General features: G+C 66.5%; 59 protein-coding genes and 2 pseudogenes. 24 read left to right on the top strand and 37 right to left on the bottom strand.

Translation table 11 applies throughout. The features are described from left to right. Positions 1-518: HNH endonuclease signature motif containing protein (locus BST12_RS18350; protein WP_139801758.1), on the top strand; the 518-nt coding region annotated here is incomplete at its 5' end. 9 nt (positions 519-527) lie between these two features. Here BST12_RS18350 and BST12_RS18345 read toward each other — a convergent pair. Then, positions 528-1,037, bottom strand: a complete 510-nt coding sequence (locus BST12_RS18345) for a DoxX family protein (RefSeq protein ID WP_083114555.1) — start codon at positions 1,035-1,037, stop codon at positions 528-530. Positions 1,038-1,169: 132 nt separating this feature from the next. Here BST12_RS18345 and BST12_RS18340 point away from each other — a divergent pair, with 132 nt between their 5' ends. Next, entirely contained in the window at positions 1,170-2,732 is a 1,563-nt protein-coding gene (locus tag BST12_RS18340) for a pyruvate, phosphate dikinase (protein WP_083114554.1), read from the top strand. Then, entirely contained in the window at positions 2,729-3,325 is a 597-nt protein-coding gene (locus tag BST12_RS18335; protein WP_083114553.1) for a MarR family transcriptional regulator, read from the top strand. The genes BST12_RS18340 and BST12_RS18335 overlap by 4 nt, the downstream gene beginning before the upstream one ends. Positions 3,326-3,330: 5 nt before the next feature. On the opposite strand, the gene BST12_RS18330 is transcribed toward BST12_RS18335, so the two are convergent. Together BST12_RS18330 and BST12_RS18325 are read right to left on the bottom strand one after the other, a co-directional pair. After that, on the bottom strand, positions 3,331-4,566 hold the full coding sequence (locus BST12_RS18330) for a WS/DGAT domain-containing protein (RefSeq protein ID WP_083114552.1): 1,236 nt from the start codon (positions 4,564-4,566) through the stop codon (positions 3,331-3,333). Positions 4,567-4,570: 4 nt separating this feature from the next. Beyond that, positions 4,571-5,473, bottom strand: coding sequence for an alpha/beta fold hydrolase (locus BST12_RS18325; protein WP_083114563.1), 903 nt, complete (start codon positions 5,471-5,473; stop codon positions 4,571-4,573). A gap of 202 nt (positions 5,474-5,675) precedes the next feature. On the opposite strand from BST12_RS18325, the gene BST12_RS18320 reads away from it, so the two are divergent. Beyond that, complete coding sequence (locus BST12_RS18320) at positions 5,676-6,824, top strand: PPE family protein (RefSeq protein ID WP_083114551.1); 1,149 nt, start codon at positions 5,676-5,678, stop codon at positions 6,822-6,824. Between the two features lie 25 nt (positions 6,825-6,849). Then, entirely contained in the window at positions 6,850-7,449 is a 600-nt protein-coding gene (locus BST12_RS18315) for a TetR/AcrR family transcriptional regulator (protein WP_083114550.1), read from the top strand. 3 nt (positions 7,450-7,452) lie between these two features. Here the strand turns inward: BST12_RS18315 and BST12_RS18310 are convergent, their stop codons facing one another. After that, positions 7,453-7,923 carry a VOC family protein gene (locus tag BST12_RS18310; protein ID WP_083114562.1) on the bottom strand — a complete coding sequence of 157 codons (471 nt, stop codon included), beginning with the start codon at positions 7,921-7,923 and terminating at the stop codon, positions 7,453-7,455. Between the two features lie 156 nt (positions 7,924-8,079). On the opposite strand from BST12_RS18310, the gene BST12_RS18305 reads away from it, so the two are divergent. Beyond that, positions 8,080-8,946 (top strand): alpha/beta fold hydrolase, encoded by an 867-nt coding sequence (locus BST12_RS18305; protein WP_083114549.1) that lies wholly within the window; start codon positions 8,080-8,082, stop codon positions 8,944-8,946. On the opposite strand, the gene gnd is transcribed toward BST12_RS18305, so the two are convergent. Both gnd and BST12_RS18295 read right to left on the bottom strand, forming a co-directional pair. Further along, entirely contained in the window at positions 8,943-9,965 is a 1,023-nt protein-coding gene (gene gnd / locus BST12_RS18300) for a phosphogluconate dehydrogenase (NAD(+)-dependent, decarboxylating) (RefSeq protein ID WP_083114548.1), read from the bottom strand. The two genes, BST12_RS18305 and gnd, sit on opposite strands and share 4 nt — an antisense overlap. Positions 9,966-9,979: 14 nt before the next feature. Beyond that, positions 9,980-11,389 carry a glucose-6-phosphate dehydrogenase gene (locus tag BST12_RS18295; protein WP_083114547.1) on the bottom strand — a complete coding sequence of 470 codons (1,410 nt, stop codon included), beginning with the start codon at positions 11,387-11,389 and terminating at the stop codon, positions 9,980-9,982. 97 nt (positions 11,390-11,486) lie between these two features. Here BST12_RS18295 and BST12_RS18290 point away from each other — a divergent pair, with 97 nt between their 5' ends. Continuing rightward, on the top strand, positions 11,487-12,323 hold the full coding sequence (locus tag BST12_RS18290; protein ID WP_083114546.1) for an adenylate/guanylate cyclase domain-containing protein: 837 nt from the start codon (positions 11,487-11,489) through the stop codon (positions 12,321-12,323). On the opposite strand, the gene BST12_RS30980 is transcribed toward BST12_RS18290, so the two are convergent. Beyond that, positions 12,320-12,496 (bottom strand): hypothetical protein, encoded by a 177-nt coding sequence (locus BST12_RS30980; RefSeq protein ID WP_139801757.1) that lies wholly within the window; start codon positions 12,494-12,496, stop codon positions 12,320-12,322. The genes BST12_RS18290 and BST12_RS30980 overlap by 4 nt on opposite strands. A 32-nt stretch (positions 12,497-12,528) precedes the next feature. Here BST12_RS30980 and BST12_RS18285 point away from each other — a divergent pair, with 32 nt between their 5' ends. Continuing rightward, positions 12,529-13,233 carry a guanylate cyclase gene (locus BST12_RS18285; protein ID WP_083114545.1) on the top strand — a complete coding sequence of 235 codons (705 nt, stop codon included), beginning with the start codon at positions 12,529-12,531 and terminating at the stop codon, positions 13,231-13,233. On the opposite strand, the gene BST12_RS18280 is transcribed toward BST12_RS18285, so the two are convergent. From BST12_RS18280 to BST12_RS18270, 3 genes and pseudogenes are all read right to left on the bottom strand, one after another. Further along, on the bottom strand, positions 13,230-13,553 hold the full coding sequence (locus tag BST12_RS18280) for a putative quinol monooxygenase (protein WP_083114544.1): 324 nt from the start codon (positions 13,551-13,553) through the stop codon (positions 13,230-13,232). The two genes, BST12_RS18285 and BST12_RS18280, sit on opposite strands and share 4 nt — an antisense overlap. A gap of 19 nt (positions 13,554-13,572) precedes the next feature. Further along, a complete protein-coding gene (locus BST12_RS18275; protein ID WP_083114543.1) occupies positions 13,573-14,097 on the bottom strand; it encodes an OsmC family protein in 525 nt (174 codons plus the stop codon). 142 nt (positions 14,098-14,239) lie between these two features. Continuing rightward, positions 14,240-14,782 (bottom strand): annotated as a pseudogene (locus BST12_RS18270) (hypothetical protein); the annotation flags it as partial. A 416-nt stretch (positions 14,783-15,198) separates the two neighbouring features. Here BST12_RS18270 and BST12_RS18265 point away from each other — a divergent pair. After that, positions 15,199-15,948, top strand: coding sequence for a sensor domain-containing protein (locus BST12_RS18265; RefSeq protein WP_083114541.1), 750 nt, complete (start codon positions 15,199-15,201; stop codon positions 15,946-15,948). 66 nt (positions 15,949-16,014) lie between these two features. On the opposite strand, the gene BST12_RS18260 is transcribed toward BST12_RS18265, so the two are convergent. Then, positions 16,015-16,368, bottom strand: a complete 354-nt coding sequence (locus BST12_RS18260) for a hypothetical protein (protein WP_083114540.1) — start codon at positions 16,366-16,368, stop codon at positions 16,015-16,017. Between the two features lie 99 nt (positions 16,369-16,467). Here BST12_RS18260 and BST12_RS18255 point away from each other — a divergent pair, with 99 nt between their 5' ends. After that, positions 16,468-16,908, top strand: a complete 441-nt coding sequence (locus BST12_RS18255; RefSeq protein ID WP_245850418.1) for a DUF732 domain-containing protein — start codon at positions 16,468-16,470, stop codon at positions 16,906-16,908. On the opposite strand, the gene BST12_RS18250 is transcribed toward BST12_RS18255, so the two are convergent. The 5 genes from BST12_RS18250 to ychF form a co-directional block, all read right to left on the bottom strand. Then, complete coding sequence (locus BST12_RS18250; RefSeq protein WP_083114538.1) at positions 16,899-17,162, bottom strand: type II toxin-antitoxin system RelE family toxin; 264 nt, start codon at positions 17,160-17,162, stop codon at positions 16,899-16,901. The two genes, BST12_RS18255 and BST12_RS18250, sit on opposite strands and share 10 nt — an antisense overlap. Continuing rightward, positions 17,159-17,434, bottom strand: a complete 276-nt coding sequence (locus tag BST12_RS18245; protein ID WP_083114537.1) for a type II toxin-antitoxin system Phd/YefM family antitoxin — start codon at positions 17,432-17,434, stop codon at positions 17,159-17,161. Before BST12_RS18245 ends, BST12_RS18250 begins: the two co-directional genes overlap by 4 nt. A gap of 46 nt (positions 17,435-17,480) precedes the next feature. Next, positions 17,481-17,879, bottom strand: a complete 399-nt coding sequence (locus BST12_RS18240; RefSeq protein ID WP_083114536.1) for a VOC family protein — start codon at positions 17,877-17,879, stop codon at positions 17,481-17,483. A 216-nt stretch (positions 17,880-18,095) separates the two neighbouring features. Then, positions 18,096-18,455 (bottom strand): DUF1801 domain-containing protein, encoded by a 360-nt coding sequence (locus BST12_RS18235; RefSeq protein WP_083114535.1) that lies wholly within the window; start codon positions 18,453-18,455, stop codon positions 18,096-18,098. A 182-nt stretch (positions 18,456-18,637) separates the two neighbouring features. After that, a complete protein-coding gene (gene ychF, locus BST12_RS18230) occupies positions 18,638-19,711 on the bottom strand; it encodes a redox-regulated ATPase YchF (RefSeq protein WP_083114534.1) in 1,074 nt (357 codons plus the stop codon). An 84-nt stretch (positions 19,712-19,795) separates the two neighbouring features. Between ychF and BST12_RS18225 the strand changes: the two genes are divergently transcribed. Then, complete coding sequence (locus tag BST12_RS18225) at positions 19,796-21,007, top strand: DUF6542 domain-containing protein (RefSeq protein ID WP_083114533.1); 1,212 nt, start codon at positions 19,796-19,798, stop codon at positions 21,005-21,007. Positions 21,008-21,031: 24 nt separating this feature from the next. Here the strand turns inward: BST12_RS18225 and BST12_RS18220 are convergent, their stop codons facing one another. Then, positions 21,032-22,030 (bottom strand): 4-hydroxy-3-methylbut-2-enyl diphosphate reductase, encoded by a 999-nt coding sequence (locus tag BST12_RS18220; RefSeq protein ID WP_083114532.1) that lies wholly within the window; start codon positions 22,028-22,030, stop codon positions 21,032-21,034. 99 nt (positions 22,031-22,129) lie between these two features. Here BST12_RS18220 and BST12_RS18215 point away from each other — a divergent pair, with 99 nt between their 5' ends. From BST12_RS18215 to BST12_RS18195, 5 genes are all read left to right on the top strand, one after another. Next, on the top strand, positions 22,130-22,741 hold the full coding sequence (locus BST12_RS18215) for a lipid droplet-associated protein (protein WP_083114531.1): 612 nt from the start codon (positions 22,130-22,132) through the stop codon (positions 22,739-22,741). Further along, positions 22,738-23,961, top strand: a complete 1,224-nt coding sequence (gene xseA, locus BST12_RS18210; RefSeq protein ID WP_083114530.1) for an exodeoxyribonuclease VII large subunit — start codon at positions 22,738-22,740, stop codon at positions 23,959-23,961. The genes BST12_RS18215 and xseA overlap by 4 nt, the downstream gene beginning before the upstream one ends. After that, the gene (locus tag BST12_RS18205) at positions 23,954-24,193 is read left to right on the top strand and encodes an exodeoxyribonuclease VII small subunit (protein ID WP_083114529.1); all 240 of its coding nucleotides are present in this window, start codon (positions 23,954-23,956) and stop codon (positions 24,191-24,193) included. Before xseA ends, BST12_RS18205 begins: the two co-directional genes overlap by 8 nt. Before the next feature lie 65 nt (positions 24,194-24,258). Then, complete coding sequence (locus tag BST12_RS18200; protein WP_083114528.1) at positions 24,259-25,374, top strand: 3-beta-hydroxysteroid dehydrogenase; 1,116 nt, start codon at positions 24,259-24,261, stop codon at positions 25,372-25,374. A 16-nt stretch (positions 25,375-25,390) separates the two neighbouring features. Continuing rightward, positions 25,391-26,083: a nitroreductase family protein gene (locus BST12_RS18195; protein WP_083114527.1), complete on the top strand. Its 693-nt coding sequence runs from the start codon at positions 25,391-25,393 to the stop codon at positions 26,081-26,083. Between the two features lie 40 nt (positions 26,084-26,123). Here BST12_RS18195 and BST12_RS18190 read toward each other — a convergent pair whose 3' ends face one another. Next, positions 26,124-27,686 carry a carboxylesterase/lipase family protein gene (locus tag BST12_RS18190; RefSeq protein ID WP_083114526.1) on the bottom strand — a complete coding sequence of 521 codons (1,563 nt, stop codon included), beginning with the start codon at positions 27,684-27,686 and terminating at the stop codon, positions 26,124-26,126. A 280-nt stretch (positions 27,687-27,966) separates the two neighbouring features. Here BST12_RS18190 and BST12_RS18185 point away from each other — a divergent pair, with 280 nt between their 5' ends. Further along, entirely contained in the window at positions 27,967-29,097 is a 1,131-nt protein-coding gene (locus BST12_RS18185) for an AI-2E family transporter (RefSeq protein WP_083114525.1), read from the top strand. Here BST12_RS18185 and BST12_RS18180 read toward each other — a convergent pair. Both BST12_RS18180 and BST12_RS18175 read right to left on the bottom strand, forming a co-directional pair. Then, positions 29,078-29,875 (bottom strand): dienelactone hydrolase family protein, encoded by a 798-nt coding sequence (locus BST12_RS18180; RefSeq protein ID WP_083114524.1) that lies wholly within the window; start codon positions 29,873-29,875, stop codon positions 29,078-29,080. The genes BST12_RS18185 and BST12_RS18180 overlap by 20 nt on opposite strands. A gap of 14 nt (positions 29,876-29,889) precedes the next feature. Continuing rightward, positions 29,890-30,525 carry a DUF4245 domain-containing protein gene (locus tag BST12_RS18175; RefSeq protein WP_083114523.1) on the bottom strand — a complete coding sequence of 212 codons (636 nt, stop codon included), beginning with the start codon at positions 30,523-30,525 and terminating at the stop codon, positions 29,890-29,892. Between the two features lie 55 nt (positions 30,526-30,580). On the opposite strand from BST12_RS18175, the gene glpX reads away from it, so the two are divergent. From glpX to BST12_RS18160, 3 genes are read left to right on the top strand one after another with little or no spacing between them, the layout of a single operon-like run. Then, positions 30,581-31,669 carry a class II fructose-bisphosphatase gene (glpX, locus tag BST12_RS18170; RefSeq protein ID WP_083114522.1) on the top strand — a complete coding sequence of 363 codons (1,089 nt, stop codon included), beginning with the start codon at positions 30,581-30,583 and terminating at the stop codon, positions 31,667-31,669. Positions 31,670-31,686: 17 nt separating this feature from the next. Beyond that, positions 31,687-33,105 carry a class II fumarate hydratase gene (locus BST12_RS18165; protein ID WP_083114521.1) on the top strand — a complete coding sequence of 473 codons (1,419 nt, stop codon included), beginning with the start codon at positions 31,687-31,689 and terminating at the stop codon, positions 33,103-33,105. Next, positions 33,102-34,109, top strand: coding sequence for a hypothetical protein (locus tag BST12_RS18160; protein ID WP_083114520.1), 1,008 nt, complete (start codon positions 33,102-33,104; stop codon positions 34,107-34,109). Before BST12_RS18165 ends, BST12_RS18160 begins: the two co-directional genes overlap by 4 nt. Before the next feature lie 14 nt (positions 34,110-34,123). Here BST12_RS18160 and BST12_RS18155 read toward each other — a convergent pair whose 3' ends face one another. The 5 genes from BST12_RS18155 to glyA form a co-directional block, all read right to left on the bottom strand. Then, positions 34,124-35,581 carry an adenylate/guanylate cyclase domain-containing protein gene (locus tag BST12_RS18155; RefSeq protein ID WP_139801755.1) on the bottom strand — a complete coding sequence of 486 codons (1,458 nt, stop codon included), beginning with the start codon at positions 35,579-35,581 and terminating at the stop codon, positions 34,124-34,126. Positions 35,582-35,627: 46 nt separating this feature from the next. Then, positions 35,628-36,503, bottom strand: a complete 876-nt coding sequence (locus BST12_RS18150) for a polysaccharide deacetylase family protein (RefSeq protein WP_083114518.1) — start codon at positions 36,501-36,503, stop codon at positions 35,628-35,630. Positions 36,504-36,518: 15 nt separating this feature from the next. Further along, positions 36,519-37,820 carry an RNA 5'-3' helicase PhoH2 gene (gene phoH2, locus BST12_RS18145; RefSeq protein ID WP_083114517.1) on the bottom strand — a complete coding sequence of 434 codons (1,302 nt, stop codon included), beginning with the start codon at positions 37,818-37,820 and terminating at the stop codon, positions 36,519-36,521. 213 nt (positions 37,821-38,033) lie between these two features. Then, positions 38,034-38,867 (bottom strand): acyl-ACP desaturase, encoded by an 834-nt coding sequence (locus BST12_RS18140; RefSeq protein WP_083114561.1) that lies wholly within the window; start codon positions 38,865-38,867, stop codon positions 38,034-38,036. Positions 38,868-38,939: 72 nt separating this feature from the next. Continuing rightward, complete coding sequence (gene glyA / locus BST12_RS18135; RefSeq protein ID WP_083114560.1) at positions 38,940-40,223, bottom strand: serine hydroxymethyltransferase; 1,284 nt, start codon at positions 40,221-40,223, stop codon at positions 38,940-38,942. A gap of 126 nt (positions 40,224-40,349) precedes the next feature. On the opposite strand from glyA, the gene coaA reads away from it, so the two are divergent. Next, positions 40,350-41,288, top strand: a complete 939-nt coding sequence (gene coaA, locus BST12_RS18130; RefSeq protein WP_083114516.1) for a type I pantothenate kinase — start codon at positions 40,350-40,352, stop codon at positions 41,286-41,288. Positions 41,289-41,340: 52 nt separating this feature from the next. On the opposite strand, the pseudogene BST12_RS18125 reads toward coaA, so the two are convergent. The 5 genes and pseudogenes from BST12_RS18125 to BST12_RS18105 form a co-directional block, all read right to left on the bottom strand. Beyond that, positions 41,341-42,285: pseudogene (locus BST12_RS18125) on the bottom strand (PE family protein); the annotation flags it as partial. Positions 42,286-42,402: 117 nt separating this feature from the next. After that, positions 42,403-42,816: a hypothetical protein gene (locus BST12_RS18120; RefSeq protein WP_083114515.1), complete on the bottom strand. Its 414-nt coding sequence runs from the start codon at positions 42,814-42,816 to the stop codon at positions 42,403-42,405. Between the two features lie 101 nt (positions 42,817-42,917). Continuing rightward, complete coding sequence (locus tag BST12_RS18115) at positions 42,918-44,003, bottom strand: methyltransferase (RefSeq protein ID WP_083114514.1); 1,086 nt, start codon at positions 44,001-44,003, stop codon at positions 42,918-42,920. A gap of 15 nt (positions 44,004-44,018) precedes the next feature. Then, on the bottom strand, positions 44,019-45,389 hold the full coding sequence (locus tag BST12_RS18110; protein ID WP_083114513.1) for a hypothetical protein: 1,371 nt from the start codon (positions 45,387-45,389) through the stop codon (positions 44,019-44,021). Positions 45,390-45,391: 2 nt separating this feature from the next. Further along, positions 45,392-46,180: a (2Z,6E)-farnesyl diphosphate synthase gene (locus BST12_RS18105; RefSeq protein ID WP_083114558.1), complete on the bottom strand. Its 789-nt coding sequence runs from the start codon at positions 46,178-46,180 to the stop codon at positions 45,392-45,394. 146 nt (positions 46,181-46,326) lie between these two features. Here BST12_RS18105 and trhA point away from each other — a divergent pair, with 146 nt between their 5' ends. After that, positions 46,327-47,067, top strand: coding sequence for a PAQR family membrane homeostasis protein TrhA (trhA, locus tag BST12_RS18100; protein WP_083114512.1), 741 nt, complete (start codon positions 46,327-46,329; stop codon positions 47,065-47,067). Here the strand turns inward: trhA and BST12_RS32050 are convergent. The 5 genes from BST12_RS32050 to mca form a co-directional block, all read right to left on the bottom strand. Then, positions 47,064-48,071 (bottom strand): TylF/MycF/NovP-related O-methyltransferase, encoded by a 1,008-nt coding sequence (locus tag BST12_RS32050; RefSeq protein WP_170062148.1) that lies wholly within the window; start codon positions 48,069-48,071, stop codon positions 47,064-47,066. The genes trhA and BST12_RS32050 overlap by 4 nt on opposite strands. Beyond that, positions 48,068-49,105 carry a hypothetical protein gene (locus BST12_RS32045; RefSeq protein ID WP_170062147.1) on the bottom strand — a complete coding sequence of 346 codons (1,038 nt, stop codon included), beginning with the start codon at positions 49,103-49,105 and terminating at the stop codon, positions 48,068-48,070. Before BST12_RS32045 ends, BST12_RS32050 begins: the two co-directional genes overlap by 4 nt. Positions 49,106-49,441: 336 nt before the next feature. Further along, entirely contained in the window at positions 49,442-51,460 is a 2,019-nt protein-coding gene (locus BST12_RS18090; protein ID WP_083114511.1) for a thioredoxin domain-containing protein, read from the bottom strand. Next, entirely contained in the window at positions 51,447-51,740 is a 294-nt protein-coding gene (locus tag BST12_RS18085) for a hypothetical protein (protein ID WP_083114510.1), read from the bottom strand. The genes BST12_RS18090 and BST12_RS18085 overlap by 14 nt, the downstream gene beginning before the upstream one ends. Continuing rightward, positions 51,737-52,609: a mycothiol conjugate amidase Mca gene (gene mca, locus BST12_RS18080; protein ID WP_083114509.1), complete on the bottom strand. Its 873-nt coding sequence runs from the start codon at positions 52,607-52,609 to the stop codon at positions 51,737-51,739. The genes BST12_RS18085 and mca overlap by 4 nt, the downstream gene beginning before the upstream one ends. A gap of 99 nt (positions 52,610-52,708) precedes the next feature. Between mca and BST12_RS18075 the strand changes: the two genes are divergently transcribed. Next, entirely contained in the window at positions 52,709-53,143 is a 435-nt protein-coding gene (locus tag BST12_RS18075) for a DUF4307 domain-containing protein (protein ID WP_425437401.1), read from the top strand. A gap of 222 nt (positions 53,144-53,365) precedes the next feature. Next, positions 53,366-53,860: a transcription elongation factor GreA gene (greA, locus tag BST12_RS18070; protein ID WP_083114507.1), complete on the top strand. Its 495-nt coding sequence runs from the start codon at positions 53,366-53,368 to the stop codon at positions 53,858-53,860. Between the two features lie 72 nt (positions 53,861-53,932). On the opposite strand, the gene BST12_RS18065 is transcribed toward greA, so the two are convergent. Continuing rightward, complete coding sequence (locus BST12_RS18065) at positions 53,933-55,102, bottom strand: cystathionine gamma-synthase (protein WP_083114506.1); 1,170 nt, start codon at positions 55,100-55,102, stop codon at positions 53,933-53,935. An 84-nt stretch (positions 55,103-55,186) separates the two neighbouring features. Beyond that, on the bottom strand, positions 55,187-55,827 hold a 641-nt coding region (locus tag BST12_RS18060; RefSeq protein ID WP_139801754.1), incomplete at its 5' end, for an RDD family protein.

Below are 55,827 nucleotides of genomic sequence, written 5' to 3'. Positions count from 1 at the left end.
CCTCGATCATCGTCACCACCACACTCAAGGACTTAGAAGCTGCGGCCGGGCGCGGCCTCACCGGCGGCGGCACCATCCTGCCCATGCCCGATGTGATCCGCCTGGGCCGCCAGGCCAGCCACTATTTGGCGATCTTCGACCAAGGCAAGCCCCTGGCGCTGTATCACACCAAACGTCTGGCCTCACCAGGACAGCGAATTGTCTTGTACGCCAAGGAACGTGGCTGCTCGGCGCCGGGCTGCGATATGCCCGGGTACTACTGTGAAGTGCACCATTGCATCCCGTATGCCCAGTGCGGCAGCACCGACGTCGACCAGCTCACCTTCGCCTGCGGCGGCCATCACCCGCTGGCCGAAAAGGGCTGGACCACCCGCAAAAACGCCCACGGCGACACCGAATGGATCCCGCCGCCCCACCTCGACCACGGCCAGCCCAGAACCAACAGCTTCCACCACCCCGAAAAACTGCTGGCCCCCAACGACAAGACCGACAACGACAAGATCGACGACGACCCGTAGCGTCGCCGACTACCCCGTCTGCTGAGCCGGCGGCCGGTAGAAGATCAGCAACTGGCCGATCGCACCGGCCAGCCCCAGTCCCAGGGACAGCACCAAGCCGTGCCAGCCGTCGAACCAGTTCCTGCCGAAGATCAACCAATCCAGGCTGAGCTTCCCGGCGCCCACGGTGGCCACGACGACGGCGCTCACCGCCAGCACCAGGTTGTACTCCCAGCCTTCCTTGACGATGAAGAAGCCGTTGCGGCGGTGCACGGTCCACGCCGCAACCAGCATCAGCGAAACGAAGCCCGCCGCCGGGATCGGCGTGAGCAACCCCGCCGCCAGCCCCAGCCCCGCGGTGGTCTCGGTGCTGGCCGCGACCGTGGCGTGGAACCTGCCGGGCTTCATACCGATGCTCTCGAACCAACGAGCGGTGCCCGGTATCCGTCCACCGCCGAAGAACTTGTTCAAACCATGCGCGGCCAGCGTCAGCCCCAGCACCAGCCGCAGGATCAGTAACGCGACGTCATAGGCAGTCATAACGGCAAACCTAGATCATCGGCCGAGATCGGTGGCCCGTGTGGGAACATAGCGGGCGTTCCGGCCAGAGCGAGGGGGTGCACCACGACTCGTTGCACACGAGGCAATGGCGCCACACCCGCCGGACGCAACGTGGTGTTGCTGGACGGCACCGCAAGCCACCCCCGAGAGGTCCTGGGCAACAAGGGCCACGGGATAGATGCGATGCGCCGGCATAGTCTGCCGGTTCCGCCGGCGTTCTGCATTACCACTGAGGTGGGGGAGCGATTTCTGGCCGAACCCGAACAGACGATGGACGCGATCTGGGACGACGTCGTCGACCGGATGAAGTGGCTGGAAACCGAGACGGCACGCACCTTCGGCCACGGCCCGCGACCTTTGCTGGTCAGCGTTCGCTCGGGTGCCACCCAGTCGATGCCCGGCATGATGGACACCATCCTGGATCTGGGCATGAACGACGCTGTCGAGCAGGCCCTGGCCATACCGAACGCGTCGGACTTCTCCCGCGACACCAGGGCGCGGTTCACCCGGATGTATCAGCGGATCGTGACGGGCCCCGTGCCCGACGACCCCTACGCGCAACTGCGCGCCGCTATCCAAGCCGTGTTCGCCTCGTGGAACTCACCGCGCGCACTCGCCTATCGCAACCACTACGGCCTGGACGCCAAGAGCGGCACAGCCGTCGTCGTGCAGGCGATGGTGTTCGGCAATCAGGCCGGCAACTCCGGTGCCGGAGTGATGTCCTCACGCAACCCGATCACCGGCTCAGGCGAACCGTTCGGCGAATGGCTGCCCGGCGGACAGGGCGACGACGTCGTGTCGGGGCTGGTCGACGTCGAACCCCTCACCGCCCTGCGCGACGAGCAACCCGAGGTCTACGACGAGCTGATGGACGCCGCCAGAAATTTGGAGCGCCACGCCCGTGACGTCCAGGAGATCGAGTTCACCGTCGAAGAGGGCAAGCTGTGGCTGCTGCAAACCCGAGCGGCGGAGCGCTCCGCGCAAGCGGCGGTGCGACTGGCGCTGCGGCTGCGACACGAAGGCCTCATCGACGACACTGAGACACTTGCCCGGGTGACCCCCGCTCACGTCGAGGCACTGCTACTTCCCGCGCTGCAGCCCGAAACGCGTTTGGCCGCAAAGCTTTTGGCTAAAGGGCTGCCTGCCTGCCCGGGAGTGGTCACCGGAACGGCATACACCGACGTGGACGAGGCGCTGGACGCCGCCGACCGCGGTGAGCACGTCATCTTGGTGCGCGACCACACCCGGCCCGAAGATGTGCTGGGCATGCTTGCCGCACAAGGCATTGTCACCGAGGTCGGCGGGGCGGCCAGTCACGCGGCAGTGGTCAGCCGCGAACTCGGCCGAGTCGCGGTGGTGGGCTGCGGCCACGGAGTCGCGGCGGCGCTGGCCGGCAAACCGATCACCGTCGACGGCTACGAAGGTGAAGTCCGCGAAGGCAATCTGACGTTGTCGGCATGGTCGGAAAGCGATACACCGGAGCTGCGCGAGCTGGCCGACATCGCATTGCAGATCAGCCCGCTGCGCGCGCATGTCAGCGGCGACTATCCAAAGCTGGATGACCACTCCGACGCCGCACTGCAACAAGCCATGAGCATCGGGCATACCGACGTGGTGTCCCCTACCCCGTTGATCACCATGCTCAACGCACTGCGGCTGCGGGCCGGCGCATGACCGAACTGACTGTGCTGCAAGCGGTTCGGCTCAAGGGTCGGGTCACCCCCGCAGATCTGGCGAAGACCGTCAACCAGGACGTCACCGAAACGGTCGCCCGGCTCACCGCGGCCGGCCTGCTCATCGACGCGACCACCCTGCGGATCAGTCCCACCGGCCGCGCCCGGCTCACCGAGTTACTGGCGCAGGAACGCCAAAGCGTCGACCCGGCCGCGATGGCTGTCGCCTACGACGAATTCCGTTCCATCAACCCCGATTTCAAGTCTTTGGTCACCGACTGGCAGCTCAAGGACGGCGCCCCGAACGCGCACGCCGACGCCGGCTACGACGCCGCAGTGCTGGGCCGCCTGGATGATGTGCACCGGCGGGTCATACCGGTCGTCGAGGCGGCCGCAAACCAGCTGCCGCGGCTCAGCACCTACCAAGCCAAACTCGACGCCGCGCTGGGCAAAGTGAAGTCCGGCGACATCGCCTGGCTGACCAGACCGCTCATCGACTCCTACCACACGGTGTGGTTCGAACTGCACGAAGAACTGATCCTGGCCGCCGGTCTGACCCGCGCAGAAGCGGCCAGATCCGGTGACGCGCAATAGCGGAGTTACAGCGCGGCGTCGAGCAGCCGCAGATACGCGTCGATGTCGCGCACCGCGGACTCGGCGGCATGCACACTGATCGCGATGGTGTCGCCGATGCCATGCACCCCGTGGGTCAGCCCCATCACCGGCGAAAGCGCCGGGTACCCGGCGGTCAACACCACCGGCGCGGCGCCGAATCGCAGGTCGGCTGGCCCACGGTAAACACTGGACACCACGGTGTTGCCGGCCACTTGCGCCGGCCGTAAGTCGGCATCGAATTGGTTTACACCCCAACGCAATAACGCCGCAGGCACCACTGCGAAGGCCCGGTCGCCGGCCAACGTCGCCGGGTGCGCCATACGGCGACGCGCATTGTCCAGATCCGCGGCGATCCGCTGCAGCCGCTGTGCACCGGCAAGCCGCGGATACAGTCCGACGACCACGTTGCCGAAGTGGTTATGCGCCTGCCGCGCACCGGGTTTGGCCATCGGCACCTCAGCGCCCAGCGAATCGGTGGCCGCGCCGAGGAACCGGCCCAGCGCGGTGGAGATCGCGCCCAGCACCCCGACCGTGACGGTGGGACCGGGCAATCGCGACCGAGGCCGCACTAGGGTGCGCACCGCGCGAACACCCGCGGGCCGGGCGTTGCTGGCCTGCAGCGGTCGCGATCCGGCCCCCGGTGCCAGCACTCCGGACTGGGTATCGCGAACCAGCTGCCGGTGGGTGCGCGCTGCCTCCACAGCAAGCCGGGGCGCAAAACCCGGTCGCGACCCGGTCACCTCGGGCACCGGCTGCGCGCGACCGAACAGCCACGCGGCCATCGCCGACGCACGAGCGCCGTCGCCCAGCGCGTGGGCAACCTGCAGGACCGCCACCGCACCCGGCCGCGCAGCCCCCGGGATACCCGACACCGGGGTGAACACATGCAGCCGCCAGGGCATTACCCGGACATCGAGCTGCTCGTCGGCCAGCGCGACCACCGCCGCCAGGCAGCTCGGCCAGCTGGAATCCGCCAGCTCGTGACAGACCAGCCGCTCGGTCCCGGCGACGGCCGGCACCCAGCGCGGATAGGTCAGCGCGCAGCCGTCGTCAACGCGAATGTTCAGGTCCGGACAAGCTCGCGCCCGGCCGCAAACCCGCTGCAGCGCCACATCGTCGGGTTCACCGTCGAACGCGTAGAGCAGGAACTGGTCGCTGGGAACCTTGGCCGACATCCAATAGAACTGCGCGTCGACGGCGGCCATCCGGTACGCCGCCACGGACTCAGCCGGGTGAACCGATGAAGGCCAGTACCAACTCGGCGACCCGATCGGGCTGTTCGAGCTGCAGGAAATGCCCGGCGTGCTCGACGATGGCCACATCGCTGCCGGCGGGCAGCGCCTTCTCCGTCCAGTGCGTGAAAGCCGCACTGAAACAACCATCGTCGCGGCCGTGCAGATACAGGCTCGGCACCACGGGGGGTTCCGTCCACAGCCGGTTCAGTTCGGCATACCGCGGCAGCGGCCGGGGGTGGCGCAGCGCGCGGTAGGACCCCAACGCGGCCCGCCAGCTCTCCGGGGTACCGATCGCGGCGTCGACGTGGCGCAGATCCTCCTCGGCGTGATAGCCCGGTGACCAACGTCGCCACAGCAGCGGCACTATCCAGGAGCCGGATCGTTCCGGCAGCCAAGGCAATTGGAAGTAACCGATATACCAGCTGCGCAACAGCTGAAACGGCACCTCACGGGCCAGCCGCCCGCGGTCGATCACCCGGCCCCCGGGACGAAATCCCGCCGAGACGGGCACCGACATGATGACGGCCTTGGTGAACGGACTGTCGGGCATGGCGGCCAGGCCGGTAGCGGCCATGGCGCCCCAGTCGTGACCGATCACCACGTCTTGCTCGGAACCACCCGCGGCCGACCGCACCCGCAGGGCGTCGTCCATCAGCGCGCCGACGTGATAGTCGCCGTCGGACGGGATCGATGACGGCGCATAGCCGCGCATGAACGGCGCCACCACGCGCCAGCCGGACTCCGCCAGCCGCGGGGCCACCTTGCGCCATCCGTAGGCGGTGTCGGGAAAGCCGTGCAGACACAACGCGATCGGTGCGTCGGGCGGGCCCCAGCTCAGCGCCTTGAGGTCAGGGTCGGTGCCCTTGACGTCAATCCAGCGCGGTTGCGACATCTTCACTCCCGTTCGCTCCTGCTTTCCCGAGGTCGAGTCCGCCCGATCCAACGTAACCGTCGATCGGGGGGACAAGAAGCCCGTCAATCGGTGGACAAGGGGTTCATCCCTGGTGTAGCCGCTCGGCCGACAGACGTCGTCGCGCCGTCCCGGCACGCTGATGACAAGGGATTGAACGGGATTCTAGGAGGACTGCAAAACAATGTTGTTTGCCGCGTTGCCGCCGGAAATCAACTCGGGCCGGATGTACACCGGACCGGGAGCGGGCTCGCTGCTCGCCGCGGCAGCCGCCTGGGACACCCTTGCCACCGACCTGAATTCCACCGCCGTCTCCGTCGCGTCGATGATCTCCGGGCTCATGGGAAGCGCCTGGCTGGGCACCGCGGCGACGACGATGGCGGCCGCCGCCGCACCCTATGTGACCTGGCTGAACGCCACCGCCGCCCAGGCCGCACAGGCCTCCGGCCAGGCAATGGCGGCCGTGACCGCCTACGAAGCGGCATACGCGATGACGGTGCCGCCGGCGCTGATCGAGGCCAACCGAATCCAGCTCACCGGCTTGGTCGCCACCAACTTCCTGGGCCAGAACAGCCCCGCGATCGCCGCCACCGAAGCTCAATACGGCGAAATGTGGGCCCAGGACGCTGCGGCCATGTACGGCTACGCCGCAGGCTCGGCAGACGCGAGCGCGCTCGCCCCGTTCACCGAACCGCCGCAAGCGACCAACCCGGCCGGGCTGGCCAGCCAGGCCCTGGCCGTCGCATCGGTCACCGGCAACTCGGTGGCGACCGAAATCATCAACGCGCTGTCGCAGCTCACTGCCGCGGTACCGAACGCACTGGCCGGAATCGTCGCCCCGGCGACCGTGTCGGTGCTCCCGGCGTGGGTGTCGGACCTGCAGACCGTCATGAGCATCTTCGGCACGCCGTTCTTTGCCTCCACCTCATTGGCCGGGCTGGGGATGTCGATGATGTCGACTCTCAAGGGTCTCTTCCCGGCGGCGGCCGCGGTCGGCAGCCAGATCGCGACCTCGATGGGACAAGCCGTCACCGGCGCGATGGGGGCTCCGGCGGCGCTGGCCGGCGCCATGACGGCCGGTCTGGGCAAGGCCGCGTCGGTCGGGGTGTTGTCGGTGCCGCAGGCCTGGGCCAGCGCGGCGCCGGCGCTGCGCACCGCCGCGTCGCCGCTGTCGAGCACGGCCGCCAGCGCGGCCGCCGGCGCGGCGGCCAGCCCGAATCCCGGTTTGTTGGGCGGATTACCGCTGGCGCACATGGCCGCGCGCGGCATGACCACGACGGAGTCCCGGGCCGAGCTGCCAGCACTGCGGGTGCTACCCGAGGCCATCGCTTGATTTACCCGAAAGGCGATTTCTAGACATGTCGACCACTGCACACAGCCGCCGGTGGGCCAAGACCGGCGCCACTCAGCAACGGATCCTGGACGCGGCGACCGAGGTGTTCGCCACCAACGGCTTCACCGCGGCCACGATGGCTGACGTGGTGACGGGCTCCGGTGCCAGCATCGGCAGCATCTACCACCACTTCGGCGGCAAGAGTGAGCTGTTTCTGGCGATCTTCGAGCAGACCGCCGACGCCGTCGACCGCCACATCGGAGCGGCGATGTGGCGAGCCTTCCAGTCCGCGCCCCAGCGAGTCGACCGGCGACGGGTCTTCGAAATCCACGTCCGGGCCTACCTGGAAGCGATGTGGGAAAACCGGCGCCAGGCCTGGGTGTTGTCAGCCGGAGATACCCCACCGGGATTCGACAACATCCGCCGCAACCGGATGACGGCCGCCTTCCGCAGCTGGCTCGCGGTGCTCGAACTGGACACCTCACCCCGCGGTCGGCTGCTGAGCCGGGTGCTGGTGGCCACCATGGCGGAGTCTTCGCTGATGGTTGCCGCCTGCGAAGACCCCGACGACGTCGCGCCCATCATCGACGCGACCATCGAATGGATCGGCCAGCTCACCGAGTGAGCGTCACACCGAGATGGCTTGCTCCAGCTCGGCTACCACGATCTTGCGCATGCCGTGCATCGCCCGGGTGGCCGCCGCGGCCCGGGCCGGATCCGGATCGTTGACCAATTCGTAGAGCCTGTCCGGCACGATCTGCCAGCTCAGGCCGAAGCGGTCCTTGAGCCAGCCGCACTGTGATTCCTGCCCACCGTCGGCCAACCGCTCCCAGTAGTAGTCCACCTCGTCCTGATCCTTGCAGTGGACCGTGAAGGACACCGCCTCGGTGAACTGGAAGATCGGCCCGCCGTTGATCGCGATGAACCGGGTGCCGTCCAGCACGAAGGTCCCGATCAGCACCGAGCCGGGTTCGTTGGGCCCCGCGTCGGTGCACCGGGTGAAACCCTCGATGTGCGAATTCGGGAACACCGAGGTGTAAAACTCGGCCGCCTCCTCCAGGTTGTCGTCGAACCAAAGTGAGGGCGTGATCGAGGGCATGCTCAGCTCCTTGCTTTGTCGGCAGGTCCACGCACCCGCGGTGCGCGACACATCGTTGTCTTATGGATAGACCACGCCGGTGACAAAAACTCATCGCCGCCGCGGCATCCAAAGGGGGCATGCAAGTCCGTTAAACAAGCTAGGTAACGTCAGCCCATGAGCACCGTGCGCAGCAGCCCCCAGACGGTCGAGTTTTCCGGAGCCAACGGGATCACCCTGGTCGCCGACGAATGGAACCGGGGCGCCGAGAGCGGGCCGACCATCCTGATGCTGCACGGCGGCGGCCAGAACCGGTTCTCCTGGAAGGCCACCGGGCAGATCCTGGCCGACGACGGCTTCCACGTCGTCGCGCTGGACAGCCGCGGACACGGCGACAGCGACCGCGCGCCGGGCGCCGACTACGCCGTGGAAACCCTCACCCAGGACGTCCTGGGCGTGCTGGACGCGATCGGCCGCCACGTGGTGATCATCGGGGCCAGCATGGGCGGGTTGACCGGCATCCTGGTCGCCGAGAGCGCCGGACCGGACCGGGTGACCGGCCTGGTGCTGGTCGACGTGGTGCCGCGGTACGAGAAGACGGGCAGTGCGCGCATCCGGGACTTCATGCTCGGCAACATCGACGGGTTCGCCTCGCTCGAGGAAGCCGCGGATGCCGTCGCCGCCTACCTACCGCACCGCAGCAAGCCGCGCAGCCCCGAAGGGCTGAAAAAGAACCTGCGGCTGCGCGACGGACGCTGGTACTGGCATTGGGACCCGGCGTTCATGACCGCGCCCGGCGACGACCCCGAATTGCGCACCGAGACATTCGAAGAGGCAGCGATGAAGCTGACGATGCCGGTGCTGCTCATCCGCGGCAAACTCTCCGACGTGGTCAGTCCGGAAGGCGTGCAGCACTTCTTGGAGACGGTGCCGCGCGCGGAGTTCGTCGAACTCTCCAACGCCGGGCACACCGCAGCGGGCGACGACAACGACGCCTTCAGCGACGTCGTCGTCGACTTCGTCAAACGAACCGCGAAGCGCTAAGCGCCGGGCTTCTCGTCGTGTCCGCCGAACTGCTTGCGCATGGCCGACAGCGCCTTGTCGGCGAACTCGTCGAGGCGGCGTGAGGCGAATCGGGAATACAGCGCCGAGGTGAGCACCGGTGCCGGCACACCCTCGTCGATCGCGGCGATCGCGGTCCAGCGTCCCTCACCGGAATCGGAGACCCGTCCGGAGAATTCGGTCAGGGTGGGCGATTCATGCAGCGCGATCGCGGTGAGGTCCAACAGCCACGACTCGATCACGCTGCCGCGCCGCCACAGCTCGGTGACCTCGGGGATGTCGATATTGTATTGGTAATACTCAGGATTGGTCAGCGGCGCGGTTTCGGCGTCGCCCTTTTCGATGCGGGTACCGATGTCGGCGTTGCGCAGGATGTTCAGCCCCTCGGCCAGTGCCGCCATCATTCCGTACTCGATGCCGTTGTGCACCATCTTGACGAAGTGGCCGGCTCCGCAAGGGCCGCAATGCAAATAGCCCTGCTCCGACTGGGAGACCTCGCCGTCTCGGCCCGGGGTGCGCGGGGCGGCTGCCACGCCCGGGGCGACGGTGGCAAAGATCGGTTCGGCGTGCTTGAACGCTTCCTGGTCGCCGCCGATCATCAGACAGTAGCCCCGGTCCCGGCCCCACACGCCACCGCTGGTGCCGCAGTCGAGTAGATGGATCCCTTTGTCCGACAAGGTTTTCGAATGCCTCATGTCGTCGCGGTAGTACGAGTTGCCGCCGTCGATGACGATGTCGCCGGAGTCGAGTGTGGTGGCCAGTTCGTCGATGACGCCGGTGGTGATGTCGCCGGCGGGAACCATCACCCAGACGACGCGCGGGGCGGCGAGGTTGTCGCGCAGCTCGCGCAGCGACGACACTCCGGTGATCCGCTCGTCGCCCGCCATCGCCTTGACCGCATCTGGATTGTGGTCGTAGACAACACATTCGTGCCCGTCGTTGACCACGCGCCGCACGATGTTGGCGCCCATCCGGCCCAGACCGATCATCCCTAGCTGCATCTGCTTTCGTCTCCTTACTGTCCTGAGTCCGAGCCTTTGGGCATCCACGGGTCGTGCCAGCCGTGCTGGCCGCGCAGCAGCGCGTTGGCGGCCGTGGGGCCCCAGGAACCGCGGTCGTACGGGTGCACTTCGCCGGGGTTATCGAGCAGCGGCTGCACGATTCGCCACGTCTGTTCGATGCTGTCGATTCGGGCGAATAGCTGGTGATCGCCGCTCAGCGCGGCCAGAAAGAGGCGCTCGTAAGGGCGTTCGGGTTCGCCGAGGTCGTCGGCGAACGACGAGTCCAGATGAACGTCGTGCCACGAGTCGCCGACTTGGCCGGACAACTGCAGCCGCATGCCCGGATCGGGGTCGATGCGCAGCACGATCTGGTTGTGGTCGGCCGGGGTGCTGATGGGCAGGAAGCACAGGCTGGGCGTGCGGCGAAGCAGCAGCCGAACCTCGGTCACCTTCTCCGGCAAGGCTTTTCCGGCCCGCAGGAAGATCGGCACCCCGGCCCAGCGCCAGTTGTCGATCTCGGTCTTCAGCGCGATGAAGGTCTCGGTCTCGGAATCCTTCGGCACTTCCGGGACGTCGTGATAGCCGCGGTATTGGCCGCGTACGCAATGCTCGGGTTCCAGCGCCGGTATGGCGCGCAGCACTTCGGCCTTCTTGTCGTTGAGGTCGTCGGCGGAGGGCCCGACCGGCGGCTCCATCGCGACGAGCGCGAGCACCTGCAGCAAATGGTTCTGCACCACGTCACGCAACGCGCCGACGGCGTCGTAGAACTTGCCGCGCGTCTCCACACCGAAGTCCTCGGCCATGGTGATCTGGATCGCCGAGACGCTGTCGCGGTCCCACAGCTTAGCCAGCGCCCGATTGGCGAAGCGCAGATACTCCAGCTCTACCACCGGCTGCTTGCCCAGGAAGTGGTCCACCCGCATGATCTGGTCCTCTTCCAGCACCGCACGCAACCGGGTGTTGAGTTCGCGCGCGGATTCCAGGTCGTGGCCGAACGGCTTCTCCACCGCGACGCGGGCGCGCTCCAGCAACCCGACTTGCGCGAGGTTCTCCACGATCGGCGCAAACAGCGCCGGCGGCATCTCCAGGTAGAACAGCGGCCGGCGGTCGGAACCGATTTTCGCTGCCAGCGACTCGTAGAGCTGGCTGTCGGTGACGTCGCCGTGCATGTACGACAACCTTTTCGACAGCCGATCAAAAGCCTCGTCGTCCATCTTCTCGCCGACGTCTCGCAGCGACTCACGCATCCGCTCCACCAGCTCGTCTACCGTGAGGTCGTCACTGGCAACGCCCAAGATGGGACAGTCCAGCAACCCCTTGCGCTCCAGCCGGTACAAGGCGCGGTAGGTCATCTTGTGGGCCAGATCCCCGGTAATTCCGAAGATCACCAACAGGTCTGAGGCGTTGTCTCCGCCGTCGGCCAATTCCTCTACCTCCAGGACGTCAATTGGCTTACAGAGACTTGCTTCCCCGCGGCGGCCGGTCTCAACCCTAGACATTACGTATAGTCGCGACAAGATAATGTCTGCCATGGTCGATGCCCTGCACTCCTGGGTGTTCGTCGTCTATGCCCTAGCCGGCGTCGCAGTCATCGAAGCCGGCGGGCTGGTCGCGCTGTGGGTACTGCTCAAGCGCAGCCGCGCGGAAGCCGACGAGTTGCGGCAGCGCGCCGACGCCCGCAATTGGCTGCTGTCGGGTGGTCGTGAGGCCGTAAAGACGGTGTGGCAGACCGCAAATCTGGTGCGCAAGGAGGGCTTCGGCGCGGCCGTGCGCAGCTCGATCGAGGACCTTGCCGATTGGGCTGAGGTCGAGCGGCCCGACTTGGCCAAGGTCACCCCGGACGGACGGGTGGTGATCCTGTTCTCCGATATCGAAGAGTCGACCGCGCTCAACGAGCGGATCGGCGACCGCGCGTGGGTCAAGCTGATTGCCTCACACGCCAAGCTGATTCATCAACAGGTGCAGCGGCGCTCCGGGCATGTGGTCAAGAGCCAGGGCGACGGCTTCATGATCGCGTTTTCCCGTGCCGAGCAGGCGGTGCGCTGCGGCATCGACGTTCAGCAGGCATTGCACCGGGACGCAAAACGCAAGCGGCACACCGAAATTCGAGTGCGAATCGGCATTCACATGGGCCGTTCGGTACGCCGCGGCGACGACCTGTTCGGCCGCAACGTCGCAATGGCCGCCCGGGTCGCCGGGGCGGCCACCGGCGGCGAGATCCTGGTCAGCGAACCGGTGCGCGACGCCGTGTGCGCTGTTTCCGATTGCGACGACATAGGTTTCGACGACGGCCGCGAGGTCGCGTTGAAGGGCTTTTCCGGAAGCTATCGCTTGTTTTCGGTCGAACCGGCCGCCTAGTCGGGGCCGGCGCCCCCGTCGGCGTCGGATTCGGCCAGCCGCTGATGCAATCGGGCGCGGATCTCGTCGGGCGTGTAGGCGCGGCGGCGCCGTTGATCGCGCACCACCAGGGCGCCACCGGCGACCACGCCGGCCACACCGGCCAGGCCGATCCACTTCCATATGCTGCGCATCAGGACAGGCTATCTGTGTCTATGGTGCTGGGGTGAACTCGAGCACGCTGACCCTGGACCAAGCGCTGAACGAAACCCGCACCGGCGACCTGTGGTTGTTTCGTGGCGGTTCACGACCCGACCGAGCCATCCAGACGCTGACCAACGCGCCGGTCAACCACGTCGGCATGACGGTGGCCATCGACGACCTGCCGCCGCTGATCTGGCATGCCGAATTGGGCGACAAGCTCGTCGACGTATGGACCGGTACCAACCACCGCGGCGTACAGCTCAACGACGCCCGGCAGGTGGTGCAGCAATGGACCGAGCGCTATCACCAGCGGTGCTGGTTGCGCCAGCTGACGCCGTATGCCAACCGCCAGCAGGAGAATCAGCTGCTGCGGGTCATCGCGCGGATGAACGGCACCGCGTTTCCCACCACGGTTCGGCTGACCGGCCGGTGGCTGCGCGGCCGGCTGCCCACGGTCAACGACTGGACTCGCGGAATCCCCTTCGTAGACAAGAAGGTTCGCGAACAGACGCAGCGGCGCAAAGCGAGCCGGCGGACGGTGGGTGTCGAGACGGCATACTGCGCCGAGACCGTCGCGATCACTTACGAGGAAATGGGCCTACTGATAACCGACAAGGACGCGCACTGGTTTGACCCGGGCAAGTTTTGGAGCGGTGACACGCTGCCGCTGGCGCCGGGTTACCAGCTGGGCGACGAGATCTCAGTGATCGCGGACTCAGCCGGTTAGTCGACCGACATCTCACCCATCTCCGACCAGCCGGTCGCGTCGACGGTCTGACTGATGATCTTCGGGGTGGCTGCCAGCGCCAGCGGCAGCTCCTGCATCGCGCGCTTGAAGTGGTCGCTGTTGACGTGGGCGCCGCCCGCCTCGCCGTCCCGGAAGGCTTCGACCAGCACATACTCCGCCGGATCGGCCAGGCTGCGCGACCACTCGAACCACAAGTTGCCCGGTTCGGCACGGGTGGCGTCGGTGAACGCGGCGACGAATTCCGGCCAGCGCTCACTCCACTCGGGTTTGGTCTGGAACTTGACGACGATGAAGATCATGGCCGCTGACGATACGCGGCTAGCCGATCTCCAGGTTGGTGGTCACCGGGGTCGGGTTTCTGGTCAAATCCAGGACGGGGCAATGCGCGTCGACGGCCGCTTGTAGCTCGCGATAGCGGTCCGGGGACTCTGGCCCGCTCACCGTGACCACCACCCGCACCTGCTGAAATCCGGCGCGCACGCCGTCGTCAAATCCGAAGAAGCCTTGCACATCGAGATCGCCCTCGGCCCGCGCGGTGATCTCCTCGACCGCGATTCCGAGCTTCTGCGCCCAGAACCGCCACGTCACGATCTGGCAGGACAACAGCGAGGCCAGGTAATACTCGACCGGGTTGGGGGCTTTGCCCTCCCCGCCGAGCGCAGGCGGCTCGTCCACCTCGACGCGATACTGACCGAGGCCAACTGTGCTGGCCACCGCGTCGTGTGCGGTCGCCGAGGCCTCGAATACGACCCGGGCGGCGGCCGGGTCGGCGGTGATGGCGTCGTGGCTGGCGGCGATGACGCCGCTCAAATGGCTGGTCTTGCTGATAGGCGCAGTTGTCACTCGCGCCAGGGTAGGGAGTAAGACAGGCCGAATCGACCCTCTTGCTCACCGTGAATCGAATAAGTGTGATCTATACCCGGAAATTGAATTTCCGGGTATAGATCACATCAATTGTCGATTTTCGTTACGGATTCGGGTTATCGGGATCGCCGGCGGGGGCTTCATCCGGGGCCGGCGCGTCCGGCATTTCCGGTGCGACGGCATCGACCAGAACCGCGGGCTCGTCCGGGGCCGGAGGTTCGCCCTCCATCTGGTCGGGATCCATCGGCAGGAACATGTGATGGGTGAATTGCGGCTGGTAAGCACCACCACCGCCGATGTGGACACCACCGCCCTCGCCACTGGACACCGGAGTGCCATCGGGCAGGGTGACGGCCGTGTGGCCACCGTTCCAGCCGATCACCAAGGCATTGGGAGCGGTTCCGTATTGGAAGCCGCGTGCCAACAATGCGGCCTCTTCGTTTCCGGTGTTGAACCGGCTACCGAAAGCCGGCCGATCCGTGGCCGCATTTGCGACCCACGAAGCCAGACCCGAACAGTCGGTACCGGCGGGAGAATCTCCACCCACGATATAGGGCGTGCCAGACACCTGATTAACGAGCGTCAATAGCGTTGCAAGAGCAATCATGAGCACGAACGCTACAGACAATATCCATAGGAAATCAAAAATTGTGGCACTTATCACGGTTAATCAAATAATGCCCTGACCTGCATATACACAAGGAATGTAACGCGAAAATCTATAAAGCGAAACGGAAGTGATTCCTGTGGCTTCAGCAAACTGTGAATCAATGGCGAAAGTGCTGTGATCGTGTCGTTGAACTGCGGTAATGCCGGCCAGCAGCATTACATTCGATTTGCTGTGCTACCGAACTATTAGGCATCCGTTTGATAACATCCATGCATTTCCACTGGTATCCACACCAATAAGTGGCGCCCGTCACACATTTCACCGCGCCCCGGCTTGGTGACGTCAATAGGCGTCAATGTGCAAAGTGCCGCGACGCGCCTGTCTGGACACGCGCGCGTCTAACCTGCGGGGTCCGCGGGCCCCAACTATGCTCCGCGAAACGACTTACACCAACGTCAAAGGGGAGATCCATGCGTCAGTTAGCAGCCGCCGTCGCCGTTGCCGCCGCCGGAGTACTCGTCGCGGCCTGCGGCGGTGACGACCAGGGCAGCCCCGCGTCGTCGACCACGACGACCACCACCTCGTCCAAGCCCCCGGTGGCGCAGGCCGCACTGGACGGCCTGCTGCTCACCCCGGCCGAGGTGGACAGCGCGATGGGTATCACCGGAATGTCGACCAAGGACAAGATCGAGACGATGCCCGACGACAGCAACAAGCAGTGGCCGCAGGGCTGGAAGTGGCCCGCGGAGTGTCTTTTCGCCTACGGCTCCGCGGAGGCCCCAGTGTACGCGGGCAGCGGATTCACCGCGGTTCGTGGGCACGAAGACGTCGCGACGGGCACCGCCCCCAGCGGCGAGATGGACCCCGACGTAGCCCAGGCGCTGGTGCTGTTCCCGTCCGCGAACGAAGCGAACGCCTTCTTCACCACGTCCTCGCAGCGCTGGCCGGCCTGCGCGAACCGTTCCTTCACTACGCCGGGCGATGCCGACAGCCCCGAAGCTGTGTGGCAGGTGGGCGCATTGTCGACCGCGAACAACACCCTGAGCATCCCGGTGTCGGTGACCATGACCAAGGGCACCGTCAGCTTCAAGGGCACCTGCCAGCGGGTGCTGACGGTTCGCAACAACATCGCGATCGATCTCACCGCATGCGGCAAGGATCCCGGTGACGCCGGGGTCAAGATCGCCAATCAAATCGCAGCCAAGGTCGACAAGCAGTAGGCAAACCGTCCTGCAACTCCTCGCGGTGACGGGTGCGACGGGCGTGACCGGCGTGACTTTAAGCGCTTAGGGATCGGCGTCGATGCGGCGCCGGGTCTCCGCCACGGCACGCCTGATTTCAGCGTTCTCCCGTCCAGCAGCGGCTTGCTCGCGCTCGGTGCGCTCGTCGGCGCGTCGTAACCGGTCGCGCTCGCGCTGCGCGGTCACACCCTCGCGCGTGTCCGCGCGCAGCTCTCTATCGTCGGCGAGCTGTTCACGATGGTCTGCGATTCGATCCCGCTCATCAGCGAGGCGATCTCGTTCATCGGCGACCCGCTCGCGCCGCAAGAGCTCTGCCTCACGCCGCGCGAGAGTCTGTTCGCGCTTATCCAACTCAGCAGCGCGGCGATCGAGTTCACCGATAGGGCCTGCGGCGACCACAGATTCACCTAACCACGCGCCGGCTGCTGGGTAAAATAGCCGGTCACCGAAGGCCGCGGAATTCGAGCAGGGGGAGCCATGGTGCTAAGAGCCATAGCGTTGTCAGCCGTATGCGTCGGGTTCGTCGGGTTGGCGGCGCCGGCCTACGCGGACGCCACCGACGACGCATTCATCACCAACCTCAACACGTCCGGCATGAATTACGGCCCGCCCGAAAAAGCAATTCAGGTCGCCAAGAACGTTGTGTGCGCGACACTGCGCGATAACCCCAAAACCAGCAACGCGGATCTGATCACCAAGGTCACCAACGCCACCGACTGGCCAGCGCTCAACGCTGCCTACTTCACCGGCGCCGCCATCCAGGCCTACTGCCCCCAGTACGGCTCACTGGCTCCGCCCAGCCTCCCGAGCAGGGCCCCAACCGCCCCCAGCACGGCTCCCTCCCCTCCACCCTCCCCGTCAGTGCAGCCGGCCGGCGTTCAAGAGCGGGCGTTCGGTTACACGTGGAAGCGGCACTCCACCGGACTGAGTCACCGATAAAGGTCGCGGCGGTGCGCGATGTGAATGACTCGAACGACCACTCGCTGATCGAAAATCTGGTAGATGACCCGGAATTCACCCCGCCGTGCCGAGTATCGGCCGTCCAGCTCACCGCGTAGCGGTTTGCCGACGCGGCGGGGGTTGTCAGCTAGCGGACCTCGGATGAACTCCCAGCATGCAACCGCGACGGATGTGGGGAGTGATGCGGTGAGTGCCCTGCGCGCGGCCCGGGTCAGCTCTATTCGATAGCTCAACGGGGCAGCTGGCCGGCGACGCGCATCTCCTCGGTGACTTCGTCCAGCGTGAAGGTTTCGTGGTCCGCCTCAGCCGCCCGAACGTCACACATCAAATCCGGATCACTGAGGATGTCCAGCGTCTCCATGATCGAGTCGTAGTCTTCGGCGCTCAGAATCACTGCGGCACGACGACCCTGCCGGGTCACTTCGACACGCTGATGTGTACGTACTGCTTCATCGACGAGTTTCGACAGGTTCGCCCGAACCTCAGCCAGCGGCAACGTCGTCATGTACAGAGTTCTAGCGTGCGGAATTCGACAAGAAAGCCGTCCGATGTCACAACCCGAATTTGGCGCGTGCCTCGTCGGTGACCGGAGTGAACAGATTGACGAGATTCCCATCCGGATCGCGGAACAGCAGCGCGCGATTACCCCACGGCATTGTTGTCGGCACTGTTATCACGTTGCCTACGCTGCCGCAAAGCCGCTCGTACTCCGCGTCCACATCGTCCACGATGAATTCGATGATTGCGCTTCGGTTGGCGGCGGGCTCTGCGGACCCTTGTCCGAACAACGGGACCGTCTTGTCGCTACCGATGGCTAGCGTGCCGACCGGTGTCGGGATTTCTGCAAACAGTTCATTTCCCCACACCGCAGCGGTTTCCGTAACCATCTCGTAGAACGCAACCAGACGGCTGACGTCTGCTGTGATGATTCGGGTCGAAACGAACTTCATCAGCCGAACTCCTCGGGTGGTCCCCCGGCAGAGAGCCGGGGTGGATGCGGTGATCGAGGCCGATGCTAGATGCCCACCCCGACAAATCCGGCCCGTCAGTTCGTCTCGCAATCCGCTACACGTTGAACCGGAACTCCACCGCATCCCGGCGCAGAACAACTCCTGGGCCGACACGACGAGGATCGAATACGCTCGACGCTGATCTACAGCGTTCGACTACTTGATCGCGGCGCGGACGATCTCGGCAACGCGCTGCTCGGTGACGTCGTCGAGGCCAGCGAAGTACCATGCCGCGGGAACCAACAGCCCGTCGGTGCCCCCGGCCGGTTCGAGGCTGGCTTTGTCGCTCACCCCGAGAGTCATCAGGTCGTCGTTCCGGACGAAGACGAGGACCGGACTGCTCGCTGACTTCGCATAACCGGGCATGCCGTACCAAATGCGCGGCTTGAGTTCAGGTGCAGCAGCAATAATCACCTCGTGCATGCGCCGCATGACAGTCCGCGCAGGCTCACTCATCCCCGCGATCTTGTCGAGCACCTGCTTGAGGTTCTTGTCGTCCTTCGCGATCACTTTCATGTCCTTCCGTCAGCCGATAGCGGTCCACCGGCGCGAGCGAGTTGGCGCGCCAGCGGCGCAGCACCCCATTCGGACATGTCCTGATCAGTTCAGGCCCCTCCGCAATGATTCAGGCGGTCATTCACCTGGAAGCGCAGAGCGTGGCAGACATTGTCGCCACGCTGTTCAAATTAGCACGTGCATCAGACGTTGAACCGGAACTCGACCACGTCCCCGTCGGCCATCACGTAGTCCTTGCCTTCCATCCGGACTTTGCCCGCCGCCTTGGCCGCCGCCATGGACCCCGCTGCGATCAGATCCTCAAACGACACGATCTCGGCCTTGATGAAGCCCTTTTCGAAGTCGGTGTGGATCACCCCGGCGGCCTTGGGCGCGGTGTCGCCCTGGTGAATTACCCACGCCCGCGCCTCCTTTGGGCCGGCGGTCAGGTACGTCTGCAACTTCAGCGTGTGAAAACCCGCCCGCGCCAACGCATCCAGGCCCCGCTCGGTCTGACCGATCGACTCCAGCAGCTCCGCGGCGGACTCATCGTCTAGTTCGGTCAGCTCGGATTCGATTGCAGCGTCTAGAAATACCGCGTCGGCCGGCGCGACCAGCTCGCGCAATTCGGCCACCCGTGCCGCCTCGGTCAGCACCGCCTCGTCGGCGTTGAACACATAGAGAAACGGCTTGGTGGTCAACAGGTTCAGCTCCCTCAGCACGGCGGTATCCACTCCCGCGGCGAACAGCGTCTTGCCGCCGTCGAGCACCTGCTGGGCTGCAGCGGCCGCCTCATACGTGGGCTTGCGCTCCTTGTTGGTCCGGGCCTCCTTCTCCAGCCGCGGCAGCGCGCGCTCCAGAGTTTGCATATCCGCCAGGATCAGCTCGGTTTCGACGACCTCGATGTCGGAGCGGGGGTCGACCTCTCCAGCGACGTGCGTCACATCGTCATCGGCGAATACCCGTACCACTTGGCAGATGGCATCGCATTCGCGAATGTGGGCCAGAAACTTGTTGCCCAGCCCAGCGCCCTCCGACGCACCTTTGACCAGGCCGGCGATATCCACGAACGTCACGGGTGCCGCGATGATGCGCTCCGAGCCGAACAGCTCCGCAAGCTTGTCCAGCCGCGGATCGGGCAGCGAAACCACACCTTCGTTCGGTTCGATCGTCGCGAACGGATAGTTGGCCGCCACCACGTTATTCCGGGTCAGTGCGTTGAAAAGGGTCGACTTGCCGACATTGGGCAGACCCACGATTCCCAGACTCAGGCTCACAAAACGGCAAGTCTAGGGGGCACGCCAACAACGGCTGCCCAGCTATATACGGGGCTTTCGGCTCTGAGCCGGTACGGTCAACATGTGTCAGCGCAGCGGGCGAAGTCAGCGGTGGAGCCGAATCACCGCTCGATCATCCCGAATATCCCAGGTGTCCCGTGGTGGGGTGCCGTTCTCATCGCCACCACCGCGACGCTAGTGGGCTATCTTATCGACGCCGGTCACAAGGAGCTGACCCACAGTTTCGCCGGCCTTTACGTCGCCGGCTGTCTGGCGGCGGTGCTGGCCGTGCGGCAGTCGGGCATCTTCACCGCGGTCATCCAGCCGCCGCTGATACTTTTCTGCGCGGTGCCCGGCTCTTACTGGCTGTTTCACGGTGGCAAAGTCGACAAGTTCAAAGACCTCCTGATCAACTGCGGTTATCCGCTCATCGAGCGGTTCCCGTTGATGTTGGGCACCGCCGGCGGTGTGCTGCTGATCGGGCTGGCCAGGTGGTACTTCGGCATGAGCCAGCGCACAGCCAAGGACGCCGCTGACGCCAGCGAGCAAGGCACCGAACGGACGTCGGCGCTCAGCGGTCTCATCGCGAAACTCAGCGGGCTGCTGGCGCGTGATACCGACAACACCGAAGACGACGCACCCGCACAGCCCACGCACGCCGTCGGCCGGACTTCCAGAACCAGCCGGACCGCACGCAACAGCCGAAACGCCAAGCGCCCCACCCGCACCCGGTCCCGCCACGCACGGCCGTCGTTGGAGGACGGCTTGGAGAACGACGAGGCACCGGCCGATCCGCAGCGACAGCAGCGGCGCCAGCAGAGTCGCCGATACGCCCCGCAACCGCGCGATTACGAAACCGGCGAGCCTCCGCGACGGGCCCGCCGTCCGCGCCCACCGAGCGAACCGGACCTGCGTGCCCAGCCGCCGCGCGAGATGCGCCGTGACCCGCACGCGCGGCGCAGCCCCTACGAGCGGCCCGCGCCACGCAGCAGCAGATTCGATCCCTATGACGTGTACGAGCCGCCCGAGCAGCCCCGGCCAACGGCGCCCCCCAACCGGCGCAACGGGCCCTCCTACGAGCCCTACGAGCCGTATGAGCCGTATGAGCCCCCGCGCCGGCGGGCCGCGCCCACGAACAGCGCCAACCCGTCACACCATCCGATCTCACAGGTGCGCTATCGCGGCTCAGCTCCGAGAAGCGAGCCCCGGGCCAGTCAGGACCCGCGCGCAGAGCGCCGTAGCCGGCCGCGGCCGCCACGCCAGCCCCAGGCTGAGTCCTGGGAATACGACGTCTGAACGCAATAAAAGCGCTCGAAACTTCTACCGCGGCGCCCGGATTTCCCGCGGCAGGGCGAACACCAGCGTCTCGTTGGCCGTCGTCACCGGCTGCACCATGTCGTAGCCGAATTCGGCCAGCCGTTCCAGCACGCCGCGCACCAGCACCTCGGGGACCGAAGCCCCGGACGTGACGCCAACGGTCTGGACGCCCTGCAGCCACTCCGGGTCGATGTCGTCGGCCCAGTCGACCAAGTGCGCGGCACGTGAGCCCGCGCCCAGCGCCACCTCGACCAGCCGCACCGAGTTCGACGAATTGCGGGAGCCGACGACGATCACCAGCTCGCACTCGGGCGCCATCGCCTTGACCGCGACCTGCCGGTTCTGCGTCGCGTAACAGATGTCGTCGCTGGGCGGATCCTGCAGTTTGGGAAAACGCTCCCGCAGCCGCTCGACGATCTCCATCGTCTCGTCGACCGACAAGGTGGTCTGTGACAGCCAAACAACTTTGTCCTCGTCGCGCACCGTCACCTTCTCCACGGAATCCACCCCGTCGACCAGCTGCACGTGGTCGGGAGCCTCCCCGGCGGTGCCGACCACTTCCTCGTGGCCCTCGTGGCCGATCAGCAGGATGTCGAAGTCGTCGCGGGCGAAGCGCCTGGCCTCGTTGTGCACCTTGGTGACCAGCGGGCAGGTGGCATCGATGGTCTGCAGGTTACGTTCGGCCGCGGCCGCGTACACCGTCGGCGCCACACCGTGCGCAGAGAAGACGACGATGGCACCCTCGGGAACCTGGTCGGTCTCCTCGACGAACACCGCACCGGCCTTGGCCAGGGTGTCCACCACATGGCGGTTGTGCACGATCTCGTGGCGGACGTAGACCGGAGCGCCGTGCTTTTCCAGCGCGCGCTCGACGGTTTCCACCGCCCGGTCCACTCCCGCGCAATAGCCGCGCGGCTCGGCCAGCAGCACCCGCTTACGCGTCGGCGAATCGGCTACCGAGCTGGAGGCACCCGGAATCCCCATGTCGATAGTCGGAACCATGGCATCCAGGGTACGTTCTGGCGACCTTTTAGGACACGCGCCCGCCCGCTGGGAGCCCCCAGCTTGGACTTAGCCGCCGGTTGAGGCAGTCTTGGGTCCATGGCTACTGCACCGTATGGGGTTCGGCTAATTGTCGGCGCGGCGACGGTCGCCGTTGAGGAGACGATGAAGCTACCGCGAACCATCCTGATGTACCCGATGACGCTGGTGAGCACGGCGGCGCACATCGTGATGCGGTTCCAGCAGAACCTGGCCGAGCTGGTGATCAAGGGCGACAGCACGCTGGAATCGCTGTTTCCGCCCAAGGACGAACAGCCGGAGTGGGCGACCTTCGACGAGGACCTGGAAGCCCTCGAAGGGGGTTCCTTCCCGTTGCCCGGCATCGACGGTATCGACGCCGGCGGCCGGGCCGAGGGACGGTTCGCGCTGTACTCGGTCTCCGACACGGCTGATGCCGGCCAAGCCGACCCCCCCACCGCGCCATTGCCCGCCAAGAAGCCGAAGAAGCCGGCCGGCCCGGCCGTTCCGGCACCGGCGGTGGCCACCGAACTCGACTATCCGGCGCTGACCCTGGCTCAGCTGCGAGCGCGGTTGCAGTCGCTGGATGTCGCCGAGCTGGAAGCCCTGCTGGCCTACGAGCAGGCCACCAAGGCCCGTGCCCCGTTCCAGACGCTGCTCGCCAACAGGATCACCCGCGCGACCGCGAAGTGAATTCGGCCGAGAACCCGTTCCCGGTTCGCGCGGTAGCCATCCGCGTCGCGGGCTGGATCGACAAGCTGGGCACTGTCTGGGTCGAGGGCCAGTTGGCTCAGATCACCATGCGGCCCAACTCCAACACGGTGTTCATGGTGCTGCGCGACCCGGCCGCCGACATGTCCCTGTCGGTGACCTGTTCACGCGACCTGGTACTGGCCGCGCCGGTGAAACTCACCGAAGGCACCCAGGTGGTTGTCTGCGGCAAGCCCTCGTTCTACACCGGACGCGGCACATTCTCGTTGCGGCTCAGCGAGATTCGCGCCGTCGGCGTGGGCGAGCTGCTGGCCCGCATCGATCGGCTGCGCCGTCTGCTGGACGCCGAAGGGCTCTTCGACCCGCGACTCAAGCGCCCAATTCCATTCCTGCCCAACACAATCGGGCTCATCACCGGCCGCGCCAGCGCCGCCGAGCGCGACGTGACGACGGTGGCCACCGCACGCTGGGCCGCGGTGCGATTCGCCGTCCGCAACACCGCGGTGCAGGGACCCAACGCCGTCGTCCAGATCGTCGAGGCGCTACGCGAACTCGATCAAGACCGCGAAGTCGACGTGATCGTCGTGGCTCGCGGCGGCGGCAGCGTCGAAGACCTGCTGCCGTTTTCCGACGAGACCCTGTGCCGGGCCATCGCAGCCTGCCGCACCCCGGTGATCAGCGCCGTCGGCCACGAACCCGATAACCCGCTGTGCGATCTGGTCGCCGACCTGCGTGCTGCCACACCCACCGACGCGGCCAAGAAGGTGGTGCCCGACACCGCTGCCGAGCAACGGCTCGTTGACGACCTGCGCCGGCGCAGCGCCCAGGCGCTGCGCAACTGGGTCACCCGGGAAGAACGATCGCTGGCGCAGTTGCGCAGCCGCCCGGTGCTGGCCGATCCGCTGAAAGCGCTGACGGTACGCGCCGAGGAAGTGCATCGCGCCCGCTCGGCGCTGCGTCGCGACGTCACCAGGTTGGTCGCCGCCGAGACCGACCGCGTCAGCCACCTGGCGGCGCGGTTGGCCACTTTGGGGCCCGCGGCCACGCTGGCGCGCGGGTACGCGGTGGTGCAGACGGTCCCGGACGCCTCGGCGCCGCAGGTGCTGCGGTCGGTCGAAGACGCACCGGCGGGCACCAGGTTGCGCGTGCGGGTTGCCGACGGCGCACTGACCGCAATGAGCGAGGGGCGCAGCGATGGCTGACGAAGACAGAGCTGGATCCCTTACGCCCATTAGTCAGCTTGGCTATGAAGCTTGCCGCGACGAGCTGATCGAAGTCGTGCGCCTGCTGGAGCAGGGCGGACTGGATCTCGATGCGTCGCTACAGCTTTGGGAAAGAGGCGAACAGCTAGCCAAACGCTGTGAGGAACACTTAGCTGGCGCGCGCCAGCGAGTGACCGACGCGCTCTCCGCGAACGAACGCGACCAAAGCTGAGCCGGTGCGAGTTCGGCCGTCCATCCTTATTCCGGACTGGAACACGTTTTAGTTATGCTTCGCCGATGGGTGATGCATCACTGACAACCGAACTCGGCAGCGTCCTGGTCACCGGCGGCTCAGGTTTCGTGGGCGCCAATCTGGTCACCACCTTGCTCGAACGGGGACACAAAGTGCGTTCCTTCGACCGCGCGCCGTCGCCGCTGGCACAGCATCCCCAGCTGGAAGTGCTGCAAGGCGACATCACCGACGCAGCCACCTGCACCGCAGCCGTCGACGGCATCGACACCGTCATCCACACCGCGGCGATCATCGACCTGATGGGCGGGGCATCGGTAACCAAGGAATATCGGCAGCGCAGCTTCTCGGTCAACGTCGGCGGCACCGAAAACCTCGTGCATGCCGCGCAGCAGGCCGGGGTGAAGCGGTTCGTCTACACCGCATCCAACAGCGTGGTGATGGGCGGCCAGAACATCGCCAACGGCGACGAGACCATGCCCTACACCACCCGATTCAACGACCTCTACACCGAGACCAAGGTGGTTGCGGAGCGATTTGTGTTGGGGCAGAACGGTGTTGACGGCATGCTCACATGTGCGATCCGGCCCAGCGGCATCTGGGGCACCGGCGACCAAACGATGTTTCGCAAGCTGTTCGAAAGCGTCATCAAGGGCCACGTGAAGGTGCTGGTGGGCCGCAAGTCGGTGCTGCTGGATAACTCCTACGTGCACAACCTGATTCACGGTTTCATCCTGGCCGGCGAGCATCTGGTGCCCGGGGGCACGGCGCCCGGTGAGGCCTACTTCATCAACGATGCCGAGCCGGTCAACATGTTCGAATTCGCCCGGCCGGTGGTGGAGGCCTGCGGCGAAAAGTGGCCCCGGATGCGGATTTCCGGGCCCTTGGTCAAAGCGGTGATGACCGCCTGGGAGCGGCTGCACTTCCAGTTCGGGTTCCCGGCTCCGTTGATCGAGCCGCTGGCCATCGAACGCATCTCCCTGGACAACTACTTCTCGATCGACAAGGCCCGCCGCGACCTCGGCTATGAGCCGCTGTTCACCACCGAACAGGCGCTGGCCGAATGCCTGCCTTACTACGTGGGAATGTTCAAGCAGATGAAGGCCGAGGCCGTCGCGGCCAAAAACGGCACCGCCAAGCCGGCGGTGAGCGGGTCGCGGTAGAAGCTCACCCACGCTGATGCCCGACGACGTGAACTCGATACCCGCCGCCGACGACGCTTTCTCCCGGCTGGACATGCCGCTGCGGGACGCGATGATGACCCAGCGCGCGGTGCGCCGGCTGCTTCCCGACCCGGTCGACGACGCGGTCGTGCTCAAGTGCATCGAGTTGGCGTTGCGCGCACCGGTCAGCTCCAACGACCAGAACTGGGAGTTCGTCGTCGTCAAGGACCGCGCGGTGAAGGAGAAGCTGGCCAAGCGCTATCGCCAGGCCTGGGCGGTGTATGGGCCGCTGGCCAAACGAATCGCGCCCAACGAGACGCTGAAGAGCCTGCGGGCGACGCAGTGGCAGATCGACCACTTCACCGAACTCCCGGTACTGGTCGTGCCCTGCTTGCGCGGCGGTATGCGGGTGCCCTACCTGCCGAATCCGTTCTTGGCCGACTCGTCCTATTTCGGGTCGATCTACCCGAGTGTGCAGAACCTGCTGTTGGCGGCGCGCGCCATGGGGCTGGGCGCGTCGCTGATCACCCTGCCGCTGTGGAGCGTGACCTCGGCGCGCCGCATCCTGGGCCTGCCGGTGACGATCACGCCGTGCTGCGTTGTGCCGCTTGGCTGGCCGCGTGGGCGCTACGGGCCGACGACCCGCAAGCCGGTCGAGGAAGTGGCACACCTCGACGGGTACGGCAACCGCGCATGGCTGCAGGCCTGAGCGACGTGCTGGCGCCCTTCCCCCTCGCGCGAGTGGGCGGCTAGCGGAAGCCCACCATCTCGTTACCCCAGGCGGCCCGGATACGACCGTCGACGTCGCTCACCAGGGTGTCGCGATTGTCGATGATCAGGCAGGCGCGGTCGGTTGCTTCGTAGGGCCGCCAGTCCGGTTCACCGGCCGGGCCGGCGGGCTTGGCCTGGGTGGCGAAGTTGATCCACCGCGTCTGAACCCTCCTGGCCACCGCCCGGGCGGTCTTGGCGCCGCCGAGCTTCAGTGTGGGGTCCTTGGGTCCCCCGAGATTGCCCCACACGTAAGGCAATTCGGTGGCATGGGCAGCCCGGACCAACAGCAGCTTGAGCACCGGCGTCGAGTAGTCGAACCGGTAAAGATAGACCGGCGCCGCCTTGCTGTGCCCCTCGGCAAACCACACCGTCGGCATGCGGAACCCGACATCGGTCGCGATGCTCAACGGCCTTGCCCTACGGCGTATTCGCGAGTATGCCGATCCGATCTCGTCTTCGGTCGGCAATTGCAAGTCAGGCTGCTCGGCCGCGATCTGGGCGAACATCGAAGTGATCGCGTGCGGAGTGATCGGCATCAGCGGCGACCGCATCCAGCGAAACAGTGCCGCCTCATTCCTATTGGTGCCGACGATCAACGGGACCGGGTGTGAGCGACCCTCCAGGGCGACCTTGACCGGGTAGTCGTGCAGCAGATCCCCGTCGACGATCGGGACGAACGCCAGCGTGCCAGGGTTGCGAACGGGCACTTCGTTGAACACCTCGTGCGCCGCGGCGACGATCGCCGCCGTCGGGACGGTGGGCAACTCCGCCACATCGGACGGGCCGATCCCCAACTTTTCGAGAATGCTCACGGCAACGCGCCGGGCCCTGTCCCGGTCGTACACCGAGGTGGCAGGTGAGCTCTGTGCGATCGCGCCGGCGAACAGACCCGAGGCCGCTGGAGTTGCCAGCATCGTGGTGACGAGCCCTGCGCCGGCGGATTCACCGAACAACGTGACGTTGTCGGGATCCCCGCCGAACGCCGCGATGTTGTCGCGAACCCAGGCCAACGCGGCCAGGACGTCACGCAGCCCGATGTTGGAGTCGAACCGCCGCCGCGCGGTGCCGAACGACGAGAAGTCGGCAAAGCCCAGCACGCCCAGGCGGTAGTTGACCGTGACGACCACAAGATCGCCGTTCCTGGCCAACCTGCGGCCGTCGTAGAGCGGCTGGCTGCCCGATCCCAAGACGTAGGCACCGCCGTGCAGCCAGACCATCACTGGCTTTCCGTCGCCCGGCCCGGTGTCCGCAGGCGCCCAGATGTTCAGCCGCAAACAGTCCTCGCCCTGCGGCGCCCCCAGGTCGAGCGGGACGTTGGGAAGAACCGGTTGCGGGCAGGCCGGCCCGAAGGCAGTCGCGTCGGCGACGTCGGTCCATGCCCGCGGCGGTTCCGGCGCGCGGAAGCGCAGGTCTGCCAGCGGCGCTGCGGCGTAACGAATGCCTTTCCAGACCTTCACCTGGGGGCTTCCCTCGGCGCCGCCCTTGTAAGCGCCTCGGACCGGGCCGTATTGGGTTTCGGTCACACAGTTGTCGCTCGCCATACGTCTGGTGCTCCTGACTCGATCGGCAGTCTCAGGACTGTGCCGGCGGGCTGATCCCGGAGATGACCAACTGCAAATAGGGCTCTATTTTCGTGCCTTATCAACCACATCGAACTCTATCCGCAAATGGCTTTGTCCAACACCGACGCCCTTAAAGGCATTGTGCGGATTAGGTTTTCGGAATAGAAATCACTGTCAGGGGGGACCTGCCCGGCCGGGAGGCGGCGCAACCACTAAGGTTGCGCTCAACACCGACGCGGAGGGCGCCCCGGGGCAGAGTATGAACACCGAATTCACGCTCAATCAGAAGCGAGCCCTGGCGATCTTCACGCTCATCGCGGTGGTGTTCGGTGCGTATTTCCTGCGCAACTATTTCGTCCTCATCGTGGTGGCCGCGGTCGGCGCGTATCTCTTTACGCCACTGTTCAATTGGTTCAACAAGCGCCTCAGCACCGGTTTGTCGGCGGCGTGCACCCTGGTATCGGCGCTGGCCATGGTGATCGTGCCGGTCGGACTCCTGGTGCTGCTGGCGGTCGTTCAGATCGCCCGGATGATCAACTCGGTAGCCGGATGGGTCAGGTCGACCGACCCCGGCAGCCTCGGCGAGAAGGCCCTGCAACTGGTCAATGACCTGCTGGCGCGGGTGCCGTTTCTGCATGTGACAGTCACCCAGGAACAACTGCGCAAGGCGATGATCACCGCGGCTCAGACCGTGGGCCAATGGCTGCTGCATTTCCTGCAGGGCGCCGTCGGCAGTGTGGCCGGCGCAGTTACGTCGGCAATCATTTTCCTGTACGTGTTCGTCGCGCTGCTGGTGCACCGGGAGAAGCTGCGCGCGTTGATCGGCCAGCTCAATCCGCTGGGCGAGGAAGTCACGGACTTGTACTTGCAGAAGATGGGCTCGATGGTGCGCGGCACCGTCAACGGCCAGTTCGTCATCGCGTTGTGTCAAGGTGTCGCCGGTGCCGCATCCATCTACGTAGCGGGATTTCACCACGGCTTCTTCATCTTCGCCATACTGCTGACCGCGTTGTCGATCATTCCGCTGGGCGGCGGGATCGTGACCATTCCGTTCGGCATCGGAATGATCCTCTTCGGCAACATCGCAGGCGGCGCATTCGTGCTGCTCTGGCATTTCCTGGTGGTCACCAATATCGACAACTTCTTGCGTCCGATCCTGGTTCCGCGCGACGCCCGGCTGAATTCGGCGCTGATGCTGCTTTCGGTGTTCGCCGGTATCGGCATGTTCGGACCGTGGGGCATCATCATCGGCCCGGTGCTGATGATCCTCATCGTCACCACCATCGACGTCTATCTCGCGGTGTACAAGGGTGTCGAATTAGACCGAGCCGAGGACAAGCCGGTGCGCCGCAAATGGCGGCCGCGCCGTGCTAAGTCAGCCGCTCAGTAAGGAATTCGACCACGCGCTTGCGCGCCAGATACGCTGGCTGGCCGTCGACTTCGCGGACCTCGTCGGTCAGCACCGAATGCGCCGCCTTGGCGAAGCCGAATTCGTTGCCGGGCTTGGAGTCGATCTCGATCACCTCGAACGCGTCGCCGAGGCGCTCCTTAAGCGTGGTGAACCGCTCCCGCGGCGCCAGCTTGTCCTCGCTGAATCGTAATCCCATGGCGCACAGGCCATCGTTGGCACAGCGGTCGGCGATGACACCGAATTCGGCTTCGCTGAGACCGGGGTCGCGGCGCTGCTTCGCGGTCAGCGGGAACGGCACGGACGGCTGGCTGAGCACCGGGGCCAGCACGCTGTCGTCGACGGCAGCGGCCAACGCGAAACCGCCGGTGAAGCATTGGCCGATGACACCGACACCCTTGCCCGGTGTCGAGGCGTTGAGATCGCGCGCCAGCGCGCGCAGGAACAGCGACACCGGCCGCTGCTTGTTGGTGGCCATCGCCGCGAATTCCCTTGCCACACAACCGCGAGCGATCGCCGCGACGGTATAGCCGACCGACACCGGCCGGCCCGGCTCACCGAATAGCGACGGGATGGCCACGGTGAACCCGTTGTCCACCAGGTGATTGCCCAGCGCCAGCACTCCGGGATGAATGCCCGGCATCTCCGGAATCAGCACCACTCCGGGACCAGCACCCTTGCGATACACGTCGTGGGTGTAGCCGCCGCCGGTGAACGGTGCCGCCGACCACCCGGACAGGTCTGCTTCGAGTGGGCTCACTGCGAGGTTCCCTTCTACCGGCTCGGTAACGGCGGCTGCGATTGCGTCGCCGACGCCAGCGTACGGAACTGATCGGGGCTGCCGGCGCCGGTGATAGCGACTTGGGTGGCGCCGGCGGGGCTGTTCAGTTTGGTGGTCCAGACCGGCTCGTTCTGGTCGGCACCCTGGTAGACGATCCAGCTGGTGCCGGTGACATCGACCGTCCCGGTCGGATACATGCCCGGATGGATGGACCCGACCAGCTTGTCCTCCTCGGCGTTGCTCTGGGTCAGGCTCAGGTACATGCCGGTGGGGCTGAGGTAGCCGACGGTCGAAGTAGCGGCGTTGAGCCGCTGCCCGGTGCCCGGGTCGGTCCGGCCGTTTTCGATGCCGCCGCGGCTACCGGAGTTGGGTTGCCAACCGGCCGGCAGAACCGGCATGCGGATCGGGAAATCCAGCGTCGCGGCGTCGGCCCGCAACGCCTTCGCCACGTCGTAGGACGGGACCGTTCCGCGCTTGGGCCCGCTGAGTTGCAGCGAACACGTCCCGACCAGGGCCGCCAGCAGGATGCAACCCAGCACGATCGGCGCCAGCGACCAGAACATGTCCCGACCGTCCTGCAGCAACCGCGGTTTGGCCGGCTTCGGCGTCGGCTGCGGCTCCGCGGTCATCTCGCCAGTATCCCAGCTCCAACCGACCGTTTCGCTTCTGGGACAATCAGCAACCATGACTGTTGAGGGATCCGGTTCGTCGCCGACCGCCGTCGCCGGTCACGGCACGTCGTCCACGCGGCTGTCCCGCGGGGAAGCCCCCGACCGCAACCTGGCCCTCGAACTCGTTCGGGTCACCGAGGCCGGCGCCATGGCCGCCGGCCGCTGGGTCGGTCGCGGCGACAAGGAGGGCGGCGACGGCGCCGCCGTCGACGCGATACGTGAGCTGGTGAATTCGGTGTCGATGCGCGGCATCGTCGTGATCGGCGAGGGTGAAAAAGACCACGCGCCGATGCTGTACAACGGCGAGGAAGTCGGCAACGGGGACGGCCCGGAGTGCGACTTCGCGGTGGATCCGGTGGACGGCACCACGCTGATGAGCAAGGGCATGCCCAACGCCATCTCGGTGCTGGCGGTGGCCGATCGCGGCGCGATGTTCGACCCGTCGGCGGTGTTCTACATGAACAAGATCGCCGTCGGACCCGATGCGGCGCACGTGCTGGACATCACCGCACCGATCGCCGACAACGTCCGGGCGGTGGCCCGGGTCAAGGAACTGTCCGTCCGCGACATGACGGTGTGCATCCTGGACCGGCCACGGCACGCACAGCTGATCGAAGACGTCCGATCCACCGGCGCCCGGATCCGGCTGATCACCGACGGCGACGTGGCCGGCGCCATCTCGGCATGCCGGCCCGGCTCGGGCACCGACATGCTGGCCGGTATCGGCGGTACCCCCGAGGGCATCATCACCGCTGCGGCCATCCGGTGTATGGGCGGGGCGATCCAAGCCCAGCTGGCCCCCACGGACGAGGCCGAACGCCGCAAGGCGCTCGACGCCGGCCACGATGTCGAGCGGGTGCTGACTACCGAGGACCTGGTGTCCGGCGAGAACGTCTTCTTCTGTGCTACCGGCGTCACCGACGGCGATCTGCTCAAGGGCGTGCGCTACTACCCCGGCGGATGCACCACCCAGTCGATCGTGATGCGTTCCAAGTCGGGAACCGTCCGCATGATCGAGGCCTACCACCGGCTTTCCAAGCTCAACGAATACTCCGCCATCGACTTCACCGGCGACAGCAATGCCGCCTATCCCCTCCCATAACAAAGGAAGCGTATTTTATGGCCGCCAGCGCGGACGAAAACACTGAGTACCGCATCGAGCACGACACCATGGGCGAGGTCCGGGTGCCGGCAAAAGCGTTGTGGCGCGCGCAAACCCAGCGCGCCGTGGAGAACTTTCCGATCTCCGGCCGCGGCCTGGAGCGGGCCCAGATCCGTGCCCTGGGTCTGCTGAAAGGCGCTTGCGCACAAGTGAATAAAGACCTCGGGCTGCTGGCCGCCGAGAAGGCCGACGCGATCATCGCCGCAGCGGCCGAAATCGCCGACGGCCAACACGACGACCAGTTCCCCATCGACGTGTTCCAGACCGGCTCGGGCACCAGCTCGAACATGAACACCAATGAGGTGATCGCGTCCATCGCAGCCAGGGACGGCGTGACCGTGCACCCCAACGACGACGTCAACATGTCCCAGTCGTCGAACGACACCTTCCCCACCGCCACCCACATCGCGGCCACCGAAGCCGCTGTGGCCCATCTCATTCCAGCGCTCGAAGTGCTGCAGAAGGCTTTGTCGGACAAGGCTTTGGAGTGGCAGACGGTGGTCAAGTCGGGCCGCACTCACCTGATGGACGCCGTTCCGGTCACCCTCGGACAGGAGTTCAGCGGGTATGCCCGCCAGATCGAGGCCGGCATCGAGCGGGTGCGCTCCACCCTGCCCAGGCTGGGTGAGCTCGCGATCGGCGGCACCGCGGTAGGGACCGGCCTCAACGCACCCGACGGTTTCGGCGTCCGGGTGGTCTCGGTGTTGGTGTCCGAAACAGGGATATCCGAATTGCGCACCGCGGCAAACTCTTTCGAAGCCCAGGCGGCCCGCGACGGATTGGTCGAGGCCTCCGGTGCGCTGCGAACCATCGCGGTATCGCTGACCAAAATCGCCAACGACATCCGCTGGATGGGATCGGGTCCGTTGACCGGCCTGGCTGAAATCCAGTTGCCGGACCTGCAGCCGGGTAGCTCGATCATGCCGGGCAAGGTGAATCCCGTTCTGCCCGAGGCGGTTACCCAGGTGGCCGCACAGGTGATCGGCAACGATGCCGCGATCGCCTGGGGTGGTGCGAACGGCGCCTTCGAGCTCAACGTCTACATCCCGATGATGGCCCGCAACATCCTGGAATCGTTCAAGCTGCTGACCAACGTGTCAAAGCTGTTCGCCGAACGCTGCATTACCGGACTGAAGGCCAATGTCGATCACCTGCGCGAGCTTGCCGAGTCATCACCGTCGATCGTGACCCCGCTGAACTCGGCGATCGGTTACGAAGAGGCCGCTGCCGTCGCCAAACAAGCGCTCAAGGAGCGCAAGACGATTCGCCAGACGGTCATCGACCGCGGCCTGATCGGCGACAAGTTGTCGCTCGAAGAGCTGGATCGCCGGCTCGACGTGTTGGCGATGGCCAAGGTCGAGGCGAACGACCAATGACGGTGCCCCCGGGCGGCCCTTACGGTCAGGGTCCTTACGGCCAGGCCCCCTACGGTCAGGATCCATACGTGGCGAATCCGTATGGGCAGCAACCGTATTGGGGCGGTCAACCACAGGGCGGTCAGCCGCAGGCCGGTCAACCTCAGGGCGGTCAACCGCAGGGCGGCGGATATCCCTACCCGCCACCCGGTGGCGACCCGTACGCCGGAGGCGCCTACCAGCCCCAACAGTATTCGCAAGCGCCCCAGCAGTATCCCTCCGGCTGGCCGGGCGGCCCCTACCAACCCGGGCCGCCCAAAGGGTCGAAGACCCCGTGGTTGATCATCACGGGTATCGCGGTGCTGGGTGTCATCGTGTTGGTGGTGATCCTGGCGGTCGCCCTCACCAACCGCGGTACGTCGAACTCGGCCAGCCCTTCGGAGACGACAAGCGCGGCGACCTCGCAGCCGAACAACTCCGCGCAGACGGCGACCGGCTGCACACCAAACGTGTCCGGCGGTGACGCGTCGGCCACCCGCAGCACGATCAATGCCGGCAAGCTGTCGTTCCCGACCAGCGCGGCGCCGGGATGGACCCCGTTCTCCGACGACCAGAACCCGAACCTGATCGATGCCGTAGGCGTCGGCGCGGAAGTACCCGGCGCCAACCAGTGGATGATGCAGGTCGAGGTTGCCGTCACCAACTTCGTCACCAGCATGGACGTCTCCCAGCAGGCTTCGAAATTGATGGACTGCGTGGCCAACGGCCCCGGCTACAGCCAGTCGCAGCCCACGCTCGGCACCAAGAAGACGTCGTCGGCCACGGTCGACGGGGTCAAGGCCGCCCGGGTCGACGCGGACATCACCATCGGTGACACCGCGCGCGGCGTGAAGGGCGATTCGGTGACGATCATCGCCGTCGACACCAAGCCGGTGACCATCTTCCTGGGCGCCTCCCCCATCGGTGACGCGGCCTCGCGCACCACCATCGACAAAGTCATCGCGGCGCTCAAGGTGAGTAAGTAGAGGTGAGTAAGTAGCTAACCTGCCGGGGTAGAGACGTGCGTGGCCTCCGAGCGCCCGCGCAGCACCGTGGAATAGCATTCGGCCCACCGCTGCTGTTCGGCGTCGTTGGCGCGGTCGATGGCCGCCGACGAACACAGGATCCGCCGGTCCGACGTCTTGGCGAGGTCGGCCAGGCGCGCGGCCTCGTTGACCGCGTCACCGATAACCGTGTATTCGTAACGGTTTTCGGCGCCGATGTTGCCGGCGAAGACGCGGCCGGCCGACACCCCGATCCCGAAGTCGACCACGGGTAGCTGGCGCAGCTGGGTGGCCAGGGTGCGCGCCGCGGCCAGCGCCGACGATGCCGGCTCGTTCGTGCGCAGCGGCGCCCCGAAGATGGCCAGCGCGGCGTCGCCCTCGAATTTGTTGATCAGGCCTTGATGTTCGTCGACGGCGCCGACGACGATTCGGAAGAATTCGTTGAGTACTCCGGCAACCTCTTGCGGCGCAAGGCTTTCCGTCAACTTCGTGGAGCCGGCCAGGTCGATGAACAACACGGCGGCCTCCACCACGTCCCCGGTCAGCGCGGCACCCTCCTCGATGGCCCGATGCGCGACGTCGACGCCCACGTAGCGGCCGAACAGATCGCGCACCCGGTCGCGTTCGGCCAGGCCGGCCACCATCCGATTGAATCCCATTTGCAGATGCCCGATTTGGGATCGCTCGTATACCCCGACCTGGGTGTCGATCCGGCCGCGTTCGACCTGGGCCATCGCGTCGACGACTTCGCTGAGCGGATCGGCGATGGATCGCGAGGTGAGGATCATGATCGGCAGCCCGAGCACCAAAGCCGCCAGCGCAACTACCAGAACGGGCACATCCAGCGACACGTTCTTCTGGATCAGCCAGCCGTAGGAGCGCAGGATGACGAACGCCGCGATGACTCCGATGGGCAGCGCGCTGCACAAAAACCACAGCAGCACCAGCCGGGCGAACACACCCGGCACCGACAACCCCTGCTCGGAGCCGCGCGTGGCGGCGGCCATGATCGGGCGCAGCGTGTGTTGCGCCAGCAGCAAACCCGTTCCGGCGGCAGCGGCGCCGCCGAGCAGCAGCCCGAGCAGAATCGGCAGCAGCAGCGCGGGTCCCGCGTTCCAGTTCAACAGCAGGAAAGCTCCGCCACACACCGCCCACGTCGCGGCCAGGATCGCCGATTGGCGGCCGGCGAGTCTCATCGCGCCGGCGCGTTGCGCCGGTGTCGGTTGTGCCCCCGCGGAGTACCACCGCACGGTCGGACGAAGGCTCAGGAACCCGCCGACCGCGACGCCGATCATCCCGAGCACGATCAGCACCAGCACCGCGGCGGTGTTTCGCTGCGCGAAATCGGCGTTGACCGCCGCCGAGGTGTGCCCGCGCAGCGGGATCAGGATGGCAGCGGCATCGATGACGGCGAAAATGTAGGCCAGTGCCAGGTCGAGTCCGTACTGAATCAATAGGCTGCGGGCGCTCTTTCGAGGCTCACCTGGACTCAGGCTGGGCTCAGGCACCGTTATTGGGCCCACCCGAGTTCTGTCCCGCAATGTCGGTGATCGGGAAGTTAGGCATCGGTTTCGGCGACGGAGTGTTGGGCAGCGACGGGATCTGGCTGGCCGGGATGTCGCGCAGTTCGTTCACCGGCGGACCATTTTCCCGGCTGCCGTAGCTGCTTCCCGGAGCCCGCGGACCAAGCAGTTCGCTGACCGTCACCAACCGGTAGCCGTTGGCCTTGAGCACCGGAATGAATTGGTAGACCAGGTCAACGGTGCTGGAGTAGGTGTCGTGGAACAACACCACCGAACCCGGTTTGATCTGCGACATCAGCAGCGCTCGCGTGGCCGAGGTGTTGGAGTCGTTGGCCCAGTCGAAAGGGATTACGTCCCATAGGATTTCGGCTAGACCGAACTTGGCCGCGGTCTGGTGCACGGCTTCGTTGGCCAGGCCGCCGGCGGGACGATACAGCGTCGGCGTGCGGCCGGTTGCGGCGGTGATGGCGTCGTTGGCCCTGGAGAACTGTCCGGCGATGTCGTCGGGCGGGATGGTGGTCATGTTGGGGTGTTCCCAGGTGTGGCTGCCGATCTCCATGCCGGCGTCGGCAATGCGTTTGGCGCCCGCCGGGTTGGCCGCGACCTTGTTGCCGATCAGGAAGAAGGTGGCTTTGGCGTCGTTGTCCTTCAAGATTTGCAGCAGCCGGTCAGTGAACGGCCCCGGACCGTCGTCGAAGGTCAATGCGACACACTTGACCACCGAGCAGCTCAGATTCTCAGCGCGCGTGACGTGACCGGTGAGCGAGCCGATGACCAGCACCGCGGCGGCCACCACGACACCGCAAACGGTGCGCCAGTAGCGCCAAGCCTGGTTGTCGGGTCGTTTCGGCACCCACGAAGTTTACCGTCAGTGCGGCCCGGTGATCTCCTCTAGCATTTCGGTGACCAGCGCGGCGATCGGGGACCGTTCGCTGCGCATCAGCGTGATGTGCGCGAATAGCGGATGACCTTTGAGTTTCTCGATCACCGCGGCAACGCCGTCGTGGCGGCCCACGCGCAGGTTGTCACGCTGGGCGATGTCGTGGGTCAGGACCACGCGCGACCCGCTCCCGAGCCGCGACAGCACGGTCAGCAGCACATTGCGTTCCAGCGACTGTGCCTCGTCGACGATGACGAATGAGTCGTGCAACGACCGGCCCCGGATATGGGTCAGCGGCAGCACTTCGAGCATGCCCCGGGAAAGAACTTCCTCCAGCACCGCGGGACTGGCCAGGCCCTCGAGCGTGTCGAACACCGCCTGCGCCCAGGGGCCCATCTTGTCGCTCTCGCTGCCGGGCAGATAGCCCAGCTCTTGGCCGCCGACCGCATACAGCGGACGGAAGACAACCACCTTGCGCTGCGTGCGGCGTTCCAGCACGGCTTCCAGGCCGGCGCACAGTGCCAGCGCCGACTTGCCGGTGCCGGCTTTGCCACCAAGCGACACAATGCCCACCGACTCATCGAGCAGCAGGTCGAGCGCCACCCGCTGTTCGGCGGAGCGGCCACGCAGACCGAACACCTCGCGATCGCCGCGAACCAGCTGCACACGCTTGGTGGCGGTGACCCGGCCCAGTGCATGCGAACTGCCGCCCAGCAGGCGAATCCCGGTGTGACAAGGCAGGTCCCGGGCCTCGGCCAGGTCGATTTCGCCGTCGGCGAATAGCGCGTCGATGTCTTCGGCCGCGGTCTCGAGCTCGTCCATGCCCGACCAGCCGGAGGCGACGACGTCCTGGGCGTGGTATTCGTCGGCCGCCAGACCTACCGCCGCGGCCTTGACCCGAAGCGGAATGTCCTTGCTGACCAGTGTGACTCGCCTGCCCTCGGCGGCGAGGTTGGCGGCGCAGCTCAGAATCCGGGAATCGTTGCTGTCGGTACGAAAGCCCGCCGGCAGTACGGCCGGGTCGGTGTGGTTGAGTTCGACGTGCAGCGAACCACCTTGCGTACCAATCGGAATGGGCTGATCCAGCCGCCCGTGTTCCAGTCGAAGATCGTCGAACAGCCGCAATGCCTGACGGGCGAACCACCCCAGCTCGTGGTGATGGCGCTTGGCCTCCAATTCGCTGATCACGACCAGCGGAACCACCACTTCATGCTCGGCGAACCGGCCGCAAGCCCACGGGTCGGACAGCAGCACGGAGGTGTCGAGCACGTACGTCCGGATATCGGTCACGGAGCGCTCCTCGAGCGGAAAACGCTCGGGCGGACCCACACGAGCGAATCGGCGGGGGCCACGGCACCAGGACCGGGGCCGGTCCTGCCCTTGTCATGACGGGAGGTGCCGCCCTGGCAGCAGAGAATGTCGCTGGCCATCGGATGCGACGCTACTCCGCCGGCGACACCCCCGCAGGGCAGGCGCGCCGAAATCCGGGATATAGCCGAGTAATTAAGCCGAGCCGGTGACGAACTGCTTCAGCGCGGGCTCGTCGGCCAGGCCCCATGCGGTGATGCGATCGGAGATCACCTGCTGAAGATCTGCGGCACCGAAGATCCCGGCGTCGGCGACGTTCGCCACCTTGTCCTGATATGCATCGATGTCGGCACCGACGACCTTGAGGTCGGCGGCACGCGCGGCGATGGCCGCGATCGTCTCGTCGCGGGTGTACTCGAGGCAGTGATCGACCAGGTTGGCGAAGAACTCCTCGTGACGGGTCTCGTCCCGGGCGATCCGGTCGATGAGCCCGGCCAGGATGGGCTCCTCGATCTTGGCGGCCAGGTTCTTGCAGAAGACGGCATAGGAGCGTTCCAGCAACGCCATGTAGACCAGGGTCTCAACCTGCGTGTAGCTGTCGCTGCGATAGCCCTTCATCACGTACTGGACCCGAACTTCCTCGTTGGCGGTCGGGTCGACCTCCCTGGTCACCACCAGGTACTCGCGCAGCGCAATCGCGTGCAGGTGCTCTTCAGCGGTCCATCTGCCCAGCCACCGACCCCAGTAGTCCTCGAGAATGAAGTGCTCGACGAGCTCACGGTGGTGAGAAGCGAGGTTGTCCTTGATGATCAGCAGGATCTCGCACGCGTCGGTGACAGTCCTGGGCAGTGTCGCCTGAGACGGATCCCAGTCGCGTCCGCCGAGGAAGGCGAAGTTCTCCCCCTGGTCGAACGGAACGTAATCGTGAGCGAACCAGATGTCCTCGCCAGCGAGGTGGCGAGCCATGTTCGCCTCGACCACGGGCTCGAGTTCCAGTGTCAATGCATTAGCTACAGGTTTCTGTGCCATGCAGTAACTGTAACCCGCATACACAGGTTCTGTGAAATCCGGCGCGCACGTGTCGCGCCGCAAAATGTGGTCCTACCGGCCGGCCAGGCTCCAGTCTTCGAGGCCCTCGTACAAGGGGAAGTCCGTGGCCAGCTTGGTCACCCGCGCGCGCAGCGCCGCAACATCGACGTCGGCCGGCCCCGCGACCAGCGCGGTCGCGATGATGTCGGCCACCTCGCTGAACTCGGCGTCCCCGAAGCCCCGGGTCGCCAGCGCTGGTGTACCGACCCGCAGGCCCGAGGTCACCATCGGCGGCCGGGGGTCGTTGGGAACGGCGTTGCGGTTGACGGTGATGCCGACCTCGTGCAGCAGGTCCTCGGCGGCCTGGCCGTCCAGCGGTGAGTTGCGCAGGTCGACCAGCACCAGGTGCACGTCGGTACCCCCGCTGACCACCGACACGCCCGCCTTGGCGACGTCGTCGGCCAACAACCGGTCAGCCAGGATCCGGGCGCCGGAAAGGGTGCGCTGCTGGCGTTCGGCGAACTCCGGGGTAGCGGCAATCTTCAGCGCCACCGCCTTGCCGGCGATGACGTGCATCAGCGGTCCGCCCTGCTGGCCCGGGAACACCGCCGAGTTGATGGCCTTGGCGTACTCCTGCTTGCCCACGATCAGACCCGAACGACCCCCGCCCAGCGTCTTGTGGACGGTGGTGGACACCACATCTGCGTGCGGCACCGGCGAGGGGTGCAACCCGGCGGCGACCAAGCCCGCGAAATGCGCCATATCCACCCACAACTTGGCCTCGACCTCGTCAGCGATCGCGCGGAACGCCGCGAAGTCGAGAATGCGTGGATAGGCCGACCAGCCGGCGATGATCACCTTGGGACGGAACTCGAGGGCTTGGGCGCGCACCGCGTCCATGTCGATCAGGTGCGTCGTCGGGTCGACGCCGTAGAAGGCGTTCTCGTACAACTTGCCGGAGAAGTTCAGCCGCATGCCGTGGGTCAGGTGACCGCCGTTGGCCAGATCCAGGCCAAGCAGCCGCTCCCCCGGCGACATCAGCGCGTGCAGCACGGCGGCGTTGGCCTGGGCGCCGGAATGTGGCTGCACATTGGCGAAGTCGGCCCCGAACAGCGCCTTGGCCCGGTCGCGGGCGATGTTTTCCACCACGTCGACGTGCTCGCAGCCGCCGTAATAGCGCCGACCCGGCAAACCTTCGGCGTATTTGTTGGTCAGCACGCTGCCCTGGGCCTGCAGCACCGACCGTGGCACGAAGTTCTCCGAGGCGATCATCTCCAGCGTGTCGCGCTGCCGGCTGAGCTCTTTGCCCAGCAATTCGGCGATATCGGGGTCGACTTCGGCCAGCGGCGCGGACATGAGCGAGGCTTGCGTGCGGGTGTCAGGTGCGGCGGTCACGGGCGCCAGTCTATCGAGCAAGCGCCCTGACGGCGCTTTCACAGCCCAGCCGTCGGGGCCGCACACTTCACCTGCAAGACTGACACCATGCCGCGGCTTAGCGAGCCGAGCCCGTATGTGGAGTTCGACCGAAAGCAGTGGCGTGCGCTGCGCATGTCGACCCCGCTGGCGCTGACCGAAGAGGAATTGTTCGGTCTGCGCGGTCTGGGTGAACAGCTCAACCTGCTCGAGGTCGAAGAGGTTTACCTGCCCCTGGCCCGGTTGATTCACCTGCAGGTGGCCGCGCGCCAGCGGTTGTTCGCCGCGACGGCGGAGTTCCTCGGCGAGCCGCAACAAAACCCCGACCGGCCGGTGCCGTTCATCATCGGTGTGGCGGGCAGCGTTGCCGTCGGCAAGTCGACCACCGCGCGCGTGCTGCAGGCGCTGCTGGCACGCTGGGATCACCATCCCCGGGTGGACCTGGTGACCACCGACGGCTTTCTCTACCCCAACGCCGAGCTGGAGCGGCGAAACCTCATGCACCGCAAGGGTTTTCCCGAGAGCTACAACCGCCGGTCGCTGATGCGGTTCGTCACCTCGGTCAAGTCCGGTTCGGACTACGCCTGCGCGCCGGTGTATTCACACCTGAAGTACGACATCATCCCCGGGGCCAAGCACGTGGTCCGCCATCCCGACATCTTGATCCTGGAAGGTCTCAACGTCCTGCAGACGGGTCCGACGCTGATGGTGTCGGACCTGTTCGACTTTTCGCTGTACGTCGACGCCCGCATCGAGGACATCGAGCAGTGGTACGTGTCACGCTTCCTGGCCATGCGCAGTACCGCGTTCGCCGACCCGCAGTCGCATTTCCACCACTACGCGGCCCTCAACGACACGAAGGCGGTCGCCGCCGCTCGTGAGATCTGGCGCTCGATCAACCGGCCCAACCTAGTCGAGAACATCCTGCCGACGCGTCCCCGGGCGACCCTGGTGCTGCGCAAAGACGCCGACCACTCCATCAACCGGCTACGGCTGCGAAAGCTGTAACCAGGCCCGGGCCTCAGACTGGGCCTCAGACTGGGCCTCAGACTGGGGAAGCGCCGTGGATGCCGGGCATACCCGCCAGCAGCCCGCCGTTGCCACCGAGGCCGCCGATACCGCCATTGGAGCCATTGCCGCCGTTTCCGCCGTTGCCGATCAGCTTGGCGTTGCCGCCGTTGCCACCGTTGCCGCCGAAGCTGCCGTGGCCGCCACCGGAGGCGCCCTGACCGCCGACGCCGCCGTCGCCGTAGAGCCAGCCGCCGTCGCCGCCATTGCCGGCCGAGCCACCCGGGTTGCCGTCGCCGCCGCCTTTGCCACCGTCGCCGCCGCCCCCGCCCTGACCGAACAGGCCGGCGCTGCCACCGGCGCCTCCGAGCCCGCCGGCACCGGCGACGGCCGCGCCGCCTGCCCCGCCATGCCCGCCGGCACCCCAGAGCAGCCCACCGGAACCGCCGCGCCCGCCGGTCAACCCGGCCCCGGTGCCGCCGCTGCCGACGCCGCCGGCGCCACCGTTACCGCCGTTGCCGATGAGGCCCGCGCATCCACCGGCGCCGCCGCTTTGGTCCGCACCGCCGGCCCCGCCGTTGCCGCCGTTGCCGTACAACAGGCCGCCCGCGCCGCCGGCCTGCCCCGGCCCGCCGTTGGCGCCGTTGCCGATCAGGGGGCGTCCCAGCAGCAACATGGTCGGCGCGTTGACGGCATCGAGCAGGGTCTGCCCGACGTTGACGGCTTCGGCGCTCGAGTAGGCACCGGCGCCGGCGGTCAGCGCCTGTACAAACCGGTCATGAAACGCCGCGGCCTGGGCACCGAGGGACTGGTAGCTCTGGGCGTGTGTGCCGAACAGTGCCGCGACCGCCGTGGAGATCTCGTCGGCTGCCGCTGCCACCACCCCCGTCGTCGGGAAGGCGGCTGCCGCATTGGCCGAGCTGATCGTGGAGCCGATTCTGGCGAGGTCTGTTGCCGCGGCAGCTACCGTGTCGGGCGCCGCAATCAGGAACGACATGGAGTGCAAGCGTATCGGCCAACCCCGGGCCGGCGGCGCCAAATCGCCGGAAAAGGCCGACACGGGGCGCGCACCGCTTTTCGCCACGGTGGCGCCCCGCATCAGCGGGAAGGGGAGCTAGACCGCCAGGCGGCGCACTCCCAGGTATTGCAAGCCCGCGAACACCGCGGTGTACCCACCGCTGGCGAGTGTGGCGGCCACTCCGGTGCCGGTCATGGGCACCACCTCCGCGGCGATGATCGCGGCGAAGGTGTACACGATGTTCGCCACGACGACGCCGATTCCGGCGCGGCGCAGGTTGGGCAACGACGCGAGGCTGAACACCGCCAGGCCGTAGAGCACGAAGAAGGCACCCATGCTGTATTCCTGGCCAGACGTCAACCCGGTCAGCCTCGAGATCGGGTCGGCGGCCGCGGCGACGGCCAAGCCCATCAGTCCGGTCAATGTGGCATCGAGTCGCATCGCGAACCGCAGCAGCGAGTCGGTCGAGTCGTACAGGGGCCTGGTCGTTTGACCGGATATTGCGGTCATGTCGGTTCTCCTTGTGAAGCGGACGAGTCGGACACGTTTGAGGGTGCCGGCCGCAGCACTGCCAGATCGACGCGTCGCACTGCCAACTACTGCCACGCAGGCTAAATTGCGCGCGCCTCGAGGATGTGGAACGGTGACGCGGTTTGAACCACGCGCGTCAACTGGAACCCCGCGCGGCGGAAGAGTTGGTCGAATTGCGCTGCGGTGCGTTCCTGCGCGTCCAGCGCGACCAGCATTTCCAGGTCCAACCAGTTGCCCAGATACTCACGGTGGTGCTTGGGGACCACGAATTCGATCAGCAGGACGTGACTGCCCGTTGCGGCCGCGCTGCGCACGTTGCGCAGGATGCGAACCGCATCGTCGTCAGGCCAGTCGTGAATCACGCTCTTGAGCACATAGGCATCGCCGCCGGCCGGGACGGATTCGAAGAATGAGCCCTCATCAACCCGGACTCGGTTTTGCACGCCGTGTTCGGCAAACATGGCCGGGGCCCCGGCCACCACCTGGGGCAAATCGAAAAGGATGCCGCGCGCGCCCGGCGTGGCGGCCAGGATCGCAGCCAGTAGCCGGCCGTGCCCGCCACCGACGTCGACGATGGTGGCGTAGGGACTGAAGTCGTAGGCGGCGATGACCGGCGGAATGGAGACCGCGGAGCCGCCCGTCATCGCCGAATTGAAGATTTCCCCGAGCTCAGCTTCGGAGGCCAGGTATTCGAAGGCGGGCTTGCCGCGCAGTTCTTGAATGACGGGCCGGCCGGTGCGAATCGCATCGGTCAAGTGGGTCCAGTGCTCGCGGTGCTGGGGCGACCCTAGCCACCGAGCCCACCCGTCGACGGATATCTCCGCGTCGCGCCGCAGAGTGTCGGCCAGTGGGGTGAGGTCGTAGCGGCCGTCGCGGCGCTGCCGGAAAATGCCACGGCTGATCAGCGCTCTGAGCAGCCGGCGCAGCGCGCCCGCGTCGGCATCTACCGCGGCGGCCAAATCCTCGGCCGACAGCGGCCCATTGGCCAGCGCGTCTGCGATGCCGAGTTGCGCGGCCGCGGTGATCGCCTGCGCCGCCCACATCTCGGCGACCATCTCCATCATCGCGACCGGCGGCGGGACCATGCGGCGGTGCAGGCGGGCGAGGTAATGGCGGGCGATCTCAATCGTTCGCGCGACTTTGGCGGGTGGAACCTTGGCAGCCATAGCGCCGCAGCTTAATCAATCACTGGAAACGCTGACCCGACCACGTAGATCGGCCGCGATCAGCCGGGCCGCCGCGTTCTGCCAATTGTGCAGCGAGCGCTGCGGCACCTCGGTCACCAACCACTGCCAGGCCTGGCGGGCGGTCGGATCCAATCCGGCCGCGGTCGCGTTCTGCGCATACGCCCGCACGCCGACGACATAGGGGAAATAAAGCGAGTTGTAGTAGCGCCACTGCTCGGTGGTGCCGAAGTCGCCGGCGTCGCGCGGCTTGAGCCGTCCGATGCCGTCGGCCAGCACGGCTTTGAGTTCGTTGGCCCGCTCCAGCGGGTGGTCGGCTGCGCCGCGCGCGGCCAGTCGCGCGTCGATGACGGGCAACGACGTCAGCGGGCTGGCCACCAGTTTGGTCAGGTCACCGTAGTGGCCCAGCGCGCGGCGGGTGAGCCTGACGAAGGTGTCGTCGTCGATGTCGCTCAGCGGGTCGTCGGATCGCAGCGGCAACGCCGCACCGGTGTGCCGCAGCGCGGCCCGGTCGGCGCGCAATGTGGGTGACCTGGAGAACGCCAGCCGGTCCAGAATCCCGGCCAGCGGATCGGCCAGCACCTGCACCGTGATCGCGATGGCCAGGCTGGTGAACAGCAGCACGGTCAACGCCGTCTGCGCCGACGCAGCGTTGCGGGTCACCGCCAGGCCGATCAGCGCCTGCCCACCGAACAGCACCGCCACCGCCACCGATCCGGCGAACGAGCGGAACATGTCGGCACGCAGCGCCTGCCCTTCGTCGAACGCATCCCAGAGGGCCACCGCCACCCCCAGGGCCAGCACGTCGAAACCCGTCGACGCCAAGGCCAGCCAGCTGGGCAGCAGTCCCAGCGGAATGATCAGAATGGCATTGGCCAGCGCGAAGAACAGCGTCGCGACAACCACCAACCCCGCCACCGGCACCGGCTGGGTACGCCGCCGCAACGCGGCGACCATCGCGGCCAGCGTTGACGCCGAGATCACCGCGGACATCACCCAGTGACCCGCCCGCAGCGGGCCGGCGACGCTGCCGGCCATCGCCGCGCCGAACAGGGCCAGCGCAGCGACCCAGCAGACCAGCAACACCTCGCCGGTGCGCGCCCGTGCGCTGTCACAGGGCCGGCCCAGCTCGAGCAGCACCGCGAACCAGGCCACGCCGGGAACGACAACCAGGTAGACCTCGATCTGGCTGAGCAGCCCGGCATGCACACTGCTGGTATTGCGCACCGCGTCCAGGGCAACTACCAGCGCAAACCCGCACAACCCCAGAGCGGCCAAGGCCAGCACCGGCTTACGCGGATCGCGCGCCAGCAAGTAGAGCCCGAGCCAGCCGCTCAGCGTGAACACCACCGCCGACAGCGCAGCCATTGTCACTTCCCGTATCGGCGGTGCCGCATGCTGTAGTCACGCAGCGCGCGCAGGAAGTCGACGTGGCGGAATGCCGGCCAATGCGCCTCGGCGAACCACATCTCCGAATAGGCGCTCTGCCATAGCAGGAAACCTGACAGCCGTTGCTCACCGGAGGTGCGAATCACCAGATCGGGATCGGGTTGCCCTGAGGTGTAAAGGTTTTCGGAGATGCCCTCGACGGTCACCTTGTCGACGAGCTCCTCGGCCGTTGCGCCGTTGGCCAGCTCCTTGTTCAGCAGCGCCCGGACCGCATTGACGATCTCCTGGCGGCCGCCGTAGCCCACCGCGACGTTGACGTGGAAGTGCGCGGTGCCCGGCGTGGACTCGACCGCCTCACGCAGCCGGCGGGCCGGTTCCTCGCCCAGCAGTTCGAGATCGCCGACGGTACGCACGCTCCAGCGGTTAGCCGGCGCGCAGATCTCCTCGACGACGTCGGTGATGATTTCGATCAGCGCGGCCAGCTCGTCGGGGTCGCGTTGCAGATTCTCTGTGGAGAGCAGATAAATCGTGGTCATCTCGATGCCGGCTTCTTGGCACCAGCGCAACATCTCGGCGATCTTGGCCGCACCCATCCGGTAGCCGTAGCTGACGTCGTCGTATCCCGCGTCGCGCGCCCACCGCCGATTCCCGTCGCACAGCACGGCAATGTGGCGGGGCAGTTCGGATTTCGAAGCGACCAGTCCCTGCCGCAGGCGCAGCTCGTAAAGCCGATACAACGGCTCCTTGAGCCGCGGCGGGATGATCTCCACGAATATCAACACTACTGTGACCGGCGCCAAATTCCGGCTTCCGTTTCGGGCAATATCACGTCACGTCTAACGGGAGTCTCACAGCCGGCGCGGTTACTGTGTTTGGGAAAACCACCGGCGATCCCCTAATCGAGGCAATAGGAGAAATGAGCAGCCAGACCAGCACGCTCAACAGCGCAGAACCTGACTCGCACGGGTTTTCGCCGACCGATGCCGCCCATCAGGTCGTCGAGGGCGTCGCCCGCGTTCTGACCAAGCCGCGTTTCCGCGGCTGGATCCACGTCTACTCGGCCGGCACCGCGGTGTTCGCCGGCGCATCGCTGATCGCGGTGTCGTGGGCGGTGGGATCCACCAAGGCCGGGCTGGCGACGTTTGCCTACACCGCGGCAACGATCGTGATGTTCACCGTCAGCGCGACCTACCACCGTGTCGATTGGAAGTCCGCGACCGCCCGGAAGTGGATGAAGCGGGCCGACCACTCGATGATCTTCGTGTTCATCGCCGGCAGCTACACCCCGTTCGCGCTGCTGGCCCTGCCGGGCCATGACGGGCATGTGGTGCTGGCAATCGTGTGGGGCGGCGCGGCGGCCGGCATCCTGCTGAAGATGCTCTGGCCTTCGGCGCCGCGCTGGCTTGGGGTGCCGCTGTACATCCTGCTGGGCTGGGTAGCGGTCTGGTACACCGCGACGATCCTGCACAACGCCGGTGTGGCCGCGATGGTGCTGTTGTTCGTCGGTGGCGCGCTGTACAGCATCGGCGGGATCCTCTACGCCCTGCGCTGGCCGGACCCATGGCCGTCGACCTTCGGCTTCCACGAGTTCTTCCATGCCTGCACCGCGGTCGCGGCGATCTGCCACTACATCGCGATGTGGTTCGTGGTCTTCTAGGGTTTCGTCGCTATCCGGCCCTGCGTCTCCACGCGGTGCAGCAATGGCCGCGTCTGGCAGCGGGCGAAGTACTCGTCAGCCGCTTGGGTGGCTCCCTTGAACTTGCCGTAGTCGTCCAAGATGAGCACACCGCCGCGGACCAGCCTCGGATACAGCGTCTCCAGCTCGCACCGGGTGGACTCGTAGAAGTCGGTGTCCAACCGCAGGACGGCGATGTCGCCCGTCGGCGTGACCGGCAAGGTGTCCTGGACCATTCCACGCACCAGGCGTATGCGCTCGGCCGGGTAGCCGGTGCCGGCCAGGTTGGCCGCCACCCGCTCGATGCCGACGCCTGACGGTCGCTGTTCGGCGCCCGGAGTATCGGCGAGACCGTCGAGCCGGTCCGGGGTGCCGACGAAGCCGTCGCGCTCCGAGGCGCTCTCCCAGGACCAGTCGAAGGTGTCGAAGCCGAAGATGTCGCGGTCGCAGTCGCCGCGTGCGCGCAACGTCGCCGCGGCCAGCATCATGCTGCCGCCGCTGGCTACTCCGCATTCCACGATGGCACCGCGGATGTGATTGGCGACGACGTAGACGACGGCCTGATACAACGCGAATGCCATCGGCTTGGACGTCAGGGTGAACGGCTGGACGTCGACGAAGATCGTCGCGAACTCCGGTGCTGCGGCATCGATGTCGTGCGTGGTGCCAAGCTGACGAACGACGTCGTACGCCGAAACCGCCGCATCCGGCTTGGCCGCGCGCTCGGTGGGGATCAGCAGCTTCATCGCGACCAGCCGGTCGACCGCTTCCCGGGCAGCGGGCACCCCCATTTCCGACAGTCGCTGGTATGCGTCGGTGCGTAATCGCGGCGTGCTGAACAGGCTCAGCAGCAACACCACGCCGGGGGTGGCGACGAATTCCGCAAACGGATCATCGATCGAGCCCACCCGCACCCGGCCGTCGTGCCAGGCGCAGAACAACCCGGGAGCGACGACCAGGGCGCAGTCTTGCTCAGCAGCGCTCACGAGGCGCCCAGCAGCGCCGCGGCCTCGGCGGACAGCGGTGCCAGATAAGCCACGGCATGCTCGGTGAGCTCCGCCGGCGACCTGCCGTCGAGGTCCTGCGGGGAGACCAGTGCGGGCAGCTCTGCGGCCGACGCGCCAGCCCAGCGCAAGGCGGTCAGCAGCTGCACGGCGCGGTCGCGCACGAACACCCCGCCGAGTACCGATCGGCGGACGAACTCGGGGCGGCAGTCGTTCAGCAGCGGGATCAGCGCGTCGTCGTGCGGAATCCGGCCGAGCACTCGGTCGAGGACGTCGGGCTCGGTGATCGCGGCATCCAGGTACGCGCGGTAGGCCAGCGCCGGGGTCGCGCGCTGCAGCACGTCGGCCAGGACTCGTTGATAGCGCCGCGGGCTGGACTTGCGCAGCAGCGTGATCGCCTCGGACTGGCGGCGCAGCAACGAGGACGATTGGCAGGCCGTCACCACATGCGACAGGCCGGGCAGCCAATATTCGCGCGGGGTACGGCGTGGCCCGGGATGCGACTCGCACCGCACCACCAGCGTCACACTCGGCTTCTGCAGCCAGTAGATCTCGTGGATCAGTTCGGGCGTGATGGGACGCACTTGGCCGGTCCGCATGATTTCGAGTCCGGTTCGGGTGAGCGTCCCACCCGCGAGGTTCTCGTCGAAGACCTTGGCTTCGGCGAACTCGAACTGGGTGTGCACCCGGTCGCCGTGCAGGGCCGCGAAGGCGCCGCAGGTCACGTGGTCGTGCGCCGCACTGGCGTTCTCCGTCCAGTACAGCAGGTCGATCCGGAAATCCGGGGTGCGCGCGACGGTGATCGCCGGCTGCCCGAAGTCGAAGTCCCAGGACTGCTCGGGGAGTGCGCCGGAGGTGACGGCCCATTCCAGACACGACGACGGGTCGATGTTGGGAAGGTCGGCCGCACGCAGCCCGGCTACCGCGGCATTGACGAGGTGCTCGGGGTCGGCGCGATCCCACAGCCCGGTGATGGTGTCCGCGATGCCGGCAAACACGGGCGCAAAATCAGTCATGACGAACCGGCGGATCGAAGGGGTCATGCTCGCCGTGCCGCCCGATCTGCGGCACGGCGCGCACGATTTGAGATATCAGTAGGGAATGGCCTGGGTAAGAACCGACTCGCGCGAGATTTCCTCGATCTGAATCTCGAATGCCTCGCGGGCTTCGTTGATTTCCTCCACCACTTTCACCTCCTCGGTGAGGTCATGGCCATCAATGAATGGCTTTGGCGAAGACTGTAGCCAATAGATACTATTGTGTATAGATACGAAGAACTGTGACTATTCTGTGGTGCCGGTCAGTCTAAAAGCGCCAAGCGCAAAATGAGCCGCATATTTGGAGATCGGAATTCAAAGTGTCAGCGCGGCCGCGAGTTCGGCCGCGCTGGTCACCGGCAGGTCGCAGAGCCGGCCACGGCACACGTACGCGGCGTCGGCACCGGCCACCCGGTCCCGTCCGGCCAGTAGCGGCGACGAATCCACTTGGCCCCCAACGACAATCGCCCCACCTGGTGCCAGCCGGCGTGCTTCGGCCAGCAGCGTGGACCCTGAGCCGGCACAGGCGACCGCGATCTGCAGCGGTCCGCGCACCGCGGCTTCGGCCACGGCCAGCCAGTGCCCCGCCGAGCGCGGCGCGCGCGCCAGCAACACCGCATGAGTGCGCAGCGTGTACGCGGCCAGCCGCAGATACCGCTCGGCCCGGCCGGCGTCGGCCAGGTGTGCGGCGGTCAGCAGCGCCTCGGCCAGCAGCGAGGCCCCTGACGGCGTCGCGCCGTCCAGCGGATCGGCGGGCCGCAGCATCAACTGCTCGGCGTCGTCGGCGGTGTCGAACCAGCGGCCGGGGCGCTGCGGGTCACCGAAGTGCTTGACCGCGGTGTCCAACAGCTCGGTGGCCGCGGTCAGCCAGGCCCGATCCGCGGTCAGTTGATAGAGCGCCAGCAGCCCGGTCGCGAATGCCGCATGGTCCTCCAGGATGGCCGCGCTCTGGCCGACGACCCCGCCGAGGCTGGCGCGGCGCAGCCGGCCGTCGACGATGTGGCGGTCCAACAGCTCGGTGGCGCAGCGCTGTGCGGCGTGCGCCAACTCGTTTTCGCCCAACGCCACACTGGCCTCGGCCAGCGCGGTGATCGCCAACCCGTTCCAGGAGGTGACGACCTTGTCGTCGCGCCCGGGCTGGATCCGGGTGCGTCGGGCCGCCAGCAACGCATTGCGCACCCGTTGCAGACGCGGCGTGTCGCCGGGATCGGCCGGCAATTGCAGCACCGACGTCCCGTGTTCGAAGGTGCCGGTCTCGGTAACCCCGAAAACCGTTGCCACCCAACGTCCATCGTCGGCTCCGAGCACCTCGGTCAATTGCGCCGGCGTCCACACGTAGGTCGACCCTTCGCGGCCGTCGGCGTCGGCGTCCAGCGACGAGGTGAACACGTCTCCATCGGCCAACTCGTCGAGCAGGAACCGCGCGGTCTCGCCGGTGACGCGGCGGGCCAACGGATCTGCGGTGCGCCGGGCCCAGTGCGCGTAGGCGCGCAGCAGCAGCGCGTTGTCGTACAGCATCTTCTCGAAATGCGGTACCACCCAGGCGTTGTCGACGCTGTACCGGGCAAAGCCACCGCCAAGTTGGTCGTAGATGCCGCCGCGGGCCATGGCGTTGCCGGTGCGTGCAACGGCGTCCAGGGCCGTCTGCGATCCGGTGCGTTCGTAGTGGCGCAGCAGCGCCTCCAGCAGCGCCGACGGCGGGAACTTCGGCGCGGACCCGGCCCGGGCGCCGAACCCGCCGTACGTGGTGTCCTCATCGCCCAGCACGGTTGCGACGACGTGGTCGCACAGCTCCGGTGCCACATCCGGACCGCCGTCGGGCAGCCCGGATCCCATCGAGCGCAGCTCCCCGGCGATATGGTCGGAAGCCTCCTCGACCTCACCGCGGCGCTGCTGCCAGGTCTCCGATATCACCGAAAGTAGTTGCAGGAAACCCTCTTTCGGGTAGTAGGTGCCGCAATAGAAGGGCCGGCCGTCGGGAGTCAGGAAGCATGTCATCGGCCAACCGCCCTGCCCGGTCAGCGCGACGGTGGCATTCATGTAGACCGAGTCGATGTCCGGCCGTTCCTCGCGGTCGACTTTGATGCACACGAAGTTGGCGTTCATCGCCGCGGCCACCTCGTCGTCCTCGAACGATTCGTGCGCCATGACATGGCACCAGTGGCAGGCCGCGTAGCCCACGGACAGCAGAATCGGCACATCGCGGGCGACCGCCTGGGCCAGTGCCTGCGGCGTCCACTGCTGCCAGTGCACCGGGTTGTCGGCGTGCTGACGCAGATACGGGCTGGTGGCCAGGGCCAGAGCGTTGGTCCCGGACGAGTCAGTCGGGTTCATGAGCGCGACCCGGTGGCGGCGTGGATCCGTTGCGCTCAGGATCTGGAACCTCCCCGTCGACCGCATCGGTTCCCTCGTCGGCGGCCTGGTCCGGCTCGGGGTGCTGACGGTCGAATGATTCGGGGACCTTTTTGAGTTGCCGGTTCATCGACCGCAGCAAAAACAACGTCGCAATCACCAGCAGCACCACGACGAGCAGCCCGATCGGGCTGGCCTTACCGAAATCCGGACCGGTGTTGTGTGGACCCTCAGCAATCACGCTGAGCAAAAGGTGGTTCATGCGCCCGGCTCGATCCCCGCGAACAGTTCAGCCTCGGGCAGTTTGATCGGCACCCGCGAGCGGGCCAGCTCGAATTCCTCGGTGGGCCACAGTTCCGCCTGCCAGGACAGCGGGGCGGCGAAGAATTCGGCGTTCGGGTCGATCTGGGTGGCGTGGGCGCGCAGGGCGTCGTCGCGGCGCCCGAAGTAGGCCGCGCACTCCACGCGCGTCGTCACCCGCGTGGCATAGGGGTCGTGCTCGGGAAGCCAATGCTCGAGCCATTTCCCGAACGGGCCTTGCTGGCCGCGCTTGATGAACTCGTCCTGCAGCAATTGCATCCGTTCCCGCAGGAAGCCGTGGACGTAGTAGAGCTTGGACACCGTCCACGGTTCGCCTGCGTCGGGAAACAGGCGGTAGTCGCCCGCGCCCTCGTAGGCGCCGACGGACACCTCGTGGCAGCGGATGTGGTCGGGGTGCGGGTAGCCGCCGTGCTCGTCGTAGGTGATCATCACGTGCGGCCGGAACTCGCGGACCGCCCGCACCAGGGCTTCGGTGGACTCCTCCAGCGGCACCAGCGCGAAGCAGCCGTCGGGCAGCGGAGGCGGTGGGTCGCCCTTGGGCAGGCCGGAGTCGATGAAGCCCAGCCAGCTGTGCTCGACACCGAGGATTTCGGCCGCTCTGGCCATCTCGTCGCGCCGGATTTCGTGGATGTGTCCATGCACGTCGGGCAGGTCCATCGCGGGGTTGAGAATTTCGCCGCGCTCGCCGCCGGTCAGGGTCACCACCTGCACGCGATGGCCCTCATCGGCGTAACGGGCCAGGGTCGCCGCGCCCTTGCTGGACTCGTCGTCGGGGTGGGCGTGCACCGCCATCAACCGCAGTTCGCTCACGTGCCCCCTGTCTGTCCGGTGGTCGCCCCCAGTCTGTGCGTGCCCCCTATAATTCCAGTTCCCCCAGACCTCACAACTAACCAGGGCATGACTGCAGGCGTGACACAACCTCCCACAGAGCGTCCGGAAGCCCGCTACGGCAGGGCGCGACTGTCCGGCAAGACGCGGCGCCGGGTCGCCATCGGGCTCACGGTTCTGGTCGTGGTGGCCGGCATTGCGATCGCCGTCGTCGGCTATCACCGGATCGGCACCAGTCCCGTCAGCGGCTCGCTGGCCGGCTACCAGATCATCGACGACGAGACAGCGTCGGTGACGATCACCGTGACGCGCGCCGACCCGTCCCGTCCGGTGCACTGCATCGTGCGGGTTCGGGCCAAGGACGGCAGCGAAACCGGGCGGCGCGAGTTGCTGGTTCCACCGTCGGGACAGGCGACGGTGCAAGTGACGACGACAGTGAAGTCCGCTCAACCGCCGGTGATGGCCGACGTATATGGCTGTGGCACAGACGTACCCGCTTATTTGCGTTCATCTTGACCGCTCAAAAACGCGCCAACTGCGAATATGTCGGTCATCCATCGTTTGCGCAGTGGTAACATATGTGAATGCACGGTCCTGACCGGGACCGTGTATTGCTGCATTAATGGCCGTGAGAAGAACGGAGTGGCAGCACCCGGGGGTGGGGACCCGAAACACCCGCGAAGGCGGGCTCAAAAACTTGCGCGAATACGCGAACCGAGACACAAGGAGCACGACGAGATGACGGATACTCAGGTGACCTGGTTGACCCAGGAGTCACATGACCGACTCAAGGCGGAGCTCGACCAGCTGATCGCGAATCGTCCCGTCATCGCCGCGGAGATCAACGACCGGCGCGAGGAGGGCGACCTCCGCGAAAACGGCGGATACCACGCCGCGCGCGAGGAGCAGGGTCAGCAGGAGGCCCGCATTCGCCAGCTGCAGGATCTGCTCAACAACGCCAAGGTCGGCGAGGCCCCCAAGCAGTCCGGCGTGGCCCTGCCCGGCTCGGTGGTGAAGGTCTATTACAACGGCGACAAGTCGGACAGCGAAACGTTCCTCATCGCCACCCGCCAGGAGGGCGTCAACGACGGCAAGCTCGAGGTCTACTCGCCGAACTCGCCGCTGGGCGGCGCGCTGATCGACGCCAAGGTCGGCGAGACCCGCAGCTACACCGTGCCCAACGGCAACACCGTGAAGGTAACCCTGGTCAGCGCGGAGCCGTACCACTCCTAATCCCCTGCGCCGACTGTGAATCCCACGACGGCGCAACGGCGTGTCGCGTCGTGCCGTTCACAGTCGGCGGTCTTAGCCCAGCGCCTGCTCGAGATCGGCGAGCAGATCGGCGACGTCTTCGATCCCCACCGAGAGCCGCACCAGGTCGTCGGGCACCTCTAGTTGTGAACCGGCGGTCGACGCATGCGTCATGGCGCTGGGATGCTCGATCAGCGACTCGACCCCGCCCAGCGACTCGGCCAGGATGAAAACCTCGGTATTCGCGCACAGCTTTTCGGCGGCCTGTCGCCCGCCGCGCATCCGCACCGACACCATGCCGCCGAAGCCGCGCATCTGCCGCGCGGCCACCTCATGGCCGGGATGAGACGGCAGACCGGGATACAGCACCCTGCTCACCGCCGCATGTTCGGCCAGGAATTCGGCTACCGCGGCAGCGTTTTCGCTGTGCCGCTGCATCCGCACCACCAATGTCTTCAAGCCCCGCATGGTCAGGTACGCATCGAAGGGGCCCGGCACCGCGCCGGCACCGTTCTGCAGGAACGCGAACGCCTGATCCAGCTCTTCGTCGTTGGTGACCAACGCACCGCCCACCACGTCGGAGTGGCCGCCGATGTACTTGGTGGTCGAGTGCAGCACGATATCGGCGCCCAGCGTCAACGGCTGTTGCAATGCCGGTGAGGCAAAGGTGTTGTCCACCAATACCTTTGCCGACGTTTCGGCACCCAGCTGCGCAATGGCGCCGATATCGGCGATCGACAGCAGCGGGTTGGTCGGCGTCTCTACCCAGATCAGCCGGGTGCGCGGGGTGATCGCGGCGCGCACCGCGTCCACATCGGCCAGCCTTACCGGCGTGTACTCGACACCCCACTGGGTGAACACCTTGTCGATCAAGCGGAAGGTGCCACCGTAGGCGTCGTCGGGAATGACCACGTGATCCCCGGGGCGAAGGGTCGCCCGCAGCGCGCAGTCGGTGGCGGCCATTCCGGAACTGAACGCGCGCCCGAAGGTTCCCTCTTCCACCGCTGCCAGCGTGGCTTCCAACGCGGCCCGGGTGGGGTTGCCGGTGCGCGCGTATTCGAAGCCGCCACGCAGACCGCCGACACCGTCCTGGGCGAAGGTGCTGCTGGCGTAGATCGGGGCGTTGACGGCACCCGTGGCCGGGTCCGGGCGGTAGCCCGCGTGAATGGCTCTGGTGGCCAGGCCGGAAATTGCGTGGTGTCCCTTGCGGTCTGACGCGCTCATCGACGACCAGCCTAATGGCGAGTGCACCCTGGCCGCCGATCGGCGGCCAGGGTGCATCCCGGTGTTTGCGTTAGCGCCGTCGCGTCAGATCGGCAAGCAGACCGTCGTCATGATCTTGTCGGCCAGCGTCTGGCGCTTGGCATCCCACAGCGGCCACAGGAACCCGACGTAGCAGATGATCGCGTCGACGAAGTGGGCCAGCTGCCGGACAACGGACATCCCGAAGCCCAGTGGCTGTCCGGTGGCCTCGCTGACCACTTTGAACTTCAGGATCGACTTGCCGATGCTCGATCCCGTGGTGCCCTGCCGATAGCCGTAGTTCCAGATCCAGTAGGCCAGGATCGCCAGCGACGCCAGCCCTTGCGCCAGCACACCGATGATCGAGTCCTGCGAATAGCAGTACTGGGCTACGTCGTACTGGTTGACGCTGGTTACGCACTGCTGCTGCTGGGTGACCATTGCGATCACCCACGCGATGCCGTAGACGACGACCACCGGCGCGTAGTCGATGGCGAACGCGAATACCCGGGTGAGCCACGGGGTATATGAGTCCGCCGGCAGTTCGCGGATCGCCGGCCCGGGCGGAGGCGGTGCGTACCCGCCGGCCGACGGAGGCGGCGGCGGGTAACCACCGCCGGGCGGCGGAGGCGGCGGCGGGGGTGCGTACGAGCCACCGCTGGGCGCCGAAGCAGGAGGCGGTGGTGGCGGCGGTGGCTCGTACGCAC

The sequence above is a fragment of the Mycobacterium angelicum genome, assembly GCF_002086155.1.
GTDB classification, from domain to species: Bacteria; Actinomycetota; Actinomycetes; order Mycobacteriales; family Mycobacteriaceae; genus Mycobacterium; species Mycobacterium angelicum.
The sequence above is the reverse complement of the archived record's forward strand: the minus strand, read 5'-3'. Positions and strand labels throughout refer to the sequence as shown.

Excerpts from the sequence above, each read along its gene's own strand:
- BST12_RS18345 (WP_083114555.1), bottom strand. The coding sequence starts at position 1,037 with ATGACTGCCTATGACGTCGCGTTACTGATCCTGCGGCTGGTGCTGGGG.
- BST12_RS18335 (WP_083114553.1), top strand. The coding sequence starts at position 2,729 with ATGACCGAACTGACTGTGCTGCAAGCGGTTCGGCTCAAGGGTCGGGTC.
- BST12_RS18325 (WP_083114563.1), bottom strand. The coding sequence starts at position 5,473 with ATGTCGCAACCGCGCTGGATTGACGTCAAGGGCACCGACCCTGACCTC.
- BST12_RS18320 (WP_083114551.1), top strand. The coding sequence starts at position 5,676 with ATGTTGTTTGCCGCGTTGCCGCCGGAAATCAACTCGGGCCGGATGTAC.
- BST12_RS18315 (WP_083114550.1), top strand. The coding sequence starts at position 6,850 with ATGTCGACCACTGCACACAGCCGCCGGTGGGCCAAGACCGGCGCCACT.
- BST12_RS18310 (WP_083114562.1), bottom strand. The coding sequence starts at position 7,923 with ATGCCCTCGATCACGCCCTCACTTTGGTTCGACGACAACCTGGAGGAG.
- BST12_RS18305 (WP_083114549.1), top strand. The coding sequence starts at position 8,080 with ATGAGCACCGTGCGCAGCAGCCCCCAGACGGTCGAGTTTTCCGGAGCC.
- gnd (WP_083114548.1), bottom strand. The coding sequence starts at position 9,965 with ATGCAGCTAGGGATGATCGGTCTGGGCCGGATGGGCGCCAACATCGTG.
- BST12_RS18290 (WP_083114546.1), top strand. The coding sequence starts at position 11,487 with ATGTCTGCCATGGTCGATGCCCTGCACTCCTGGGTGTTCGTCGTCTAT.
- BST12_RS30980 (WP_139801757.1), bottom strand. The coding sequence starts at position 12,496 with ATGCGCAGCATATGGAAGTGGATCGGCCTGGCCGGTGTGGCCGGCGTG.
- BST12_RS18280 (WP_083114544.1), bottom strand. The coding sequence starts at position 13,553 with ATGATCTTCATCGTCGTCAAGTTCCAGACCAAACCCGAGTGGAGTGAG.
- BST12_RS18265 (WP_083114541.1), top strand. The coding sequence starts at position 15,199 with ATGCGTCAGTTAGCAGCCGCCGTCGCCGTTGCCGCCGCCGGAGTACTC.
- BST12_RS18245 (WP_083114537.1), bottom strand. The coding sequence starts at position 17,434 with ATGACGACGTTGCCGCTGGCTGAGGTTCGGGCGAACCTGTCGAAACTC.
- BST12_RS18240 (WP_083114536.1), bottom strand. The coding sequence starts at position 17,879 with ATGAAGTTCGTTTCGACCCGAATCATCACAGCAGACGTCAGCCGTCTG.
- BST12_RS18235 (WP_083114535.1), bottom strand. The coding sequence starts at position 18,455 with ATGAAAGTGATCGCGAAGGACGACAAGAACCTCAAGCAGGTGCTCGAC.
- BST12_RS18220 (WP_083114532.1), bottom strand. The coding sequence starts at position 22,030 with ATGGTTCCGACTATCGACATGGGGATTCCGGGTGCCTCCAGCTCGGTA.
- BST12_RS18215 (WP_083114531.1), top strand. The coding sequence starts at position 22,130 with ATGGCTACTGCACCGTATGGGGTTCGGCTAATTGTCGGCGCGGCGACG.
- BST12_RS18205 (WP_083114529.1), top strand. The coding sequence starts at position 23,954 with ATGGCTGACGAAGACAGAGCTGGATCCCTTACGCCCATTAGTCAGCTT.
- BST12_RS18200 (WP_083114528.1), top strand. The coding sequence starts at position 24,259 with ATGGGTGATGCATCACTGACAACCGAACTCGGCAGCGTCCTGGTCACC.
- BST12_RS18195 (WP_083114527.1), top strand. The coding sequence starts at position 25,391 with ATGCCCGACGACGTGAACTCGATACCCGCCGCCGACGACGCTTTCTCC.
- BST12_RS18190 (WP_083114526.1), bottom strand. The coding sequence starts at position 27,686 with ATGGCGAGCGACAACTGTGTGACCGAAACCCAATACGGCCCGGTCCGA.
- BST12_RS18185 (WP_083114525.1), top strand. The coding sequence starts at position 27,967 with ATGAACACCGAATTCACGCTCAATCAGAAGCGAGCCCTGGCGATCTTC.
- BST12_RS18175 (WP_083114523.1), bottom strand. The coding sequence starts at position 30,525 with ATGACCGCGGAGCCGCAGCCGACGCCGAAGCCGGCCAAACCGCGGTTG.
- glpX (WP_083114522.1), top strand. The coding sequence starts at position 30,581 with ATGACTGTTGAGGGATCCGGTTCGTCGCCGACCGCCGTCGCCGGTCAC.
- BST12_RS18165 (WP_083114521.1), top strand. The coding sequence starts at position 31,687 with ATGGCCGCCAGCGCGGACGAAAACACTGAGTACCGCATCGAGCACGAC.
- BST12_RS18160 (WP_083114520.1), top strand. The coding sequence starts at position 33,102 with ATGACGGTGCCCCCGGGCGGCCCTTACGGTCAGGGTCCTTACGGCCAG.
- BST12_RS18140 (WP_083114561.1), bottom strand. The coding sequence starts at position 38,867 with ATGGCACAGAAACCTGTAGCTAATGCATTGACACTGGAACTCGAGCCC.
- glyA (WP_083114560.1), bottom strand. The coding sequence starts at position 40,223 with ATGTCCGCGCCGCTGGCCGAAGTCGACCCCGATATCGCCGAATTGCTG.
- coaA (WP_083114516.1), top strand. The coding sequence starts at position 40,350 with ATGCCGCGGCTTAGCGAGCCGAGCCCGTATGTGGAGTTCGACCGAAAG.
- BST12_RS18120 (WP_083114515.1), bottom strand. The coding sequence starts at position 42,816 with ATGACCGCAATATCCGGTCAAACGACCAGGCCCCTGTACGACTCGACC.
- BST12_RS18115 (WP_083114514.1), bottom strand. The coding sequence starts at position 44,003 with ATGGCTGCCAAGGTTCCACCCGCCAAAGTCGCGCGAACGATTGAGATC.
- BST12_RS18110 (WP_083114513.1), bottom strand. The coding sequence starts at position 45,389 with ATGGCTGCGCTGTCGGCGGTGGTGTTCACGCTGAGCGGCTGGCTCGGG.
- trhA (WP_083114512.1), top strand. The coding sequence starts at position 46,327 with ATGAGCAGCCAGACCAGCACGCTCAACAGCGCAGAACCTGACTCGCAC.
- BST12_RS32045 (WP_170062147.1), bottom strand. The coding sequence starts at position 49,105 with ATGACTGATTTTGCGCCCGTGTTTGCCGGCATCGCGGACACCATCACC.
- BST12_RS18090 (WP_083114511.1), bottom strand. The coding sequence starts at position 51,460 with ATGAACCCGACTGACTCGTCCGGGACCAACGCTCTGGCCCTGGCCACC.
- BST12_RS18085 (WP_083114510.1), bottom strand. The coding sequence starts at position 51,740 with ATGAACCACCTTTTGCTCAGCGTGATTGCTGAGGGTCCACACAACACC.
- greA (WP_083114507.1), top strand. The coding sequence starts at position 53,366 with ATGACGGATACTCAGGTGACCTGGTTGACCCAGGAGTCACATGACCGA.
- BST12_RS18065 (WP_083114506.1), bottom strand. The coding sequence starts at position 55,102 with ATGAGCGCGTCAGACCGCAAGGGACACCACGCAATTTCCGGCCTGGCC.